This window comes from Polaromonas sp. CG_9.7 (genome assembly GCF_015752205.1).
In the GTDB taxonomy this organism is placed as follows: Bacteria; Pseudomonadota; Gammaproteobacteria; order Burkholderiales; family Burkholderiaceae_C; genus Polaromonas.
Genome location: NZ_JADOVG010000002.1, coordinates 166,766 through 222,568 on the forward strand (window position 1 = coordinate 166,766; position 55,803 = coordinate 222,568).

The 55,803-nt window shown below is 61.5% G+C and carries 55 protein-coding genes and 1 other RNA gene (2 of these 56 only partly in view); 36 read left to right on the plus strand and 20 right to left on the minus strand.

Translation table 11 applies throughout. The features are described from left to right. Both IWX87_RS02795 and IWX87_RS02800 read right to left on the minus strand, forming a co-directional pair. Positions 1 to 120: the 5' portion of a 3-keto-5-aminohexanoate cleavage protein gene (locus tag IWX87_RS02795; RefSeq protein ID WP_196861996.1), read on the minus strand. It extends 702 nt beyond the left edge of the window; 120 of the gene's 822 nt are visible here — the first part of the coding sequence; it begins with the start codon at positions 118 to 120; its stop codon lies off the left edge, out of view. Positions 121 to 131: 11 nt separating this feature from the next. Beyond that, positions 132 to 1,085, minus strand: a complete 954-nt coding sequence (locus IWX87_RS02800; RefSeq protein ID WP_196862198.1) for a 3-hydroxyacyl-CoA dehydrogenase family protein — start codon at positions 1,083 to 1,085, stop codon at positions 132 to 134. A 105-nt stretch (positions 1,086 to 1,190) separates the two neighbouring features. On the opposite strand from IWX87_RS02800, the gene IWX87_RS02805 reads away from it, so the two are divergent. Both IWX87_RS02805 and IWX87_RS02810 read left to right on the plus strand, forming a co-directional pair. Next, positions 1,191 to 2,117, plus strand: coding sequence for a LysR family transcriptional regulator (locus IWX87_RS02805; RefSeq protein WP_196861997.1), 927 nt, complete (start codon positions 1,191 to 1,193; stop codon positions 2,115 to 2,117). 210 nt (positions 2,118 to 2,327) lie between these two features. Then, positions 2,328 to 3,221, plus strand: coding sequence for a transporter substrate-binding domain-containing protein (locus IWX87_RS02810; protein WP_196861998.1), 894 nt, complete (start codon positions 2,328 to 2,330; stop codon positions 3,219 to 3,221). 88 nt (positions 3,222 to 3,309) lie between these two features. Here IWX87_RS02810 and IWX87_RS02815 read toward each other — a convergent pair whose 3' ends face one another. After that, on the minus strand, positions 3,310 to 4,209 hold the full coding sequence (locus IWX87_RS02815; RefSeq protein WP_196861999.1) for a LysR family transcriptional regulator: 900 nt from the start codon (positions 4,207 to 4,209) through the stop codon (positions 3,310 to 3,312). Positions 4,210 to 4,364: 155 nt separating this feature from the next. On the opposite strand from IWX87_RS02815, the gene IWX87_RS02820 reads away from it, so the two are divergent. From IWX87_RS02820 to IWX87_RS02870, 11 genes are all read left to right on the plus strand, one after another. Beyond that, complete coding sequence (locus tag IWX87_RS02820; protein WP_196862000.1) at positions 4,365 to 5,765, plus strand: VOC family protein; 1,401 nt, start codon at positions 4,365 to 4,367, stop codon at positions 5,763 to 5,765. Then, positions 5,762 to 5,974 (plus strand): hypothetical protein, encoded by a 213-nt coding sequence (locus IWX87_RS02825; protein ID WP_196862001.1) that lies wholly within the window; start codon positions 5,762 to 5,764, stop codon positions 5,972 to 5,974. The genes IWX87_RS02820 and IWX87_RS02825 overlap by 4 nt, the downstream gene beginning before the upstream one ends. An 11-nt stretch (positions 5,975 to 5,985) precedes the next feature. Further along, complete coding sequence (locus IWX87_RS02830) at positions 5,986 to 7,188, plus strand: PLP-dependent aminotransferase family protein (protein ID WP_196862002.1); 1,203 nt, start codon at positions 5,986 to 5,988, stop codon at positions 7,186 to 7,188. 223 nt (positions 7,189 to 7,411) lie between these two features. Further along, positions 7,412 to 8,116, plus strand: coding sequence for a TetR/AcrR family transcriptional regulator (locus tag IWX87_RS02835; RefSeq protein ID WP_196862003.1), 705 nt, complete (start codon positions 7,412 to 7,414; stop codon positions 8,114 to 8,116). 24 nt (positions 8,117 to 8,140) lie between these two features. Next, the gene (locus IWX87_RS02840) at positions 8,141 to 9,937 is read left to right on the plus strand and encodes an acyl-CoA dehydrogenase C-terminal domain-containing protein (protein WP_196862004.1); all 1,797 of its coding nucleotides are present in this window, start codon (positions 8,141 to 8,143) and stop codon (positions 9,935 to 9,937) included. Positions 9,938 to 9,966: 29 nt separating this feature from the next. Continuing rightward, positions 9,967 to 10,401 carry a DUF2147 domain-containing protein gene (locus IWX87_RS02845; RefSeq protein WP_196862005.1) on the plus strand — a complete coding sequence of 145 codons (435 nt, stop codon included), beginning with the start codon at positions 9,967 to 9,969 and terminating at the stop codon, positions 10,399 to 10,401. A gap of 134 nt (positions 10,402 to 10,535) precedes the next feature. Next, complete coding sequence (locus IWX87_RS02850) at positions 10,536 to 12,950, plus strand: 3-hydroxyacyl-CoA dehydrogenase/enoyl-CoA hydratase family protein (RefSeq protein ID WP_196862006.1); 2,415 nt, start codon at positions 10,536 to 10,538, stop codon at positions 12,948 to 12,950. Next, positions 12,950 to 13,471, plus strand: a complete 522-nt coding sequence (locus tag IWX87_RS02855) for a DUF4442 domain-containing protein (RefSeq protein ID WP_196862007.1) — start codon at positions 12,950 to 12,952, stop codon at positions 13,469 to 13,471. Before IWX87_RS02850 ends, IWX87_RS02855 begins: the two co-directional genes overlap by 1 nt. 21 nt (positions 13,472 to 13,492) lie before the next feature. Next, positions 13,493 to 14,692: an acetyl-CoA C-acyltransferase gene (locus IWX87_RS02860; RefSeq protein WP_196862008.1), complete on the plus strand. Its 1,200-nt coding sequence runs from the start codon at positions 13,493 to 13,495 to the stop codon at positions 14,690 to 14,692. 18 nt (positions 14,693 to 14,710) lie between these two features. Continuing rightward, positions 14,711 to 14,869, plus strand: a complete 159-nt coding sequence (locus IWX87_RS02865; protein WP_196862009.1) for a hypothetical protein — start codon at positions 14,711 to 14,713, stop codon at positions 14,867 to 14,869. A 52-nt stretch (positions 14,870 to 14,921) separates the two neighbouring features. Next, positions 14,922 to 15,698: an enoyl-CoA hydratase gene (locus IWX87_RS02870; protein WP_196862010.1), complete on the plus strand. Its 777-nt coding sequence runs from the start codon at positions 14,922 to 14,924 to the stop codon at positions 15,696 to 15,698. Positions 15,699 to 15,878: 180 nt separating this feature from the next. Here the strand turns inward: IWX87_RS02870 and IWX87_RS02875 are convergent, their stop codons facing one another. Next, positions 15,879 to 17,573, minus strand: a complete 1,695-nt coding sequence (locus IWX87_RS02875; RefSeq protein WP_196862011.1) for an L-lactate permease — start codon at positions 17,571 to 17,573, stop codon at positions 15,879 to 15,881. 540 nt (positions 17,574 to 18,113) lie between these two features. Here IWX87_RS02875 and kdsA point away from each other — a divergent pair. Beyond that, positions 18,114 to 18,962, plus strand: coding sequence for a 3-deoxy-8-phosphooctulonate synthase (kdsA, locus tag IWX87_RS02880; RefSeq protein WP_196862012.1), 849 nt, complete (start codon positions 18,114 to 18,116; stop codon positions 18,960 to 18,962). A 40-nt stretch (positions 18,963 to 19,002) separates the two neighbouring features. Here kdsA and IWX87_RS02885 read toward each other — a convergent pair whose 3' ends face one another. Then, the gene (locus IWX87_RS02885; RefSeq protein WP_231374554.1) at positions 19,003 to 20,433 is read right to left on the minus strand and encodes a phosphatidylserine/phosphatidylglycerophosphate/cardiolipin synthase family protein; all 1,431 of its coding nucleotides are present in this window, start codon (positions 20,431 to 20,433) and stop codon (positions 19,003 to 19,005) included. 239 nt (positions 20,434 to 20,672) lie between these two features. On the opposite strand from IWX87_RS02885, the gene IWX87_RS02890 reads away from it, so the two are divergent. Next, complete coding sequence (locus IWX87_RS02890) at positions 20,673 to 21,197, plus strand: phasin family protein (RefSeq protein WP_196862013.1); 525 nt, start codon at positions 20,673 to 20,675, stop codon at positions 21,195 to 21,197. A 150-nt stretch (positions 21,198 to 21,347) separates the two neighbouring features. Continuing rightward, on the plus strand, positions 21,348 to 21,839 hold the full coding sequence (locus IWX87_RS02895; protein ID WP_196862014.1) for a thioesterase family protein: 492 nt from the start codon (positions 21,348 to 21,350) through the stop codon (positions 21,837 to 21,839). A gap of 4 nt (positions 21,840 to 21,843) precedes the next feature. Here IWX87_RS02895 and IWX87_RS02900 read toward each other — a convergent pair whose 3' ends face one another. After that, positions 21,844 to 23,130 (minus strand): multifunctional CCA addition/repair protein, encoded by a 1,287-nt coding sequence (locus IWX87_RS02900; RefSeq protein ID WP_196862015.1) that lies wholly within the window; start codon positions 23,128 to 23,130, stop codon positions 21,844 to 21,846. A 285-nt stretch (positions 23,131 to 23,415) separates the two neighbouring features. Here IWX87_RS02900 and IWX87_RS02905 point away from each other — a divergent pair, with 285 nt between their 5' ends. Further along, on the plus strand, positions 23,416 to 23,646 hold the full coding sequence (locus tag IWX87_RS02905) for a hypothetical protein (RefSeq protein ID WP_196862016.1): 231 nt from the start codon (positions 23,416 to 23,418) through the stop codon (positions 23,644 to 23,646). Positions 23,647 to 23,664: 18 nt separating this feature from the next. Here the strand turns inward: IWX87_RS02905 and IWX87_RS02910 are convergent, their stop codons facing one another. The 4 genes from IWX87_RS02910 to IWX87_RS02925 all read right to left on the minus strand — a co-directional run bounded on the left by IWX87_RS02910 (position 23,665) and on the right by IWX87_RS02925 (position 26,556). Beyond that, on the minus strand, positions 23,665 to 24,348 hold the full coding sequence (locus tag IWX87_RS02910) for a glutathione S-transferase family protein (protein ID WP_196862017.1): 684 nt from the start codon (positions 24,346 to 24,348) through the stop codon (positions 23,665 to 23,667). A gap of 24 nt (positions 24,349 to 24,372) precedes the next feature. After that, a complete protein-coding gene (locus IWX87_RS02915; protein WP_196862018.1) occupies positions 24,373 to 25,329 on the minus strand; it encodes a complex I NDUFA9 subunit family protein in 957 nt (318 codons plus the stop codon). A gap of 153 nt (positions 25,330 to 25,482) precedes the next feature. Next, entirely contained in the window at positions 25,483 to 26,013 is a 531-nt protein-coding gene (locus tag IWX87_RS02920) for an MgtC/SapB family protein (RefSeq protein WP_196862019.1), read from the minus strand. Positions 26,014 to 26,100: 87 nt separating this feature from the next. Beyond that, positions 26,101 to 26,556 (minus strand): acyl-CoA thioesterase, encoded by a 456-nt coding sequence (locus IWX87_RS02925; protein WP_231374553.1) that lies wholly within the window; start codon positions 26,554 to 26,556, stop codon positions 26,101 to 26,103. A gap of 47 nt (positions 26,557 to 26,603) precedes the next feature. Here IWX87_RS02925 and IWX87_RS02930 point away from each other — a divergent pair, with 47 nt between their 5' ends. From IWX87_RS02930 to rnk, 7 genes are all read left to right on the plus strand, one after another. Further along, positions 26,604 to 28,469, plus strand: a complete 1,866-nt coding sequence (locus IWX87_RS02930) for an ABC transporter ATP-binding protein/permease (protein WP_304609478.1) — start codon at positions 26,604 to 26,606, stop codon at positions 28,467 to 28,469. Between the two features lie 118 nt (positions 28,470 to 28,587). Continuing rightward, a complete protein-coding gene (locus IWX87_RS02935; RefSeq protein ID WP_196862020.1) occupies positions 28,588 to 29,568 on the plus strand; it encodes a LysR substrate-binding domain-containing protein in 981 nt (326 codons plus the stop codon). Between the two features lie 401 nt (positions 29,569 to 29,969). Further along, positions 29,970 to 30,869, plus strand: coding sequence for a transporter substrate-binding domain-containing protein (locus tag IWX87_RS02940; protein WP_196862021.1), 900 nt, complete (start codon positions 29,970 to 29,972; stop codon positions 30,867 to 30,869). A gap of 107 nt (positions 30,870 to 30,976) precedes the next feature. Further along, positions 30,977 to 31,699, plus strand: a complete 723-nt coding sequence (locus IWX87_RS02945; protein WP_196862022.1) for an amino acid ABC transporter permease — start codon at positions 30,977 to 30,979, stop codon at positions 31,697 to 31,699. Position 31,700: 1 nt separating this feature from the next. Further along, positions 31,701 to 32,369, plus strand: a complete 669-nt coding sequence (locus IWX87_RS02950) for an amino acid ABC transporter permease (protein ID WP_196862023.1) — start codon at positions 31,701 to 31,703, stop codon at positions 32,367 to 32,369. A gap of 45 nt (positions 32,370 to 32,414) precedes the next feature. Next, positions 32,415 to 33,152 (plus strand): amino acid ABC transporter ATP-binding protein, encoded by a 738-nt coding sequence (locus IWX87_RS02955; protein ID WP_196862024.1) that lies wholly within the window; start codon positions 32,415 to 32,417, stop codon positions 33,150 to 33,152. A gap of 300 nt (positions 33,153 to 33,452) precedes the next feature. Beyond that, entirely contained in the window at positions 33,453 to 33,863 is a 411-nt protein-coding gene (rnk, locus tag IWX87_RS02960) for a nucleoside diphosphate kinase regulator (protein ID WP_196862025.1), read from the plus strand. 212 nt (positions 33,864 to 34,075) lie between these two features. Here the strand turns inward: rnk and IWX87_RS02965 are convergent, their stop codons facing one another. The 3 genes from IWX87_RS02965 to IWX87_RS02975 are packed head-to-tail and all read right to left on the minus strand — an operon-like array spanning position 34,076 to position 36,965. After that, positions 34,076 to 35,107 carry a DctP family TRAP transporter solute-binding subunit gene (locus tag IWX87_RS02965; RefSeq protein ID WP_196862026.1) on the minus strand — a complete coding sequence of 344 codons (1,032 nt, stop codon included), beginning with the start codon at positions 35,105 to 35,107 and terminating at the stop codon, positions 34,076 to 34,078. Positions 35,108 to 35,142: 35 nt separating this feature from the next. Further along, complete coding sequence (locus IWX87_RS02970; RefSeq protein ID WP_196862027.1) at positions 35,143 to 36,441, minus strand: TRAP transporter large permease; 1,299 nt, start codon at positions 36,439 to 36,441, stop codon at positions 35,143 to 35,145. Then, positions 36,438 to 36,965 (minus strand): TRAP transporter small permease, encoded by a 528-nt coding sequence (locus tag IWX87_RS02975; protein ID WP_196862028.1) that lies wholly within the window; start codon positions 36,963 to 36,965, stop codon positions 36,438 to 36,440. Before IWX87_RS02975 ends, IWX87_RS02970 begins: the two co-directional genes overlap by 4 nt. 126 nt (positions 36,966 to 37,091) lie before the next feature. Here IWX87_RS02975 and pyrC point away from each other — a divergent pair, with 126 nt between their 5' ends. The 3 genes from pyrC to htpX all read left to right on the plus strand — a co-directional run bounded on the left by pyrC (position 37,092) and on the right by htpX (position 39,988). After that, positions 37,092 to 38,150 (plus strand): dihydroorotase, encoded by a 1,059-nt coding sequence (pyrC, locus tag IWX87_RS02980; RefSeq protein ID WP_196862029.1) that lies wholly within the window; start codon positions 37,092 to 37,094, stop codon positions 38,148 to 38,150. After that, positions 38,147 to 38,950 carry a DUF3025 domain-containing protein gene (locus IWX87_RS02985; RefSeq protein WP_196862030.1) on the plus strand — a complete coding sequence of 268 codons (804 nt, stop codon included), beginning with the start codon at positions 38,147 to 38,149 and terminating at the stop codon, positions 38,948 to 38,950. Before pyrC ends, IWX87_RS02985 begins: the two co-directional genes overlap by 4 nt. Before the next feature lie 153 nt (positions 38,951 to 39,103). Further along, entirely contained in the window at positions 39,104 to 39,988 is an 885-nt protein-coding gene (gene htpX, locus IWX87_RS02990; RefSeq protein WP_196862031.1) for a protease HtpX, read from the plus strand. 48 nt (positions 39,989 to 40,036) lie between these two features. Here htpX and IWX87_RS02995 read toward each other — a convergent pair whose 3' ends face one another. Both IWX87_RS02995 and IWX87_RS03000 read right to left on the minus strand, forming a co-directional pair. Beyond that, entirely contained in the window at positions 40,037 to 40,948 is a 912-nt protein-coding gene (locus IWX87_RS02995) for a ProQ/FINO family protein (RefSeq protein WP_196862032.1), read from the minus strand. Between the two features lie 133 nt (positions 40,949 to 41,081). Beyond that, complete coding sequence (locus IWX87_RS03000) at positions 41,082 to 42,743, minus strand: NAD(P)/FAD-dependent oxidoreductase (protein WP_196862033.1); 1,662 nt, start codon at positions 42,741 to 42,743, stop codon at positions 41,082 to 41,084. 45 nt (positions 42,744 to 42,788) lie between these two features. Here IWX87_RS03000 and IWX87_RS03005 point away from each other — a divergent pair, with 45 nt between their 5' ends. Continuing rightward, positions 42,789 to 42,947, plus strand: coding sequence for a hypothetical protein (locus IWX87_RS03005; RefSeq protein ID WP_196862034.1), 159 nt, complete (start codon positions 42,789 to 42,791; stop codon positions 42,945 to 42,947). Positions 42,948 to 42,988: 41 nt separating this feature from the next. On the opposite strand, the gene cysK is transcribed toward IWX87_RS03005, so the two are convergent. Next, positions 42,989 to 43,906: a cysteine synthase A gene (gene cysK, locus IWX87_RS03010; RefSeq protein WP_196862035.1), complete on the minus strand. Its 918-nt coding sequence runs from the start codon at positions 43,904 to 43,906 to the stop codon at positions 42,989 to 42,991. Positions 43,907 to 43,970: 64 nt separating this feature from the next. Between cysK and rnpB the strand changes: the two genes are divergently transcribed. Further along, positions 43,971 to 44,298, plus strand: an RNA gene (gene rnpB / locus IWX87_RS03015) — RNase P RNA component class A. Positions 44,299 to 44,329: 31 nt separating this feature from the next. Here rnpB and IWX87_RS03020 read toward each other — a convergent pair. After that, entirely contained in the window at positions 44,330 to 44,869 is a 540-nt protein-coding gene (locus tag IWX87_RS03020) for an Rrf2 family transcriptional regulator (protein WP_196862036.1), read from the minus strand. 160 nt (positions 44,870 to 45,029) lie between these two features. Between IWX87_RS03020 and nhaR the strand changes: the two genes are divergently transcribed. Then, positions 45,030 to 45,947 (plus strand): transcriptional activator NhaR, encoded by a 918-nt coding sequence (nhaR, locus tag IWX87_RS03025; protein WP_196862037.1) that lies wholly within the window; start codon positions 45,030 to 45,032, stop codon positions 45,945 to 45,947. Between the two features lie 57 nt (positions 45,948 to 46,004). On the opposite strand, the gene IWX87_RS03030 is transcribed toward nhaR, so the two are convergent. The 3 genes from IWX87_RS03030 to IWX87_RS03040 form a co-directional block, all read right to left on the minus strand. Next, on the minus strand, positions 46,005 to 46,871 hold the full coding sequence (locus IWX87_RS03030) for a basic amino acid ABC transporter substrate-binding protein (protein WP_196862038.1): 867 nt from the start codon (positions 46,869 to 46,871) through the stop codon (positions 46,005 to 46,007). A gap of 123 nt (positions 46,872 to 46,994) precedes the next feature. Continuing rightward, positions 46,995 to 48,629, minus strand: coding sequence for an MBL fold metallo-hydrolase (locus IWX87_RS03035; RefSeq protein WP_196862039.1), 1,635 nt, complete (start codon positions 48,627 to 48,629; stop codon positions 46,995 to 46,997). A gap of 105 nt (positions 48,630 to 48,734) precedes the next feature. After that, complete coding sequence (locus IWX87_RS03040) at positions 48,735 to 49,901, minus strand: mandelate racemase/muconate lactonizing enzyme family protein (protein WP_196862040.1); 1,167 nt, start codon at positions 49,899 to 49,901, stop codon at positions 48,735 to 48,737. Between the two features lie 254 nt (positions 49,902 to 50,155). On the opposite strand from IWX87_RS03040, the gene IWX87_RS03045 reads away from it, so the two are divergent. The 6 genes from IWX87_RS03045 to IWX87_RS03070 form a co-directional block, all read left to right on the plus strand. Next, positions 50,156 to 51,106 carry a LysR substrate-binding domain-containing protein gene (locus tag IWX87_RS03045; protein WP_196862041.1) on the plus strand — a complete coding sequence of 317 codons (951 nt, stop codon included), beginning with the start codon at positions 50,156 to 50,158 and terminating at the stop codon, positions 51,104 to 51,106. Positions 51,107 to 51,206: 100 nt separating this feature from the next. Then, positions 51,207 to 52,085 carry a diaminopimelate epimerase gene (dapF, locus tag IWX87_RS03050; RefSeq protein ID WP_196862042.1) on the plus strand — a complete coding sequence of 293 codons (879 nt, stop codon included), beginning with the start codon at positions 51,207 to 51,209 and terminating at the stop codon, positions 52,083 to 52,085. Between the two features lie 60 nt (positions 52,086 to 52,145). Beyond that, positions 52,146 to 52,877, plus strand: coding sequence for a DUF484 family protein (locus tag IWX87_RS03055; protein ID WP_196862043.1), 732 nt, complete (start codon positions 52,146 to 52,148; stop codon positions 52,875 to 52,877). Beyond that, entirely contained in the window at positions 52,874 to 53,902 is a 1,029-nt protein-coding gene (locus tag IWX87_RS03060) for a tyrosine recombinase XerC (protein WP_196862044.1), read from the plus strand. The genes IWX87_RS03055 and IWX87_RS03060 overlap by 4 nt, the downstream gene beginning before the upstream one ends. Positions 53,903 to 53,942: 40 nt before the next feature. Further along, on the plus strand, positions 53,943 to 55,133 hold the full coding sequence (locus tag IWX87_RS03065) for a class I SAM-dependent rRNA methyltransferase (RefSeq protein WP_196862045.1): 1,191 nt from the start codon (positions 53,943 to 53,945) through the stop codon (positions 55,131 to 55,133). A 231-nt stretch (positions 55,134 to 55,364) separates the two neighbouring features. Beyond that, positions 55,365 to 55,803 carry the 5' portion of a GTP-binding protein gene (locus IWX87_RS03070; RefSeq protein WP_196862046.1) on the plus strand. The gene runs 626 nt beyond the window's last position, so the window shows 439 of its 1,065 coding nt (coding positions 1–439); its start codon is at positions 55,365 to 55,367; its stop codon lies off the right edge, out of view.

Consider the following 55,803-nt stretch of genomic DNA (forward strand, 5'->3'; position numbering starts at 1 on the left):
CAGGCAGGCCTTGGCGGTGCTGGCCAGGCTGGCGGCGGTCAGCGGAACGGCGGCATGGTCGTGGGCCTGCTTGTAGGCGCCGTTGGGCGCCACGGTGATGATGAGCGGTTCAAACGTCATAGGATGGAAGGTCAAAAGTTTTTGTCAATTTGCGGAAGTTCATTGGCCAGCAAGTCCAGCCCCTGCTGCAGCAGGCGGTCGTAACGCGCGCGTTCCGCGAGGCGGCGCGCTTCGGGCCATTCGTAAAAACCGGCACCGGTTTTCATGCCCAGCCTGCCGGCATCGACATGCGTCTGCAGCACGTTGGCAGGTACTGTGGTGCTGGAAAGACTGGGATACATGCTGGCGGCAGCGGCGCAGTGCACGTCGAGTCCGGCATGGTCACGCTGAAGCACCGGCCCTGCAGCCAGGTAGCGAAAGCCGAAGCCGAACCGTACGGCTGCGTCCACATCTTGCGGCGTGGCAATGCCTTCGTCGATCATGGCAAAGGCTTCGCGTGCCAGCGCATGCTGCAGGCGGTTGGCCAGAAAGCCGGGCTTGTCCTTGCGCACCAGCACCGGCACGCTGCCGCAGCCACGCATGAAGGCGGACAAGCTGTCGGCCAGTTCACGGTCAGAGTCCGGCCCGCACACCACTTCAACCAGCGGCACCAGGTGGGCCGGCATGAAAAAGTGCAGGCCCAGCATGCGCTGGCGCGACGCCAGCCCTTGGGCAATAGCGCTGATCGGAAAGCTCGAGCTGTTGCTGGCCAAAACCGCAGAGACCTTCGCATACGTCAACAGTTCGGCGAACAGTTGCTGCTTCATCGGCAAATTTTCCGGAATGCATTCCACCACCAGCGCCACGTCGTGCCAGGCGACAGAAGAGAGGTCGGCCACCGCCATCACCTGGTCTGCGCGGCGTTCCAGCCCAAGCGGTGCCAAGCCCTGCCGTACATGCGCCTGCAATGCCGCGCGCTTGGCTTCGCCTGGATCAATCACCGTCACGCGGCAGCCACCGCGCGCCAGCACGATGGCCACATCGGCCCCCATGGTGCCGCCGCCGACGACTACGGCATGTACGTTTTTCGGATGGGCGGGAAGCAGGTTCAAAAGAGGTCCTTTTTGCAAAACGGGCAGGTGGGTTTTCAGTCGAGTCTAGAAGTTGGGCATTGCGCTGTCCAAACGTTTTTATGGATAAACTGATTCGCTATGCAGATCAATTGGTCAATCCGCGAACTCGATGTTTTTCTGGCCCTGGCCGCCACCCTGAGCTTTCGCCGCACCGCCGCGCAAGTCAACCTGTCGCAGTCGGCCGTTTCCGGCGTCATCACGCGGCTGGAGGACACATTGGCGGTGCGGCTGTTCGACCGAACCACACGCCATGTGCAGCTCACGGCGACCGGACAGGTGTTTGCCGAGCAGGCGCTGCTGCTGCGCGCCCAGACAGACGAGGCGGTGCGCGCGGTGCGCAACGTGGTGGAACTGCAGTCAGGCAAAGTCACTCTGGCCGCGCTGCCTTCACTGGCGGCCACAGTGGTGCCGGCTGCCTGCGCCCGCTTCAGCGCACAGCACCCCGGCATTCAGTTCCGGATTGTGGACACGCTGTCGGGCCCGGCCTTTGACCTGGTGCGCGCTGGCCAGGTGGATTTCGCGCTCACAGCAGCCAATCCCGCCTATGCCGACCTTGACTACCAGCCGCTGGCCTCCGATGGCTTTGTCTTGCTGATCCCGCCCGGCCATGCGTTGGCGCAGGGCAACGGACCGCTGCGCTGGATCGACGTGGCCGCGCTGACGCACATTTCAATGCCGCTGCCCGCCAGCGTGCGCCAGTATGCCGACGCTGCGCTGCTGGAGCACCGCTTGCGTTTTGCGCCGACTTACGAGGTGGAACACCTGGCCACCATCACCGCCATGGTCGCCTGCGGGCTGGGGGTTGCCGCGCTGCCCGAGTTGGCGGCAGCCGTGGCGCCGCAGCCCGGCGTGGTGCGCCGCCGGCTGGTCGAGCCTGACATTTCCCGCCCGATCGGGCTGGTCACCCGGCGCTATCGCAGCCTGTCTCCTGCTGCAACAGCCTTGGTCGACATGCTGCGCGAAGAAATGGCGCGGGTGGCGCCCCGGCCCCGGACAACAAGCTGAAAACACAAACAGTCAACGCCGCTTTCGTAAAACCCGAAGTGCTTCGACATCATTCCAGATTGGCATCACCTTCTTCCATTTCATTGCTATTCAATCAAGGGGTTTTGAGGGATATTCAATCAGGTCATGGATGCGTCGCATCCATGATGACTTGCTGGGTGATGGCCAAACCTTGATCCCGATTTATTACAAAAAAATTCAGAGACGTCCATGAAGCTCAAAACCCTCGTTGCTGCAACCTTTGTTGCCTTGGCTTTGCCGGCCTTCGCGCAGAGCGTTGACACCCTGACCAAAATGAAAACCAGCGGCAAGGCCGTGCTTGGGGTGCGCGAATCTTCAGCGCCCATGGCCTTTGCACTGGGGGCCAACGAAAAGTTCGTTGGCTACCATGTCGAGCTTTGCGAACGCGTGCTGAAAGACATCATGCCGGCGGTGAAGTTTGAATACAGCGTGTTGACGGCCCAGAACACCATTCCACTGGTGCAAAACGGCACGGTTGATATTGGTTGCGGTCCCACAACCAACAACAAAACACGCCAGCAACAGGTGGCGTTTGCCTTGACCACCTATGTGAGCGAAGTTCGCATGGCGACCAAAGTGAATTCCGGCATCACGTCGTTTGACCAGCTCGGTGGCCGCACGGTTGCCGCATCGGCAGGCACCACCGCCGTGCAAATGCTGCGCAAACTGTCGCAATCCAAAAATATCGACTTCCCTGTGTTGCTGGGCAAAGACCACTTTGACAGTTTCTTGCTGATGGAGTCGGGGCGTGCCGATGCCTTTGTGCTGGACGACAACCTGCTGGCGGGCGTTATTGCCGGGAACCGCAATCCGGCGGGTTACCACATCGTGGGCGAATCATTGGGTGCCGAGCCCATAGCGCTGGTGCTGCGCAAAGACGATCCGGCCTTCAAGACGGCGGTTGATGACGCCTTGCGCAAGCTCATGAAGTCGGGCGATGTGGAAAAACTCTACAACAAGTGGTTCATGTCACCGATTCCGCCGAGCAACACCAGCCTTAATTTGCCCATGAGCAACACGCTCAAACAATTGTTGCGCGAACCCAATGACAAGCCCTTGGAGTCGTATGCCGACGGCAAGTAACTCCATTGCCTAACCAACTGCGTGCTTTGCCGGCTTGGCCTGCAGGTGCGGGTTTGATGCAGAAATGAAATGAGTTGCTGCTGTGCTGTTACGGCAACAACGCGGCGGCGCAAATCCACTGCCGGAAGGCCTGCAGCGGCGGGTAGCTGCTGCGGTTCATGGGCCAGGCCAGGTAATAACGCTCGGCGCTTTCTATGGGTTGCGCATCACAGACCGCTTCCACCAGATCTCCGCGCGCAAGTTCAGCCTCGATCAGGAAGCGTGGAAGCAGTGCAACACCCAGCCCGGAAATGGCGGCTTGTGTTGCCACTGCAAACTGATCAAACAGCATGCCACGTGCTTCACTGGCGAGGGCACCGTGGGCTTGCAACCAGCGCTGCCACGCCTCAGGACGCGACACCAGATGAAGCAATGGCGCTTGGAGCAGATCAGCTGGCGCGGCAAACCGGTACTGTTCCCGGAGTGCCCGGCTACAGGCCGGAATCACCGTTTCGCGCATCAAGAATTCAAGCTCTGCGCCAGGCCAGTGGGGCAGGCCGAAGTGAATGGCTGCGTCAACGGCTTCAAGTTCGAAATCAAAGCGCGCGAGACGCGTCGTCAGGTTCAGCGTGATGCCGGGGTGCTGTGCCAGAAAGTCGGGCAGCCGCGGCGCCAGCCAGCGCGTTCCAAAGGTTGGCAGTATGGCGAGGTTGAGCGTGCCGCCTTTGGGATTGGTGCGAAAACCCAGCGTTGCATTGGAGATGCGCAACAGCGACACACGGATTTCCTGCGCATAGGCTTGGCCGGCAAGCGTCAGCCGCACGGTCTGGCGTTCGCGCACAAACAGGCTGGAGTGCAGCAGTTCCTCCAGCGCCCGGATCTGGCGGCTGACGGCGCTTTGCGTGAGGTGGAGTTCAGCCGCAGCAGCGGTGAAACTCTGGTGGCGGGCGGCAGATTCGAAGGCCCTCAACAGCGACATCGAAGGAAGAAAACGACTTGAAAGCAGCATGCAGATCATTCTAAGCAGGAATGATTGACGACCGTAATATCGTTTGACCGTGCTTGCAGTCTTCAATAGGATTGACCATCAGCCCACGAAAGATGATTCCACTGCGGCATGCCCAAGGGTTCATGCCTTGATTTTTTAACCGAACCCACTACACCATGAGCGAATCTCAATTCGTCAGCAGCAACGATATTCGTACCCGTTTTTCGCAGGCCATGTCCCGTATGTATCGTCAGGAGGTGCCTCAATATGGCGCGCTGGTGCAACTGGTGGCTGAAGTCAATGCCCAAACCCTGGCAGCCGAGCCGGGTCTCGCCAGGCAATTAAGCGAGTCTGGGGAAATCGAACGGCTCGACGCTGAACGTCATGGCGCAATTCGACTGGGCACGCCAGCAGAACTGGCGACCATGCGTCGTCTGTTCGCTGTGATGGGGATGCAGCCCGTTGGCTACTATGACCTGTCTGTGGCCGGTGTCCCGGTTCACTCAACCGCATTCAGGCCTGTGGCAGACGCTGCGCTGATGTCCAACCCGTTTCGGGTGTTTACCTCGCTGCTGCGTCTGGAGTTGATCGCCGACGAAGCTCTGCGCATTAAAGCCGCCTCCATCCTTGAGCGCCGTCGTATCTTCACCAAAGGCGCACTGGCGCTGATCGAGCGTTTTGAACGGGCAGGCGGCCTGACGGCAAAAGAAGCTGATGAATTTGTGGCGGAGGCGCTGCAAACCTTTTGCTGGCATGCCGAAGCCACCGTCGATGGCCAGACCTACGACAAGCTGCAACAGGCGCACCGCCTGATTGCCGACGTGGTGTGCTTCAAAGGCCCCCACATCAACCACTTGACGCCGCGCACGCTTGACATCGATGCCGCTCAGGCCGCCATGCCCCGGTGCGGCATCATCGCGAAGGAATTCATTGAAGGCCCGCCGCGCCGCCGTTGCGCCATTTTGCTACGCCAGACCAGCTTCAAGGCGCTGGAAGAAAAGGTGTTGTTCCAGGGGGACGATGGCCGGCGCTCGGGCACGCACACGGCGCGGTTTGGTGAGATCGAGCATCGCGGCATCGCCCTCACGCGTGCCGGACGCCAGCGCTACGACCAGCTTCTGGCGGATGTGCGCGATGGCGCTGTTGCCAACGAAGATGCTGAAGCCTATGCCAGACGGCTGGCACTGGCCTTTGAGGCATTCCCTGACGACTACGACACGCTGCGCCGCGAAGGGCTGGGGTTTTTTCGCTATGTGCTGACAGCGCAAGGCAAAGCCGCTGTCGGGGCGGCCGATTTCGAGTCGTCGAGCCGGGAACTTGAAGATCTGATGGCCGAGGGTCTGGTGCGTGCGCAGCCCATGGTGTATGAAGATTTCTTGCCGGTCAGTGCCGCCGGAATATTCCAGTCAAACCTGGGCAGCGTCGAGCGCAAGCATTACGCCGCACAAGACGACCAAGCCGCTTTTGAAGCGGCGCTGGGTGCGGCTGTGCATGACGAAATCGAGCTTTATGCACAAGCGCAGACCCGTTCCATCGAACAGGTCCGTCGCGCATTTCAGGCGCCAGTCAGCGCATGAGCGCAACGCCGCTGGGGCAGGAGTCAATGGTGCAGCTTCAGCGCCAAGTTCATGGCATTGGCAGCCAAAACCTGCACGACACCACTCAGGCGGTGCGGGCGCTGGGTTCTGGAGTTCGACGGTTATTGAATCTTTTGGGCTTGTCCGTTGCAGCCGATTTTGGCTGCGCACCAGCGCTTGCCGACACGGGTGAACTTTCTTTTACTTGACTACCTGACGCATGCTGCCTATTCCTTTTGCTTCCAGTTTTGTCAATCCTGCCGGTTCTGCAATACGTGAACTGTTCCCGTATTTGAGCCAGCCCGGCATCATCTCGCTGGCCGGTGGCTACCCGTCGCCCAGCCTGTTTGACGCTGAAGGATTACAAGAAGCGGCGGCCAGAGCGCTGTCGGGCGGCGGCGCCCTGCAATACGGCGCCACCGAGGGAATGCCGGCGCTGCGCGAGGCGCTGGCCTTGCTCTGCCGCTCACGCGGCATGGTGTGCAGCCCATCTGATCTGATCGTCACCACCGGCTCTCAACAGGCGTTTGACCTGCTGCTGCGCATCTTCATTGAGCCCGGTGACACGGTCTGCGTCGAAACCCCGGCTTACCCCGCCGCCATCCAGGCCTTGCGTCTGGCGAATGCCAAAATCATGGCCGCCCCGGTTGACGGGCAGGGTCTTGATGTGGATGCACTTGCCGCTCGCCTGGCCCTGCTGCCCATGGCGCAACGGCCCAGGCTGGTCTATACGGTGCCCACGTTTTCCAACCCTTGCGGCACCTTGCTGCCCGCTGCGCGGCGTGAGGCCCTGGTGCGTCTGGCGCTTCAATACCATTTCCTGATCGTTGAAGACGACCCCTATGGCGAGCTGAGTTTCATCGATGACCGGCCGCCCTCACTCTACGCTGTGGGCCAGCGCATCGCCGGGGACGGCAATCCGGTGCTTTACCTGTCAAGCCTGTCAAAAACGGTGGCGCCTGCACTGCGTATTGGCTGGCTGACAGCGCCGCCCGATGTACTGCGCCGCTGTGTCGTTGCCAAACAGACGATGGACTTGTGCACGTCGCCGCTGGCACAGCAGATTGCTGCTGAATACCTGGGAGCAGGCCGGTATCCGGCTGGCGTGGAGCGCGCCCGGACAGAGTACAAGCAGCGCATGCAAGCCATGGCGGATGGGTTGCATGCCAGGCTCGGCAAAAAAATAGCATTTGTGCAGCCGCAGGGCGGCATGTTCGTTTGGCTGCGCAGCACAGTGCCCGTTAACGCAAAGCAACTGTTTGAGGCTGCCGTGCAATGCGGCGTTTTATATGTTCCGGGTGCAGCGTTCTATCCGGAAGCGCCCGACCTTGGCACGCTGCGATTGTCGTTTGCTGCTCCTGACGTGGGGCAGATCCAGGAAGGCATAGAACGGTTGGCGAGGGCTTTTGCGCAGGCAAGTTGAGGATTAAAGGCCAAAGACGACCGTGACCGCGATCACGGTTTTTCCAGACTCCCGCAATTGATATTGCCGGCGTGTTTCTTTCTGGTGCCGATATTTCCGGTAGTCAAGACAAGGGCGCACGCACCTTCCAAAGGACTGAACTCCAAAAATATGTAGGGTTAATGGTTGGCAGGAGATGAAATTGCTGCAAAATAGCACGATCGTTCTTTTATTTTCCCCCTCCATGTCTGTCACTTCAATTTCTGTCAAAAGCGTCCGCACTTCAGGGGCCACGGGCACGTCCAAAAGCGCGCAAAAAGGCCAGCAGACCAAGGCCGCCATTGTCGAGGCAGCCTTGGGGCTGGCGACGCAAATCGGCCTGGAAGGCCTGAGCATTGGCGCTCTGGCCGAGGTCATGCACATGAGCAAATCGGGCGTGTTCGCTCATTTCGGCTCGCGCGAAGAACTGCAGATTTCGGTCGTTCGTGAATACCATGTCCGGTTCGAGGAAGAGGTCTTCTTTCCGGCGCTGCACAAGCCGCGTGGCTTGCCGCGCCTGCATGCGATGTTTGACAGCTGGATGAACCGGACGTCGGTGGAGATTGATTCGGGCTGCATCTACATCAGCGGCGCCGTCGAATTCGACGACCGGCCCGGTCCGGTGCGCGACGCACTCGCCGACTCGGTGCGTATCTGGCTGGCGGCCATGCACCGCGCGGTGGTGCAGGCGACGCAAGCGGGTCATTTCCATCAGCAAACCGATGCGCATCAGGTGGTGTTCGAGGTTCATGGTCTCATCCTGGCACTGCACTATGAAGCCCGCTTCCTGAAGACACCCGGCTCCATCGCCCGGGCCAAGACCGCCTTTGCCAACATGATGGCGCGCCATGCCCGTACGGCCGTGCCCGACCCTGCTTTCCCTGGTTCTTCTTTTTCCAAACCCGCTTGACACCCCCAACGCCAAAGGATTTCCATGCCCCAGTACAACCCCCCCCTGCGCGACATGCAGTTCGTCATGCACGAAGTGCTCAAGGTCACCGACGAGCTGAAGGTATTGCCCCCGCATGCCGACATCGACGTCGACACCATCAACGCGGTGCTGGAAGAGGGCGGCAAGTTTGCCGTCGAAGTGGCGTTTCCGCTCAATATCAGTGGCGATGAGGAAGGCTGCACGCTCGACAAGACCACCCATGAAGTCACGCCGCCCAAGGGTTTCAAGCAAGCCTATGCGCAGTATGTGGAAGGCGGCTGGGCTGCGCTGAGCTGTGATCCGGAATACGGCGGCCAGGGCCTGCCGTTCGTGGTCAACCAGTGTTTTTATGAAATGCTGAACTCGGCCAACCAGGCCTGGACGATGTACCCCGGCCTGTCGCACGGCGCGTATGAAGCGTTGCATGCCCACGGCACCGACGCGCAGAAAAAGCTGTATTTGCCCAAGCTGGTCAGCGGCGAATGGACCGGCACCATGTGCCTGACCGAGCCGCATTGCGGCACCGACCTCGGCATGCTGCGCACCAAGGCCGAACCGCAGGCCGACGGCACTTTCAAGCTGACCGGCAACAAGATTTTCATCAGTGCCGGCGAGCACGACATGACGGCCAACATCCTGCACCTGGTGCTGGCCCGCCTGCCCGATGCGCCGCAGGGCAGCAAGGGCATCAGCCTGTTTATCGTGCCCAAGTTCAACGTCAATGAAGACGGCTCGCTCGGTTCGCGCAACGGCATCTGGTGCGGCGGTCTGGAGCACAAGATGGGCATTCACGGCAACGCCACCGCGCAAATCGTGATGGAAGACGCCGTGGGCACCATGGTCGGTGCACCCAACAAGGGCTTGGCCGCGATGTTCGTGATGATGAACGCCGCCCGCCTCGGCGTGGGCAACCAGTCGCTCGGCCTGACCGAAGTGGCGTACCAGAACGCGCTGGCGTATGCCAAGGACCGCATCCAGATGCGTTCGCTCTCGGGCACCAAGGCCAAAGACAAGCCGGCCGACCCGATCATCGTGCACCCCGACGTGCGCAAGATGCTGCTGACCGCCAAGGCCTATGCCGAAGGCGGCCGGGCGCTGGGCATCTACTGCACGCTGTTGCTTGACAAGGAGCTGTATCACCCGGACGAAAAAGTCCGCAAGGATTCGGGCGAAATAGTCGCGCTGCTGACCCCCATCGTGAAAGCCTTTTTGACCGACAACGGCCACATTGCCACCAATGCCTGCATGCAGGTGTTCGGCGGCCACGGCTATGTCAAGGAATGGGGCATGGAGCAACTGGTGCGCGACAACCGCATCAACATGATCTATGAAGGCACCAACACCATCCAGTCGCTTGACCTGCTGGGCCGCAAGGTGCTGGGCAACAACGGCGCGACGCTGAAGAAGTTCGGCAAGGTAATTGGCGCGCTGATTGCCGAGGAGGGCGTGAACGAGAAGATGGCCGAGTTCATCAACCCGCTGGCCTACCTGGCGGACCAGATGACCAAGTTCACCACCGAACTGGGTTTCAAGGGCTTCCAGAATCCGGATGAAGTGGGCGCGGCGGCGGTTGATTATCTGCGCGTAGCCGGGCATCTGGTGTTTGGCTACTTCTGGGCGCGTATGGCGCAAACTGCGCTGCGTGAGATTGCCGCCGGCAATGCCGATCCGTTCTACCTGGCCAAGGTGCAGACGGCGCGCTTTTATTTCGCCAAACTGTTTCCCGAGACCGCGACGCTGATGCGCACCGCGCGCAGCGGCAGCCGCTCGCTGATGGACACTGACGCGGCGCTGGCCTGATTTATCAACGTTTTAATGCTGGAGCGCATATGTACCGTGCATTGATAGCTATTGTTTTAGGAGCTGCTTTCGGGCCCGCGATGGCCCAGGGCACGCCCGTGGGCCTGTGGCGCAGTTTCGACGACAAGACAGGCGAGGCCAAGGCCGAGGTCCGCATTGCCGAGACGTCGGGGGTTTTGAGCGGGAAAATAGAAAAGCGCCTGCTCAAGACCGCCAAACCCGACGATGTCTGCACCGAATGCAGCGACGACCGCAAGGACCAGCCGCTGCTTGGCCTCGAAATCATCCGGGGCGCCAAAAAGGCCGAAGGCGCGGGCGTGTGGGAGGGGGGCAAGATTCTGGACCCTGAAAACGGAAAAAACTACACGCTCAAAATGACGCCGGTTGAGGACGGCAAAAAGCTGGATGTCCGGGGCTCGTTCGGGCCTTTCGGGCGCACCCAGACCTGGGTTCGCGTCAATTGACCCACCCCGCCTGAGGCTCATTGCGTGTAGCCTCATTCCCTTTCCAGGGGCGACATCTCTGGCCCGACAGCGCCGGCTCCACGCTGTCATTGGCTTGAAAGATGCGCTGAATCAGTAATCGACAAGGAAAAAAAATGTCCCGATTTCAAGTGAAGAAAGTCGCCGTGCTGGGCGCAGGCGTGATGGGCGCGCAAATCGCCGCCCATCTGGTCAATTGCCGGGTGCCGGTCGTGCTGTTCGACCTGCCGGCCAAGGAAGGCCCGAAAAACGGCATTGTCAGCCGCGCCATTGAGGGGCTGAAAAAGCTCAAGCCTGCGCCGCTGGGAGTCGTTGAAGACGCCAGCCTGATCCAGCAGGCGAACTACGAAGAGCACATGGATGTTCTGAAGGAATGCGACCTGATCATCGAAGCCATTGCCGAGCGCATGGACTGGAAGACCGACCTGTACGAAAGAATAGCGCCCTTCATTGCCGAAGGCGCCATCGTCGCCAGCAACACCTCGGGCCTGTCGATCACCACGCTCAGCGAAGCATTGCCTGAAGCCATCAAGCCGCGATTTTGCGGTATCCATTTTTTCAACCCGCCGCGCTATATGGCGCTGGTCGAGTTGATCAACACACCGACCACGCAACCCGCTGTGCTCGACGACCTGGAAGCCTTCGTGACGACCGCGCTGGGCAAGGGCGTGATCCGCGCGCACGACACGCCCAACTTCATCGCCAACCGCGTCGGCATCGCCGGCATACTGGCCACCATCAAGGAAGCCGAAGCCTTTGGCCTGAGCTATGACGTGGTCGATGACCTGACCGGCAAGAAGCTGGGCCGCGCCAGTTCGGGCACCTTCCGCACCGCCGACGTGGTCGGGCTGGACACGATGGCGCATGTCATCAAGACGCTGCAGGACAACCTGGGCGAAGGAAAAATTGCCGACCCGTTCGCCGCCATGTACGGCACGCCGCCGGTACTGGCCAAACTGCTTGATGCCAAAAGCCTGGGCCAGAAGACCGGCGCCGGCTTTTACAAAAAGGTCGGCCGCGACATCCTGCGGCTGGACCCGGAAAGCATGGAATACGTGCCGGGCGGCGCCAAAGCCGATGAAGTGGTCGGCCGCATGCTGAAAAAGCCGGCCGGCGAGCGCTTGGGGCTGCTGCGCCATGCCGAAGGCGCCGAGCCGCGCTTTCTCTGGGCCATTTTGCGCGACCAGTTTCATTACGCCGCCGTGCACCTCGCCAGCATTGCCGAAACCGCCCGTGACATCGACTTTGCGATGCGCTGGGGTTTCGGCGCGAAGCAGGGGCCGTTCGAGCTGTGGCAGGAAGCCGGCTGGCTGCAGGTGGCCCACTGGATCAAGGAAGACATCGACGCCGGCAAGGCGCTGGGTTCTGCGCCGCTGCCCGACTGGGTGTTCACCGGCCCGGTGGCTGACGCCGGCGGCGTGCACACGCCAGAGGGCTCCTGGAGCGCCTCCAGCCAGGCCTTCATTCCCCGGCGCAAGCTGCCAGTCTATGAGCGGCAGCTTTTCCCCGAAGCCGTGCTGGGTTCCAACGCACCCGCGTTTGAAACTGCCGGCACGACGCTGCACGAAGACGATGCGATTCGCCTGTGGACGCTCGACGCCGACCAGGGCGATGTGCTGATCGCCAGCATCAAGACCAAGATGCACGCCATCAGCCCCGACGTGGCCGAAGGCCTGGCGCTGGGCGTGGACCTGGCTGAAAAAAGCTACAAGGGCCTGGTGATCTGGTCCAACCATGCGATGTTCTCGGCTGGCGCCGACCTGCAGTCGATGCTGCCGGCCTTCATGATGGGCGGCGCGGCGATGATCGACGGCGTCGAGGCCGAACTGCAAAACGTGATGCTCAGGCTGCGCTATGCGGCCGTGCCAGTGGTGTCGGCAATTCGCGGCCTCGCTCTGGGTGGCGGCTGCGAAATGGCGGTGTATTCGGCCAAACGGGTCGCCGCGATGGAAAGCTATATCGGCCTGGTCGAAGTCGGTGTCGGCCTGGTGCCCGGCGCGGGTGGACTGGCTTATATTGCGCGCCGCGCCGCTGAAAACGCGGCCAGGTCGAGCAACAAGGACGTGCTGCCTTTCCTGACGGAAGGGTTCACCGCCGCGGCCATGGCCAGCGTCGGCACTGGCGCCATCGACAGCCGCAGGCTGGGCTATTTGCTCGACAGCGATGTCATCGTGCCGAACAAGGACGAGCTGCTGTTTGTCGCATTGAACGAAGCGCGCGCGCTCTACACCTCGGGCTACCGCCCGCCGCACAAACGCCTGTTCCCGGTGGCGGGCCGCAACGGCGTGGCGACCATCAAGGGCCAGCTCGTCAACATGCGTGACGGCAGCTTCATCAGCGCGCACGACTTTCACATTGCCAGCCTGATCGCCGGCGTGGTCTGCGGCGGCGATGTCGATGCCGGCACGCTGGTCAGCGAGGAATATTTGATGACGCTGGAGCGCCAGGCGTTTTGCGCGCTGCTGGAACATCCGAAAACGCAGGAACGCATCATGGGCATGATGAGCACCGGCAAGCCCGTGCGCAACTGATGGCTGAACTGCGCACTGTGAAGCATCCGCCAAACCGGCTGGAGCGCCAGCTGGAACGGCTTGTCGATGTGCCGTCTTTTGCCCGCATCTGGTATCAAGGCGTGGTGCTGCGCCGCGCCGTGCCTTTTGCCGGGACAGCCGGCATCGACTTTTTGCATATGAGCCGGGAACGCGTTGAAGTCGGACTGAAGAATGAGAAGAAGGTGCAGAACCATATTGGCGGCATCCATGCGTCGGCCATGAACCTGCTGGCCGAAACCGCCACCGGCATGGTGGTCGGCATGAATGTGCGCGACGACTGCATTCCGCTGGCCAAAGAGCTGAAGATGGCGTTCAAAAAGCGCGCCAGCGGAGCGATGCGTGCGATTGCCATCCTCACGGCCGAGCAGCAGGCGCTGATGCAGGCCAGCGACAAGGGCGAAGTCAATGTGCGGGTGACGGTGACCGATGAAGCGGGCGTCGAGCCTGTCGAATGTGAATTTGTGTGGGCCTGGATTCCGTCTGGTCCCCGAAAAAGCTAAAGAACCAAAGGAATTTCAATCATGGCCAAACAAGTCCAGGACGCCTACATCGTTGCCGCCACACGCACGCCCATTGGCCGTTCGCACCGGGGTTTTTTCCGCAATACCCGGCCTGACGACCTGCTCGTCAATGTCCTCAAGGCTGCGCTGGCCCAGGTGCCGACGCTGGACCCGAAAGCGATTGAAGACATCATCTGCGGCTGTGCGATACCCGAAGGCCCGCAGGGTCTGAACATCGCGCGTATCGGTGCGGTGCTGGCCGGCCTGCCGACCAGCGTGGGCGGCATCACCGTGAACCGCTTTTGCGCTTCGGGCCTGTCGGCTATCCAGATGGCGGCCGACCGCATCCGCGTGGGCGAGGCCGATGTGATGTTTGCCGCCGGCACCGAAAGCATGAGCATGGTGCCGATGTCGGGCAATTCTCCGTCGCTGTCGCCGGCCATGTTTGCCAACGACGAGAACGTCGGCATTGCCTATGGCATGGGGCTGACGGCCGAGAAAGTCGCGCAGCAGTGGAAAGTCTCGCGTGAGAAGCAGGACCAGTTTGCCTACGAGTCGCACATGAAGGCGCTCAAGGCGCAGCAGTCTGGCGAGTTCGCTGACGAAATCACCCCGGTTGAAGTGACGGACCGCACGGCTAACCTGGAAACCGGCGAAGTCATTGCCAAAAGCCGCATCGTCAGCCTGGACGAAGGCGCCCGGCCCGACACCACGCTCGAAGGCCTGGCCAAACTGAAGACGCCGTTTGCCGCACGCGGCTCGGTCACGGCGGGTAACAGCTCGCAAACGTCTGATGGCGCGGGTGCCTTGATCCTGGCCAGCGAAAAAGCCGTCAAGCAGTTCGGCCTCAAGCCGCTGGCCCGCTTTGTCAGCTACGCCGCCAAGGGCGTGCCGCCCGACATCATGGGCATCGGCCCGATTGAAGCCATTCCGGCCGCGCTGCGCTACGCCGGCTTGACGCAAAACGACATCGACTGGTTCGAACTGAACGAAGCGTTTGCCGCGCAGTCGCTGGCGGTCATCAACACGCTGGGGCTGGACCCGGCCAAGGTCAACCCGATGGGTGGCGCGATTGCGCTGGGCCATCCGCTGGGCGCCACCGGGGCGATTCGCGCTGCCACGGTGATTCATGCGCTGCACCGCCACCAGCTGAAATACGGCATGGTCACGATGTGCGTCGGCATGGGGCAGGGCGCTGCCGGTATTTTTGAGCGCGTCTGATCATTTTAAAATTGCACCGTGGCCCTTTTGGGAGGCGGAAAACACATGGCGGACCCGGCCACGGTGGCCGACGTGTTGCAAGCCCCCGGTCTGAAAGCCGGACAGCTGATGGTCCTGGCCGCCGATCAAGAGGCCAAGGACCAGCCGGGTTGTGTGCTTGAAGCCCTGAGCGCCTGAACTTTTCGCATGCTGCCAGAATCGTATTTTTTACAACCCTACAGAAAAACCCATGACCGAACTTTCCAACGACATCCTGGTTCACACCGACAGCGGCGTGATGACCATCACGCTCAACCGCCTGGCACGCAAGAACTCCATCACCGCTGCCATGTACGACATGCTGGCCGACGCGCTGGATTCGGCCAACCATGACGTGGCGGTTTGCGTCGTTGTCTTCCAGGGCCATGAAACGATTTTTTCAGCCGGTAACGACATTGGCGACTTCCTGAACACTCCGCCCGCCACATCGGACGCGCCGGTGTTTCGTTTCCTGCGCGGCCTGAGCAGCTTTCCCAAGCCCATTGTCGCCAGCGTGTGCGGTCCGGCGGTCGGCATCGGCACCACCATGCTGTTCCATTGCGACCTGGTGTATGCCGGCGACAACGCTGCGTTTTCGATGCCGTTCGTCAACCTGGGACTGTGCCCGGAAGCGGCGTCGAGCTTTCTGGCCGCGCAACTGATGGGTTATCCGCGCGCCGCCGAAGCGCTGCTGCTGGGCGAGCCCTTCATGGCCGAGACGGCACTGGACATGGGCCTGATCAACCGCATCGTGCCGCCTGCCGAGGCCAATGCGCTGGCGCAACGGCAAGCGATGAAACTGGCCACCAAGCCGATCACGTCGCTGATGGAAACCAAGCGACTGATGAAAAAGGGCAATGCCGGCATGGTCGCCGAGCGCATGGCCGAAGAGGGCGCGAGTTTTAGCCGCATGCTGCAGGAGCCTGCCGCCCGCGAGGCGTTCACCGCCTTCATGGAAAAGCGCAAGCCGGATTTTTCGGCAATCTGAGTGATTTCACGCCAAATTCTAAGTAAAAACAGCTTTTTGCGCTTATCTGGCGTGTTCTGGCAGCTATTTTATTGATAGCGTCAAAGAATCTGCAATGAATAAAAAAGCCGCTGTCAGAAACCGACAGCGGCTTTTTTTAATGTCCAACAGGTGCGCGATGCACCTGCGCAGGAATGGGAATTACATCAGCGCATCGGTAACGCCGACGACATGGATGGCAATCAGCGTCAGCAGGCCGGCCATGATCAGGTAGTAGATGGTGGGAATGATGGTCATGCGCAGCACGGCGCCTTCACGTCCCAGCAGCCCGACCGTGGCCGAAGCCGCCACCACATTGTGGATGGCGATCATGTTGCCTGCTGCGGCGCCCACGGCCTGCGCGGCCACCAGCATGGCTCCCGAGACGCCGATCAGGTGGGCGGTGTCAAACTGGAACTGCGCCAGCATCAGGTTCGACACCGTGTTCGAGCCGGCAATGAAGGCGCCCAGTGCGCCGATCGCTGGGGCGAAGAACGGATAGACATGGCCCACGCCGCTGGCCACCAGTTCGGCCATGGCCCGTGGCATGGATGGCAGGCCGCCCAGGTTGACGCCCGAGTTGATCAGGATCCGCACCATGGGAATGGTGAAGATCAGCACGAAACCGGCGCCCAGCAGCGTGCGCGACGACTCGCTGACCGCGGCCTGGAGTTCCCGGAACTTCATGCGCTGCAACACGAATGTTGCCAGCACCACCATCACCATGATTCCGCCTGGCAGGTATAAAAATTCAATGCTGCCCGACAAGCCGGTCTCGCCCAGAATATTTTTCCAGCCCAGCGCCAGGTTGTTGAGAAAGAATCCCTTCACATCCGCATTGACGCGCGACAGCACCAGCAGGCCGGCCAGCAGCAGGTAGGGCAGCCAGGCCAGGCCGACAGACATGGGCGCCTTGGCCGTCATGTCGTCCAGCTTGATCTGGATGCTGCCCATCCACTGCTCGGGCCAGTCCTTGGCATCGGCAAAATCCCAGGTCTTTTTGGGCAGCAGAAAACCTGCCTTGGCGGCGGGCACCACGATCAACAGGCCCACCAGTGCGCCAATGATGGAGGGGAACTCGGGGCCGAGAAAGACACCTGCCGCCGCATAGGGAATCACAAAGGAAAGGCCCGCAAACAGCGCAAAAGGCGCTATCGCCAAACCTTCAGTCCAGGATTTGTTGCGGCCAAAGAACCGCGTCAGCATCACGCACATCAGCAGCGGCATCGCAATGCCGATGAGGGCATGCGTGATGGCGACTTCCGACGTGATCAGCCGGTAAAACGTTTCCCAGTCCGAACCCTTGTCCAGCAGCTGCTGGGAAATGCCGGCCTTGTCCAGCCCGCCCGATACACCGACAACGATGGGCGTGCCCACCGCGCCGAATGACACGGGGGTTGACTGCACCATCATGCCCAGCATCACCGCGCCCATGGCGGGAAAGCCCAGTGCCACTAGCAACGGCGCAGCGACGGCAGCCGGCGTGCCAAACCCGGAGGCCCCTTCGATGAAGCAGCCAAACAGCCACGCCACGATGATGACCTGAACCCGGCGGTCCGGGCTGATGTTGGAAAAGCCGCCGCGTATGGCCCTGATGGCACCGGAGTGTTTCAGCGTGTTGAGCAGCAATATGGCGCCAAAGATGATCCAGAGGATGGCGCCCGTCAGTATCAAGCCCTGAAGGCTCGACGCCAGCACGCGGTTGACCGACATGTCCCATGCGGTCAGTGCAATCAGCACCGTGACCAGCAGCACCACCGGCATGGCCCGCTTGGCCGGCCAGTTCAGGCCGACCAGCAGCACGGCCGCCAGCACAAGTGGCGCAAACGCCAGAAGGGAGAGGAGGGTCTGGTTCATGCCGCAAGCCCGACAAAAAGGTAGGACTTGCCAAAAAAGGCGGGTAGCTGCTGTAGTGTCATGAAGTGTCTCCTGAGGGGTAAGGGTTAAGGGGGTCGATTTTCTCGATCTTGGAGGATTGGACAAGCGGCTTGGCTGCCAGGGCACTTCAATACGTGTCCAGACTATAGAAACAAAGCGTCACACTTAGTTTGAGTGTTGTTGGCAAGTCGATTCAAGAAACTTTGTAGGTCTTTGTGTCGGAATTTTTGGAAAGGTAAAACACAACCAAGGCAGTGCAAGGTATCGCATAGGCTGGTGGACTGCGCTGTACCGGGGGGGGCTTGATAGTCATCCAAAAAGAGTAACAAAAAATTTCTGCGCTGATGAGCGCTGCAAACTGGTTATCAACAAGTGGTGATCTGAACTGGACAGACAATAGCAATCAAGGTCTGCCGCCGAGCCTTGTCTTGGTGGAATGCTTTTGCTAGGTCCAACAGCCTCGGTTCATTGAATGATTTCAAGAAACCTTATGAAAAATTTGACTGTCTGGAGACTCACTTGATCACCATCACCATCAACAACCACATCAACGTCAGCAACGCTGGCAGCTTCGTGCTGTTCGGCGGCATCAACGTCCTTGAGTCGCGTGACCTGGCGCTGCGCTCGTGCGCGGAATATGTACGCGTCACCCAAAAGCTGGGCATTCCCTATGTTTTCAAGGCCAGTTTTGACAAGGCCAATCGTTCGTCCATCCATTCCTACCGTGGCCCGGGACTGGAAGAAGGCTTGCGGATTTTTGAAGCGGTGAAGGCGGAATTCGGCGTTCCGCTGATCACCGATGTACACGAGACCTGGCAGGCTGCGCCTGTCGCCGAGGTGGTCGATGTGCTGCAGCTGCCCGCCTTTCTGGCGCGGCAAACCGATCTGGTGGTGGCGCTGGCCAGGACCGGACGGGTCATCAACATCAAGAAGCCGCAGTTCCTCAGCCCCGCGCAGGTGGGCAATATCGTCGAAAAGTTCAGGGAAGCCGGCAACGAGCAGCTGATTTTGTGCGACCGCGGCACCTGTTTCGGTTACGACAACCTGGTGGTGGACATGCTGGGTTTCGGCGTGATGAAAAAGGCTTGCAACGACCTGCCGATCATTTTTGATGTCACACACGCGCTCCAGCAGCGCGACCCCGGAGGCGCGGCGTCTGGCGGTCGTCGCCAGCAGGTGGCCGAACTGGCGCGCGCTGGCCTGGCGGTGGGGCTGGCAGGCCTGTTTCTGGAGGCGCATCCTGATCCTGATAACGCCCGATGCGACGGGCCGAGCGCCTTGCCGCTGGACCAATTGGAGCCTTTCCTGGCGCAGATGAAGGCGCTCGATGACCTGGTGAAGTCATTCGCGCCCTTACCGATCAAATAAGCGCACTGACCGGGAACGGATGTTCTGCGCCGCGCGACGCTCAAAGCTGAAACGCCAGCCAGCGAATCAAGCCTTCTGAAAACTCGACCATCGCACTGGGGACTTTTGCCCGGTACAGCCGGGCCATGGCGCGCTGCTGCTCGATCCAGCAGGCAAAGCGATGCACATCGGCGGGTCTGAAAAAAGCAATCATCAACTCATAATTCAGAAACAGGCTGCGCTCATCGAGGTTGGCTGATCCGGCCAGCGCCAGTTCGGTGTCGATGACGATGGCCTTGGCATGGACCATTCCATCGACCAGCCAGACGCTGGCGCCTGCGGCCGCCATTTCGCGCAGGGCGGCCGGCCGCGCCATGTCGGCCAGCATGTGGTTGGAACGGCGCGGCATGATCAGGTCAACGGCCACACCGCGCCGGGCGGCCAGCGTCAGCGCCATCAGCAACGTGGAATCAGGCACAAAGTAAGGCGTGATCAGCAGGATGCGGCTGCGCGCCGTGAAGCAGCTGGCGATCAGCAACGAATACAGCGTGTCCTCTGCCTGGTCAGGACCGCTGGCAATCAGCTGTGCACCCGCCACGTCGAAGGTCGGCCCGGCCAGCGCGAGTGAGGGTGAGGGCCGAACCTTCTTCACTGCCTGCGTGGCAAAGTCCCAGTCCTGGTCAAAGCGCTGCTGCGCCTGGCGCGCCAGGTCGCCGCGAAAGTCAAAGCTGAGGTCGATCCAGGGCGCTCTTGGCGGCTGGCCGGCCGCGTCGCCAACAAAATATTCCGCTGCCAGGTTGCGCCCGCCGGACCACATGCGATGGCCATCTGCCACCACCATCTTGCGGTGATTGCGCAGGTTGGTGCGGCCGGGCAGCGGCGAGCGAAATGGCGAAACGAACAGCGCCACCTGCACGCCGGCTGCCGACAGCGGCTTCAAGTCGGGCCGTCCACCCAGGTACACGCCAATGCCGTCCACCAGCAGCCGCACCCGCACGCCGCGACGCGCCTGCTGCATCAGCAGGTCGCTGACTTCACGCCCCAGGGCGTCGCGACCGATCAAAAACGTGCAGATGTCCAGCGTTTGCCTGGCCTCCAGCAGCACGCTGCGAAGTGCAGCCAGCGCTTCCTTTCCATTTTGGTGAATGGCCAGCTGCTCGTAGGCCGCAGCGGGCGGCAGGCCCATGGCAGCGGCCAGCTGCTGGAAGCGATACGCCGGCGCATTCAGTGCCGGCATATTGACCGGCAGGGCGGGCGTGTCGCGCAACAGCGGCCCGCGCGTCACCTTGCGGCTGCCGAACAACAGGTACAGCGGCAGCGCCAAATAAGGCATCAAGGCGAGCGACACCACCCAGGCGATGGCAGCTGACGGATGCCTGCGCTGGCGCCGGGTATGCGAGGCGATGACATACACCACCAGGCCCGCCAGCGTCACCAGGCCATGCACCGTCAACCCCCAATGGCTCAGGAATTCATGCAGGCGAGGCATCATGAAGCCAGCGGCTGGCAGTGCATTCGGCTGGCAACGGTTGGCATGGGTCGAAACGGGCGGGTAGGCATCGAACCACTATATCGTCAACAAGGGGTGGCCATGGTCATCAAGCCATGCCGAAAAGTGCGAGGGTTTTTACTGTTTACAACTACGAATAAAAAGTGGGCTTGCATTAAATGACATGTAATGGTGTAATTGCTGCACTGCAACATTTTTTAATCTCAACCCAAGGAGCTACCATGAACTTCAACAACGACCAGCTGATCGCCACCCAAAAATCCAACGTCGAAGCCTTTGCCGGACTGTCTGAAAAAACATTCGCCAGCTTCGAAAAGCTGATCGAGTTGAACATGGCCGCTTCGAAAGCCATGATCGGCGAGTCCATCAGCCACCTGCAAGCCCTGACCGAAGTCAAGGACGTCCAGGGTCTGATGTCCCTGCAATCGGACATGGCCAAGCCAATGGCTGAAAAAGCAGCTTCCTACAGCCGCCACCTGTACGACATCGTGTCCGGCAGCAGCGCCGATTTCACCAAGGTGTTCGAAGCGGCCAGCGCTGAATCGCAAAAGACCGTCACCGAACTGCTGGAAACCTCGCTGAAGAATGCACCAGCCGGTTCCGAAGCCGCCGTTGAAGTCATCAAGTCCGCCATGACGGCCGGCAACAATGCTGTTGAAACCGCCCAGAAAAGCGCCAAGCAGGCTGCGCAAATGGTCGAGTCCAACATGGCCTCGCTGTCCACCGCTGGTCAAAAAGCCGAGTAAGCACTGACAAAAAAACCGGGGCTTTCAACGCCCCGGCATCAAACTGCGGCACCTTCGGGTGCCGTTTTTTTTGGCACGATGGCAGTTTTTAAGGTCCGGTGCGCTGCAAAGCCCTTACGGTCCGGCAAGTGCTCGCGGACAATGCACGCCATGACCCAACATTTGACCGCTGCCGCGCCCCTGCCCGAGTTTGAAGAGGAGTTCATCACCGGACTCAAAGCCATCTTCGAAGAAAAAATTGTTTTCAACCAGATGCTCGGACTGAAGATCACCTCGCTCAAGGCCGACCGCGTCACCGCCCGCATCGACATGCGGCACGAACTCATCGGCCATCCGGCCTACAACCGTATTCATGGCGGCGTCATCAGCGCCGGACTGGACGCCATGGGCGGGCTGGCGGTGATGGTGGCCATGGGCGCCCGGCACATGAACGACACGCCGGAGCAGCGGCTGCAGCGCTTTCACAAGCTCGGCACGATTGATTTGCGCGTCGATTACCTGCGCCCCGGCATTGGTGTGCATTTCGAGTTGCGCGCCGAAGTGATGCGCCTGGGCTCGCGCGTGGCCAGCACGCGCATGGAATTTTTAGGCGCAGACGGCACGCTGCTCTCGACCGGGGCAGCCGCCTACATCGTTTCCTGAGGGCTCAGGGCGACGCCGCAAGCGCGGATGCAAAAACCAGGTGCTGGGCGACGGCTTGCACCCGCGCCCGGTGAATCCACTCGCCAATCTTCGGGCCACTCTGGCCAGCCGCCATGGCCTGGTCGGCGACCTGGTCGGTTGCCACGCTCTGGGCTGCCGCCAGCGCTGCCAGCAGCCGGGGGCGCTGCGGATAGCTTGATTCCTGCAACCCCAGGCGGCCGCGCGCATCGCATTCGCAAGCCAGCAAGATGTCGGCAAAGCGCTGCGGCTTGCGAAATGCGTCGCAACGCTCCAGCAAACGCACCATGGCGGCGGGGCTGAAGTCTGCGCTGCGGTGGATGTTGCCATGCTCGCGCGCCACCACGTCGGCAATTTCGCGGCACTCCACGGGTACGCGCAGGCGCTGGCACACGCCCTTGAGCAATTTGGCGCTGCGCTCCTCGTGGCCGATGTGGCGCGGCAACACGTCGGCTGGCGTTAATCCCTTGCCCAGGTCGTGGCACAGGCAGGCAAAGCGCACCGGCAGCGGCGCGTCGAGCTGCGCGGCCATGTCCAGCACCATCATCAGGTGAACGCCGGTGTCGATTTCCGGGTGGTATTCGGCGCGCTGCGGCACGCCCCAGAGCCGGTCCACTTCGGGCAGCAGGTGGCGCAGCGCGCCGCACTCGCGCAGCACCTCGAGCATGCGCGAGGGCGTGCGCTCCATCAGCCCGCGCGCCAGTTCCTGCCAGACGCGCTCGGGTACCAGCGCATCGACTTCGCCATCGTCCACCATGTCACACATCATCGCCAGCGTTTCGGACGCGATGGAAAAGTCGGCAAAGCGTGCCGCAAACCGCGCCAGCCGCAAGATGCGCACCGGGTCTTCGCGAAACGCGTCGGTGACATGGCGCAATACTTTGGCCTGCAAGTCGCGCTGGCCGCCGTAGGGATCGACCAGCGCATCAAAATCAGGCTCAAAAGTGCCATTGGCGCTTTGTGAGTGGGCGGGAGCCGCTATGGAATTGATAGTCAGGTCGCGTCGTGCCAGATCCTGCTCCAGCGTCACATCGGGCGCGGCATGGACGGTAAAGCCCCGGTAGCCGCGCGCGCTGTTGCGCTCGGTGCGCGCCAATGCATATTCTTCACGCGTCTGTGGATGCAAAAACACCGGAAAGTCTTTGCCAACTGGCAGGAATCCCTGCGCCGTCAGGGCTTGCGGCGTGGCGCCCACCACCACCCAGTCGTGGTCTTGTACGGGCAGGCCCAGCAATTTGTCGCGCACCGCGCCGCCGACCATGTAGATTTTCATTCGGGCAGTTTAGCGTCGGCACAAGGGCGGCCCTGCTCCGGCACGCGGTTGCCCCGCTGTCCCAAGCGCCAATTTCCTACGGCATTTGTCGAAAATCACCAGCATTGGCTGCTCTTTGCTGCGGGGATGCTATCGGTTCCCCGGGCCTCGCCATACCGTGTGGCCGGACTGCTTTTAGGTGGACACCATCGCCATGCTTTTCCCCAACCCTGAAAATCCCCGTCCCATCTTCCTGACGCACTGCCTGCCGCCTTGCCTGCCGGGCGCCACCAGCCAGGAGTCCGCATGGACCTGCTGAACCTGGTGCAATGGCCGGCCATGCTGGTCACCGTGGTGGCGGCCTGGTATGTGGCGTCGAGCCACAAAGGCAAGCGCAACTGGGGCTTCTGGCTGTTTCTGGCCAGCAATGTGTTGTGGATCGTCTGGGGCGTTCACACCGGCGCGCCAGCACTCATCGTGTTGCAGGTCTGCCTGGCGGCAATGAACATTCGCGGGGCCATGAAAGCGCAGGCTTGATGCCCGGCGTGCGCCAGGTCAGCGTTGCAGCCGGTACGGTTCCTCGAATTCGCGAAAGTCGTTTTCTGCCAGCGCGCCGGCTGTCCAGGCCTTGACGCCGGGCATGGCGGACAAGCGTTCGATGTAGGCGGCAATGTCGTCGGGCACCGGCAGGGCGTAGGTTTTAAGCCGCATGCAGACCGGCGCGAAAAAAGCGTCGGCTATGCAGAAGTCGCCAAACAGCATGGGCCCCTCGTGTCCGGCCAGCAGTTCGCGCCACATGGCGACCAGGCGTGCCACGTCGGTGCGCACCGCAGGCTTGTCGCGCCAGATCAACGCGCCGGTGTCTGCCAGGTTGGCTTCGATGTTCATCGGGCAGGCGCTGCGCAGGGCGGCAAAGCCGCTGTGCATTTCGGCGCAGATGCTGCGCGCCCGCGCCCTGGCTTGAACGGCTTGCGGCCAGAGGTTCTTTTCAGGAAAACGCTCGGCCAGGTATTCGGCAATCGCCAGCGTGTCCCACACCTTGAACCCGTCGTCGTCCAGCACCGGCACCTTGCCCACCGGGCTGACGGTGCTGATCTGCTTTCTGAAGTCCGAACCTTCGTCAAACGAATCGAAGCGGACGAAGATTTCCTCAAACGCAATCTCGGCCTGCGTGAGCAGCACCCAGGGCCGCATCGACCAGGACGAGTAGTTTTTGTTGCCGATGTAGAGCTTGAGCATGGATTTCCCGGTGAAGGCAACGGTTCAGAACCGGCCGGAGGTTTTGCGTTTTGCCATCAGGCCGCTGCGCAAACCCCGCGCGCCCAGATAGGTCGGGCCAATTGCCGCCAGCGACGCCGGCGTGATGCCCAGCGCCTGCAGTCCGGGCAGTTTGCCGCTGGCGACGTTGTCGGTCTTCATGGCGTCAAGGTTGTCGCGGCTGAGCACCGGGTCGCCGGGCGCAAGCTCCATGAAAAACGCCTGCACTCGCGCCAGTGCGTTGGGCAGCCCGATCACCGGCCTGCCGTTGCCCTGGCCGATGCCGGCGTAGCGGCCGGCCAGCTGCACCAGCTGGCGCAGCGTGAACACATCGGGGCCGCAGGCTTCATACACCTGGCCGATGGTGTCAGTGTCCTGCAGGCACTGCACCACGGCACTGGCCACGTCGCCGACCCACACCGGCTGGAAGCGCGCGTTGCTGCCGGCCAACGGTATCACCGGAAACACCTGCTGCAGGCTCGCGAAGGTGTTGAGGAACTTGTCGCCCGCACCAAAGATGACGCTGGGGCGCAGCACTGTGACGTCCAGCCCCGAACCGAGCAGGGCGGCTTCGCCGCGCGCTTTGCTGCGCTGGTACATCGATGCCGATTCGGTGGAAGCGCCCAATGCGCTGATGTGTACCAGCCGCCGCACGCCGGCGGTCTTGCAGGCGCGCACCAGGTTCAGCGGCCACTGCACATGCACCTTTTGAAATGCGTCTTCCGAGCCGTGCAGGATGGCAATCAGGTTGACCACCGCATCGTGCCCGGCCACCAGTGCGGCCAGGGCCGCCGCGTCATTGATGTCAATTTCTGCCACGTCCACCAGCGGCAGCAATTGCAGGTGCCGGGCGCTGTCGCGGCGGCGCGTGGCCACGGTCACGCGGCATTGCATCTGGTTGAGTTTTTCGCAAACCTGGGTACCGACAAAGCCGGTTCCGCCGAAGATCAGAAATTTTTTCATAGGGCCTAATTTAGCGTGTTTGCCGTGGTTTTCCCTGAAAACCTTTTCTTTTAGCGCTTCAGGCCTGCAAGTGGCCGACAAACGCGGGCCGATTCGAGTGTTCCGCCTGAATAACTGCACACCACCACCGGCTGACGCTGCTTGCCGGCGGACTCAAGGCCTGTCCTGGCCGGCAGTTTCATCGACCACCAGCGCTTCGGGTTTTTCAAGCATCCTGACCAGGCGCGGCATCAGGGCCAACACGGCGAGCGCCAGCAGCGTGCTGAGCACGGCCGTGGACTCGCGCCCCATGCCGGCGGCCACGCCTATGGCAGCGGTCAGCCAGATGCCGGCGGCCGTCGTCAGGCCCCTGACCTTGTCTTCGTTGTCGCCCTTGAGGATGGTGCCCGCGCCCAAGAAGCCGATGCCGGCGATGATGCCTTGCATGACGCGGCTGACGGCATCGTCTTCCATGCCCGACTGCTGCGACAGCAGCACGAACAGCGCGGCACCCATGGCCACCAGCATGTGGGTGCGCACGCCAGCGGCCTTGCCTTTTTGCTCGCGCTCAATGCCCAGCAAGCCGCCCAGCAGGGCCGCCAGCGTCAGGCGAAGCAAGATGCGGGTGACCTGCGCGGCATCGGGCAGGTCGGAAAATTCAGAGGCGATGGTTTGAGCCACCTCCTGCCACGTGCCTGAACCCATGCCAACTCCTTGTCGTCAACTGTTTTATATAAAAAGTGCTTTTTGCGCTTATCTGGCGTGCATAAGGTGCTATTTATTCAATAGCAATCAAGGCTTGGCGATCTTTTGCGGTTTGCCGGCGTCGTCAATCGCCACGTAGGTCAGGCTGGCTTCGGTGACCTTGTAATAACGGCCCTGCGCCCGGAAACCTTCGGCAAACACCTCGACCTGCACCGTGATCGAGGTGTTGCCGATGCGCGTCACGGTGGCAAAGAACGACAAGATGTCGCCAACCCGCACCGGCTGCTTGAAGATGAACTGGTTGACGGCCACTGTTGCCATGCGGCCATCGACATAGCGTGCCGGCAGCACCGCGCCCGCCAGGTCCACTTGCGCCATCACCCAGCCGCCAAAAATGTCGCCGTTGGCATTGCAGTCGCGCGGCATGGGAATGACCTTGAGCACCAGTTCCTTGTCGGTCGGCAACTGGCCGTGCAGGGCGCGGGTTTCCCGGTCGAGGGTGGCCGCGGTATTGGCCGGCAGAGCGCTTGATTCGAGGGACATAGGCACAATCTCTGAGGTTTGAAAAATGACTCCAATGATTGTGACTTATGCGCTCCCGAGCTTCCACTGCTGATTCCTATCCGGCGCCAGCCGTGGCGACCCCGGGCGCCATGGCCGCGCCCACGCTTGTGCGTTCCGACTGGGCAACGCTGAAAAGGCTTTTTCCCTACCTGTGGGAATACAAGTGGCGCGCCATGGCCGCGCTGGCCTTCATGGTCGGCGCCAAGCTGGCCAATGTCGGCGTGCCGCTGCTGCTCAAAGACCTGGTCGATACCCTGAGTCTCAAGCCTGGCGACGTGCAGGCCGTGCTGGTTGTGCCGATTGCCTTGCTGCTGGCGTACGGACTGCTGCGGCTGTCGACCACGCTGTTCACCGAACTGCGCGAACTGGTGTTTGCCAAGGCCACCGAAGGCGCGGCGCGGCGCATTTCGCTCGAAGTGTTCCGGCACCTGCATGCGCTCAGCCTGCGCTTTCATCTGGAGCGGCAAACCGGCGGCATGACACGCGACATCGAGCGCGGCACACGCGGCGTGCATTCGCTGATCTCGTATTCGCTCTACAGCATCATCCCGACGCTGATCGAGGTGACGCTGGTGCTCAGCCTGCTGGCGGTCAAGTTCGATGTCTGGTTTGCCGGCATCACCCTGATTGCGCTGGTGTTCTACATCACCTTCACCGTGCTGGTGACCAACTGGCGCACGCAGTTTCGCAAGACCATGAACGAGCTGGATTCGATGGCCAGCAGCCGTGCCATGGACTCGCTCCTGAATTACGAAACCGTCAAGTATTTCAACAACGAAGAGTTCGAAGCCAGGCGCTACGACGAAAACCTGGTGCGCTACCGCGCCGCCGCCATCACCAGCCAGCGCACGCTGAGCATGCTCAACGCCGGCCAGCAGCTGATCATTGCGTTTGGCCTGGTGGCGATGCTCTGGCGCGCCACGCAGGGCGTGGTCGATGGCCGCATGACGCTGGGCGACCTGGTGATGGTCAACGCCTTCATGATCCAGCTCTACATTCCGCTGGGTTTCCTGGGCGTGATTTACCGCGAGATCAAGCAAAGCCTGACCGATCTGGAAAAGATGTTCACGCTGATGGAGCGCGAACGTGAAATTGCCGACGAGCCGGGCGCGCAGCCGCTGCACATAGAGGCCACACCGGCCGTGCGGTTTGAAAACGTCAGCTTCGCCTACAGCCCGGCGCGGCCGATTTTGCACAACGTGAGCTTTGAAATTCCGCCCGGCAAGACCGTGGCCGTGGTCGGGTCGTCAGGTGCCGGCAAGTCCACGCTGGCGCGGCTGCTGTACCGCTTTTACGACGTGCAGCAGGGCTGCATCACGATTGCCGGCCAGGACATCAAGCAGGTCACGCAGGCCAGCGTGCGCCAGGCGATCGGCATCGTGCCGCAGGACACGGTGCTGTTCAACGACACGGTCGAATACAACATCGCCTATGGCAAACCCGGCGCGACGCACGAAGAGGTCGAGCAAGCCGCCAGGGCTGCGCGCATCCACGATTTCATCGTCTCGACGCCGACGGGCTACCAGACGATGGTCGGCGAGCGCGGCCTGAAGCTGTCGGGCGGTGAAAAGCAGCGCGTGGCGATTGCCCGCACGCTGCTGAAAAACCCGCCGGTGGTGATTTTTGACGAGGCCACGTCAGCGCTGGACTCGGCCAACGAGCGCGCCATCCAGAGTGAATTGCGCACCGCCGCGCAGAACAAGACCACGCTGGTGATTGCACACCGGCTGTCCACTGTGGTCGATGCGCATGAAATCCTGGTGATGGATGCCGGCCGCATCGTCGAGCGAGGCAGCCACACCGCCTTGCTGACAGCGAATGGCCGATATGCCGACATGTGGGCCATGCAGCAGCAGGCCAGCGAACGAATTCTGGATGAAATCGGCGTCTAGCGATTTAACGACGGGCATATTCAGCTATCAAAATATGATTCAATGAGCGCCGGCCCATTGTTGCTTTTGACGGTGCAATGCACGCCGCCTGCACAGTTTCCCGCCGCATAATCCGGGCATGGAAACCAAATGGCTGGAAGATTTTGTCTCGCTCGCTGAAACCCGCAGCTTCAGCCGGTCCGCGCAACTGCGGCATGTCACGCAGCCGGCTTTTTCGCGGCGCATCCAGGCGCTCGAAGCCTGGGCCGGCACTGATTTGGTGGACCGAAGCTCTTACCCGACACGGCTGACGCCGGCCGGCAAGACGCTTTACAACCAGTCGCTGGAAATGCTGCAGGGCCTGCAGTCCACCCGGGCCATGCTGCGTGGCCACACGGCGGCAGGCCAGGACTTCATCGAGTTTGCCGTGCCGCACACGCTGGCTTTCACCTTCTTTCCCGCGTGGGTCAGCAGCCTGCGCGACAAGTTCGGCCCGATCAAAAGCCGGCTGATTGCGCTCAACGTGCATGACGCAGTGCTGCGGCTGACCGAAGGCAATTGCGACCTCCTGATTTCCTACCATCATGACTCACAGCCCATCCAGTTAAACGCCGATCGCTACGAGATGGTGCTGCTGGGTCAGGAAGTGCTGGCGCCGTTTTGTCGGGCCAACGCCGATGGCACGCCCGAATTCCGGCTTCCCGGAAACGCCGGCCAGCCCTTGCCTTACCTGGGTTATGCGCCTGGAGCGTATCTGGGACACATGGTGGAACTGGTCCTCAAGCAGTCAGGCGTCCCCATCCATCTCGACCGGGTGTACGAGACCGACATGGCCGAGGGGCTGAAAGCCATGGCGCTGGAAGGGCATGGCGTGGCATTTCTCCCCCTCAGCGCCGTGAGAAAAGAGCTTCGTTCCCGCAAACTGGTCCGTGCCGGCGCGGGCCTTGAAATGACCATGGAGGTCCGGGTCTACCGTGAACGCCCGAACGCGCGGAATGCTGCCAAACGCCACGCCCAGGATTTGTGGATTTATTTGCAGTCGCAGGCCGATAGCAAGGGCAATGCAGTTGGCCTGGGCGTCTTGACGGCGCCCGCCAAGCCCTTGCCCGCAATTAGGTAACAACCCGGGGGTGTTATAACTATTTTGCATAGTTTTTCGCACAAATAGCATTTGCGGTTTCGGAACAGTAAAATTACAGTCCGTTACGCTCGATTTTTGATGCGATTCATCACCCGAGAATGGTCATACTCTTTGTCTTTTTATCAACAAGAGATTTTTTGGAGATGAGATTTTTTTCAAAGCGCCACCCGATGCGCAGTTGGGGCATCAAAAAGTGAACGGCACAAAGATTGCTTTCGAGAAAGAGATGCTTGCAAGTCCGGTTTTAAAGCTGGAAAGCAGGTATTTGCAGGCGATGCCCGGGTGGTAGGGTCATGTTGCCAGAGCGGGTAAACCTTGGCACGGCCTTGCTGTCGGCTCTATAGAATAGTTTTTCCAATTGTTTCATCACAGGAGATTTCATGAAATTCAAGACAGCCACTCTGGCGCTCGCGTTGTTCGCGTCAGGCGCAGCTTTTGCCCAGGCGAACGATACCGTCGCCAAGGCCAAGGCTTCCGGTGTTGTCACCATGGGGGTTCGCGATTCGTCCGGCGCCCTGTCCTATACCCTGGGTGATGGTAGATACGTCGGTTACCACGTCGAAATCTGCAACCGCATCATTGCCAACCTCGAAAAAGAAGTTGGCCGAAAACTTGAAGTCAAATTCCTGCCGGTCACGTCGCAGAACCGGATTCCGCTGGTGCAAAACGGCACGGTCGACATCGAATGTGGCTCCACCACCAACAATGCAACCCGCGCCAAGGATGTTTCCTTCCTGCACACTACCTTTGTCGAGGAAGTTCGTATCGCGGTGAAGGCCAATTCAGGCATTACCTCGATTGCCCAGCTCAACGGCAAGAGCGTCGCCACCACCACCGGAACCACGTCGGTGCAGACGCTGCGCAAGAACCAGCGCGCCACGGGCGTTGATTTCAAGGAAATTTATGGCAAGGACCACTCCGACAGCTTCCTGCTGCTGGAATCGGGCCGCGCTGATGCGTTTGTCATGGATGGAGCGATCCTCGCAGGCAATATTGCGACTTCCAAGAATCCGGCTGATTTCAAGATCGTGGGCGAAGTGCTCAGCGTCGAGCCGATTGCCATCATGGTTCGCAAAGACGACGTCAACCTGAAAAAGATTGGCGACAACACCATTGACGCCCTGATCAAGAGCGGCGAAATCAACAAGCTCTGGGACAAGTGGTTCATGCAGCCGATTCCACCGAGAAACACCCGCGTTGGCCTGCCCGTGAGCGAAAGCACCAAAGAGGCCTGGGCCACGCCGAACGACAAGCCGATGGAAAATTACGCCACGAAGTAATACTGGACTTCAAGGTCAAAAGACCCCGCTCGTGTTCACGCTGGCGGGGTTTGTTGTTTGACCCTGGGAATTAATCAGCTGGCAAATCACAACAGGCAGGAGTCACCATGACGTGGGATTGGAAAGTTTTTTTAAATGATGACGGTGGCGGACGCACCTACCTGGAGTGGATGATGACCGCCTGGGGCTGGACCTTGTCGGTGGCCATCGCCTCCTGGGTTGTCGCCATGATCTTCGGTTCGCTGATGGGCACCTTGCGCACCCTGCCGAACAGCCCGTGGCTGGTTCGGCTGGGCAATGTCTGGGTCGAGCTGTTTCGAAACATTCCGCTGCTGGTGCAGATTTTTCTGTGGTACTTCGTCGTACCCAAGATGTTCCCCGCCATGAAGGACGTGCCCGGTTTTGTTCTGGTGGTACTGGCGCTGGGCTTCTTTACTTCGGCGCGTATTGCCGAGCAGGTGCGCGCTGGCGTTCAGGCGCTGCCGCGCGGCCAGCGATATGCCGGCATGGCGCTGGGCTTTTCGACTGTGCAGACTTATCGCTACGTGATCCTGCCGATGGCTTTTCGCATCATCATGCCGCCACTGACCAGCGAGTCGATGAACCTGCTGAAAAACTCGTCAGTGGCATTTGCCGTGTCAATTGCCGAACTCACCATGTTTGCCATGCAGGCGCAGGAAGAAACCTCGCGCGGCATTGAGATCTACATTGCCGTCACCGCGCTTTACGCGATTTCCGCTTTTGCGGTGAACCGGCTGATGGCGCTGGTCGAAAAGAAAATGCAGATACCGGGCCTGATCGTGGTCGGCGCTACTGGCGGAGGACACTGACATGTTCGGATTTGACCTGACTTTTTTCAACTGGGACATCTTGTCCAGGTTCGTCATCAACGGCTTTTTGTTCAGCGTGCAACTCACCGTGATCGCCACGCTGGGCGGCATCGTATTGGGCACGCTGCTGGCACTGATGCGCCTGTCGGGCAGCAAGTTGCTGGCGATTCCCGCCACCATCTATGTCAACGGCATGCGCTCGATTCCGCTGGTCATGGTGATTCTGTGGTTTTTCCTGCTGGTGCCGACCATCATTGGCCGCCCCATTGGCGCGGAGCTTTCGGCCACCATCACCTTCATCGCCTTCGAGGCCGCGTATTTCAGCGAAATCGTGCGTGCCGGCATCCAGTCAATCTCGCGCGGCCAGGTGAATGCCGGGCGGGCGCTGGGCATGACTTACGGGCAGAACATGCGGCTGATCATCCTGCCGCAGGCCTTTCGCAACATGGTGCCGGTGCTGCTGACGCAGACCATCATCCTGTTCCAGGACACCTCGCTGGTCTATGCCATTGGTGCCTACGACCTGCTCAAGGGCTTCACCACCGCTGGCAAGATTTACGGCCGGCCTGAAGAGTCGTACCTGCTGGCTGCCGTGGTTTATTTCGTGCTGTGCTACAGCCTGTCCTGGATGGTCAAGCGGCTGAACAACCGCATTGCCATCATCCGCTAAACCCAGCTTGATACAGTAACACCCAAGAGAACATCGGAGAAAAAGATGATTGAGTTGAAGGAAGTTTCCAAATGGTACGGTGATGTGCAAGTGCTGAACAAATGCAGCACCCGCATTGAAAAAGGCGAAGTCGTCGTGGTTTGCGGGCCTTCGGGCTCGGGAAAATCGACGCTGATCAAGGTCATCAACGCACTGGAGCCATTCCAGAAAGGCCAGATTTTTGTTGATGGCCAAGCGGTGCATGACCCGAAGACCGACCTTCCCAAGCTGCGCTCCAGGGTTGGCATGGTGTTCCAGAATTTCGAGCTTTTCCCGCACCTGAGCGTGACCGAGAACCTGACCTTGGCGCAGGTCAAGGTGCTGGGCCGCAAGCCTGACGAAGCGAAATCGCATGGCCTGAAATACCTGGACCGCGTCGGCCTGATGTTGCACAAGGACAAGTTTCCCGGTCAGTTGTCGGGCGGACAGCAGCAGCGCGTGGCCATTGCCCGGGCGTTGAGCATGGACCCGATTGCCATGCTGTTCGACGAGCCCACCTCGGCGCTTGACCCCGAAATGGTCGGCGAGGTGCTCGACTGCATGATGGGCCTGGCCACCGACGGCATGACCATGATGGTCGTCACCCACGAGATGGGTTTTGCCAAGAAGGTCGGCAGCCGCGTGATCTTCATGGACGTGGGCGGCAAGATTCTGGAAGACTGCTCAAAAGACGAGTTCTTTAGCCATCCGGAAAACCGCCAGGAACGCACCAAGGATTTTTTGAACAAGATCCTGTCGCATTGAGCCCAAAGGGGACTGGTCCTCTTTCGCTGCACATGAGTGGATGCTAGGATGAACCTTTATGCAGCCCACGTTCACGTTCACCCTCCATGCCATCGCTCATGCGCCTGCTGCCCCCGTGGCGGTTCGCGCAGGGGCAGGGGGTTGCCCGCCACAGTGGCAGCACCATCCTGTGACACATTCTGGTGCCCGGCGATCCATCCTCCCTTGACTTGTAGCGCTTTTTTCTGGATCACCGGGCCTCGTTTACAGCGCTGGCTTACCGGTAAGCCTGTTCCGGCTTTTTGATTCAGGAGTTCATTTATGGCTACTTCCCCACAGCCCCCACGCGTTCTGACCGAACTCGATCAGGTTCGTATCAGCAAGCTGCTCAACCATCCCGACATGGCGTTTGCGGCCGAGCTGGCGTCGGTGATCGACAGTGCCGAACTGGTTTCTTCCTATGACGTGCCGCCCCATCGGGTGACCATGAACTCCCGGGTTCTGATCGCCGACGAAATGCTGGGCGAGGAACGCACCCTGACACTGTGCTATCCGCCCGATACCGATCCGAACACCGGTTTTGTGTCGGTGTTGTCTCCGGTCGGTACGGCCTTGCTGGGCATGGCAAAGGGCCAGACCGCCCGCTGGAGCACACCCGGTGGCGAACCGGCCTCGGCAAAAATCCTCAAGATTGTTTTTCAACCGGAAGAAAACGGCGACTACCTGCGCTGACGCGGACAGGTTTGGACCCGCAAACGATGGTTTCATCATTAAAAAGGCATTTTGCGCTTGCTGTGTCTGCGCAAGCAGCTATAAATTCAGGAGTAAAAATCTGTCGAATGCTGTGATGGAAGGCGAGGATGACTTCGCATCAGCCAAAAATTCCCGCCGTTCGAGCAAAAAAAAGCCCCGAAAACCGGGGCTTTTGGCATTCGGCACAGCGCTTATGGCTTGCGCGCGGCAATCGATTTTTCAGCCGTATTGACCAGGTTGGCGCCAATCTGGTTTTTCCACTTGTCATACACCGGGCGCGTCGCCTTGACAAAGGCTTCACGTTCGGACGGGCTGAGTTGCGTCACGGTCACGCCGTTGGCGGCGATGTCCTTGAGCAGCGGCTTGTCGGCTTCGACCAGGCCCTTGCGGGCAATGGCGATTTCCTGCTTGCCGGCATCCACTGCGGCCTGCTTGACAATGGCCTGGTCGGCTGGCGTCCACGACGCCCAGATGTCCTTGTTGACGACAAAGATCAGCGGGTCGGCGACATAACCCCACATCGTGACGTATTTTTGCGCCATGGTGTGGAGCTTGGCGGCGGTATAAATGGCGATCGGGTTTTCCTGGCCATCGACTGCGCTCGTGGCGAGCGCCGGCTGGGCATCGGCCCAGCTCATCTGGGTCGGGTTTGCGCCCAGTGCCGTGAAGGTGTCCAGAAACAGCGGCGAGCCGACGACGCGGATTTTCAGGCCCTTCAGGTCTTCCGGCTTCTTGATGGCCAGCTTGGAGTTGCTGATCTCGCGGTAGCCGTTTTCGCCCCACGCCAGCGGCATCACGCCGGCCTTGTCGATGATCTTGAAAATCTCCTTGCCAACCTCGCCCTGCGTCAGCGCATCCATCGCCGCATAGTCGGGCATCAGGAAGGGCAGCGAGAACAAATTCAGTTCCTTGACCTGCGGCGACCAATTGATGGTCGAGCCAACGGCCAGGTCGATCACGCCCTGGCGAATGGCGCTGAATTCACGCGTCTGGTCGCCCTGCAGGAGTGACACCCCCGGGTACAGCTTGATGTTGATGCGGCCCTGCGTGCGTTCCTTGACCAGATTTGCCCAGATTTCACCGCCCTTGCCCCACGGATAAGCGGGCCCGAGCACCAGCGACATCTTGTATTCGGACTTGTACGCCGTTTGCGCGGGCGCGGCAACGCTGAAGGCCAGCGCGGTGGCGGCCAGTGCCAGGCCGAGAAAATTCTTGCGTTTCATGGGGAAGTCTCCTTGGGTAAAAAAAGGGGTTGAACTCAGTAGCCCAGCTTGCGCGGCAGCCACAGGGCCAGTTCGGGAAAGGCGATCACGGCAACCAGCACCAGGAACATGGACGCCAGCAGCCAGACCACCCAGCGCACGGTTTCTTCCATGCGCACATTGGCAATCCGGCACGACACCATCAGGTTGACCGCCAGCGGCGGGGTGAACTGGCCGAGTGCCACTTTCAGCGTCAGGATGACGCCGAACCACACCAGATCCCAGTGGTAAAACTGGGCAATCGGCAGCAGCAGCGGCACAAAGATCAGGAAGATCGAAATACCGTCGAGGAACATGCCGACGGTGATCAGCATCAGGATCAGCAGCGACAAAATGCCGTATTCGCCCAACCCGGAATTGACGATGGCATTGGTCAGCGGGTCAATCACACCCAGTGTGTTCAGCGAATAGGCAAAAATGCTGGCCAGCGACACCACCAGCAAAATCACCGCCGACAACTCGCCCGACTCGCGCAGGATGGGAAACAGGTCGCGCACCGAGATCGTGCGGTAAATCACCATGCCGATGAACAGGCCGTAGAACACCGCCACCACCGCCGCTTCAGTCGGTGTGAACCAGCCAGCGCGCATGCCGCCCAGGATCAGCACCGGCGCAGCCAGCCCCCAGACGGCTTCCTTGAAACTGGCCCATAAAGGCGGGCGCGGCATGCTGGCTTCCAGCGCGCCCATCTTGTGCCTGCGTGACAGCCACACGGCCGGCACGATCAACGCGACGCCGGCCAAAATGCCCGGAATCATGCCGGCTGCAAACAGCGCCGGCACCGACGCGCCGGGTACCAGCACGGAATAAATGATGAAGGCCACCGAAGGCGGAATCAGGATGTCGGTCGCCGCCGCCGCACCCACCACGCTGGCTGAAAAAGCCGCCGGGTAGCCGGCGCGGTTCATCGCCGCGATCATCACGCCGCCGACTGCGGCCGCACAGGCCGGGCCGGAGCCCGAAATGCCGCCCAGAAACATCGCCACGACAATCGCCACCAGCGGCAGCATGCCGGGGCCGCGCCCGACGATGGCAACGGCAAAGTTGACCAGCCGCAAGGCCACGCCCGAGCGGTCGAAAATCGAGCCCACCAGCACGAACATCGGAATCGCCAGCAGCGGGTACTTGCCCAGGCCAGCATAGAAGTTCTGTGGCACGGCCAGCAGGCCAAACCATTGCGAGTCGCCATTGGCCAGCGCAATCGCCGTGGCGCCGGCCAGGCCGAGCGCCGCGCCAATCGGCACGCCTACCAGCATCATGGCGATGAACGCCAGAAACAGCAGCGTGACGATCATGTGCGGCGTCCCCGGCGGATGAACAGGCCGACGGCGCGCAGTGCAATGCCGATGGACAAAATCGGCAGCCAGATGGTGTACCACCACTGCGGAATCCCGATGCCCGGCGAGGTTTCGCCAAATCGGTAGTCGTCCCACACCAGCCGCGCGCTCAGCACGCCGATGAGCGCAAACAGCAGCGCCACCAGCACTGCGCCCAGCCGCGACAGCTTCTTGCGCCGCGCCATTGAGCCGCTTTCCGAAAAGTATTCAATACGGATATGCCGGTCCCGCGCCACGGCCGCCGAACTGCCGACCAGTGCCAGCACAATCATCAAAAACACCGAGAATTCTTCGGTCCAGGCGAACGACTGGTTGGTGAAATAGCGGGTCAGGACATTGGCAAAGGTGATCAGCGCCAGCGCGCCCATGACCAGGACGGTCAGCCAGTCTTCGATCTTGAGCGGCACACGGACCGGCTCGTCGGGGTTGTCAAGGGGTGGGGTGGCTTCAGGCGCCTGGCCAGCGTGGGGAGGGGAAGACATGAAAGGAAAGCCCGGGTTGCAAGAGTTGAAACAGCCGGGATTATCCTGCAGCCAGCCTGCATCGTAACGGTGCGGTAGCGCTTCGCGCATCGGGGATTTCCTTGAGCCGGTGCGACAATTCAGCGCATGACTTCAGCCACCCTCACATCCGCCACCCAGATCACTATCACCCGGCCCGACGACTGGCACTTGCATGTGCGCGACGGCGACGCGCTGCAGACGGTCGTGCCGCACACGGCTGCGCAGTTTGGCCGCGCCATCATCATGCCCAACCTCCGCCCGCCCGTGACCACTGCCTTGCAGGCGTTGGCGTACAAGGCGCGCATCCAGGCCGCTGTGCCGGCCGGCGTGAATTTCGAGCCGCTGATGACGCTGTACCTGACCGACAACCTGCCGCCCGACGAGATCAAGCGCGCCAAAGACGCCGGCGTGGTGGCGGCCAAGCTCTACCCGGCCGGCGCCACCACCAACAGCGATGCGGGCGTCACCGACCTGCGCAAGACCTACAAAACGCTCGAAGCCATGCAGCGCGAAGGCCTGCTGCTGCTGGTGCATGGCGAAGTCACCTCGCCCGACATCGACCTGTTCGACCGCGAAGCGGTGTTCATCGACACACAGTTGATTCCGCTGCGACGTGATTTTCCGGAGCTGAAGATCGTCTTCGAGCACATCACGACCAAGGAAGCGGCGCACTACGTGGCACAAGCCGACCGTTTTCTCGGTGCGACCATCACGGCACACCACCTGCTGTACAACCGCAACGCCATCTTCACCAGCGGCATCCGCCCGCATTACTACTGCCTGCCGGTGCTCAAGCGCGAAACCCATCGCCTTGCGCTGGTCAATGCGGCCACGTCGGGCAACACGCAATTTTTCCTCGGCACCGACAGCGCGCCACATCCGGCACACCTCAAGGAGCACGCCACGGGCTGCGCCGGTTGCTACACCGCGCATGCCGCGATGGAGTTGTACGCCGAGGCATTTGAGGCGGCCGGTGCGCTGGACAAGCTCGAAGCATTTGCCAGCGTCAACGGCGCTGACTTTTATGGCCTGCCGCGCAATCAAGGAACGATCACGCTGGCAAAAGAAAGCTGGACGCCGCCAGTGAGTTTTTCCTTTGGCGAGGCAGAACTCAAGCCACTGCGATCAGGCGAGGCGCTGCCGTGGAAACTGCTGGCTCAATGAGCGCAGTGCCCGAAGAAAAGACTCTTTTTCCCCCTCTCACGCCTCTGTCCGAAAAAGCACTGCCTGCCATCAACTGGCATTCCGGCTGGTTCGACGGCTGGCGAGCCAGTGGTCAGGCGGTGCAGTCAAAAATCTTGTTGGGCACCACGATGGCGGAGGCCCTCAACGCACAAGGCGATGCGCCTGTTCGCTTTCTGCCGCAATCCGGATTGCCAACCGGCATGGCTTATGAGCAGTTCATTTTCGAACAAGGCAATGTGCCGACCCGCGACAACCTGCACGATTTTTTCAATGGCTTGTGCTGGATGCGCTTTCCAGCCACCAAGGCCCGGCTGAACCAACTCCAGGCCGCTGAAATCGCCGTTGCCGGGGTCAAGCCATTGCGCGGCCCGGTGCGCGATGCGTTGACGGTGTTTGATGAAAACGCCGCTTTCCTTCTGGCGCCGCCGCTGCTGTGGGAGGCGTTGAATGCGCGCGACTGGCGGCGGCTGTTCGTTGAGCTGCGGCCGCTGTGGAAAGAAGCGCAGCTGGTGCTTTTCGGCCATGCGCTGCTGGAAAAACTGGTTTTTCCAAGAAAACAGGTCACAGCGCACGTCTATCAAGCGCAACCAGCTATTGATTCAGTAGCGGAACTGGACGCCTGGATGGCCGCTGATTTGAGCGCCGCCAAGCTCGCCGGCAAGCCGTTCACGCCCTTGCCGGTGCTCGGCGTGCCCGGCTGGTGGCCCGGAAATGAGGACTTTTCCTTCTATGATGACGCTTCGGTTTTTCGTCCGCCCCGCCCGGAGAAAAAATTATAAAAAGATGAATTCCGGGGCCGCTATATTCCATACGGAAAAGCTTGATTTGAGCTGAAACTCCCCCATTTTCTGTCGAGATATGCACAATCCGGGCGTGTACCCGGTGTGCTTTTTTTACCCCCCTGTTTTTATCCAACGTCTCCCGGAGAATCCATGAAACGCATCTTTCTGTTTATGTTGACCAACATTGCCGTCGTGGTCGTGTTGGGCATTGTGGCAAGTCTGCTGGGCGTGAACCGCTTCCTCACGCCCAACGGCCTGAACCTGCCCATGTTGCTCGGCTTTGCGCTGGTCATCGGCTTTGGCGGTGCGATCATTTCACTGCTGATCAGCAAACCCATCGCCAAGTGGAGCGCCGGGGTGCGCGTGATCAACGGCCCCGATGGTCCGCAAAATGCCGACGAAGCCTGGATTGTCGAAACTGTGCGCAAGCTGGCTGAAAAAGCCCAGATCGGCATGCCTGAAGTCGGCATTTTTGAAGGCGCACCGAATGCCTTTGCCACCGGCGCGTTCAAAAATTCGTCGCTGGTGGCGGTCACCACCGGTTTGCTTCAAGGCATGACCAAGGAAGAAATTGAGGCCGTGATCGCTCACGAGGTCGCTCATATCGCCAACGGAGACATGGTCACCATGGCACTGATTCAGGGTGTGATGAACACCTTTGTGGTGTTCCTGTCGCGGGTCATCGGTTACGCCGTGGACAGTTTTTTGCGCAAGGGCGACAGCAACAACTCCGGCCCCGGCATTGGGTATTACATCAGCACCATCGTGCTCGACATCGTGCTGGGCTTTGCCGCTGCCATGGTGGTGGCCTGGTTTTCGCGGCACCGTGAGTTTCGTGCCGATGCGGGCGCCGCACAGCTCATGGGACGCCGGCAGCCGATGATGAATGCGCTGGCCCGTCTGGGTGGCATGCAGCCGGGCGAACTGCCCAAGGCAGTCGAAGCCATGGGCATCACCGGCGGCATGGGCAAACTGTTTGCCACGCACCCCCCGATTGAAGAGCGCATTGCGGCACTGCAGAACGCACCGGGCTGATCCGGGGTCCTGACTGTTTTTTGAAGGCCGGCTCAATGCCGGCCTTTTTCATGGCGCCGTGTCGGCCTTCGCTGTCGATTGCTCGGGCGATGCTTCCGGCACAATTTCAGCCTCGGTTTCTGCTTCTGCTTCTGCTTCTGCTTCTGCTTCTGCTTCTGCTTCTGCTTCTGCTTCTGCTTCTGCTTCTGCTTCTGCTTCTGCGGCCGCTGAAACTTCCTGCGCCTTGGCAAGAGCCGCTGCCTGGTCGGCACGAGCCCATTGCACTGTGCGGCCTACCTCGTCCGGATTCATGCCGTACATGTCCGAAAACTCGGCCACTGTCTTGCCGCTGGCTTCAAACATCCTGAGCAGCGCATCACGCTTGGCGGCGTGTTCGGCCAGTTCGGCAAAGACGTCGTCGAGCAATGACGTGGATACCTCGTCCTGCTGGCGGATGCACAGCAAATAGCTTTCCCGGCTCAGGCCGGATGCGTGGATCGCCTCGATCAGTTGCGCGCGTGCATAAGGCCGCAAGTCCTGGTTTGAGCGCGCCTGGCGCCTGCGGAACACTTCCATGATGGCGTGGTGGACATGTTCCGGGGCCACTGGCTCCACTGGTTCGCCGTTCAGGTCGTGGCGCTGCAGGCCGGACGCCACGCTTTCCAGGTAGCGGGTGGAGCGCGCATGCAAGCCGAGCGCAACTTTCAGCTCGTCCCGCTTGAACATTTCAGGGTGAAGCGCCAGCAAGTCCTGGAACACGCCAAGCTTGAGCGGAAGGAACTGTCCGCCGAACATTTTTGGGTACAGGTCGAACAGCTGCCGCAGTGCCGGATGCACCTCGCGCGGCGCGCGCGCTGGGGGCTTGGCTTGCGTCCGGCCGCGTCCGCCTTGCCGGCCCTGGCGTGGCGGGGACGCCGTTGTCGCGTCCTCGGGGGCAGGCGATGCATCGGTTTCGGCAGGTATTGGTAAGGTTTCGGTCATGGATTGCTTTTGTCAGGTTGAGGTTTGAACGGCGCCTTGGCATCGCTTTGAAAAATGGTGCGCAGAGTGTTTTCCTGCGTTGCGGAGTGAATCCGTGAGGGCGAAGTATCCCCTATCCGGTCCATCAGGGGATTCAGGCCAGCGCCAGCCGCGCACTTTCGGCGTCTTGCAGCAGGCTGCGCGCCACCGCTTCGGCCACCTTGATGCCGTCGACACCGGCCGACAAAATGCCGCCGGCGTAACTCGCGCCTTCGCCAGCTGGGTACAGGCCGCGCACATTGAGGCTTTGCAGGTCGTCGCCCCGGCTCATCTTGATGGGTGACGAGGTGCGTGTTTCCACGCCGGTCAACACCGCGTCATGCAAATCGAACCCCTTGATCTTGCGGCCAAAGGCGGGGAAGGCTTCGCGCATGGCGTCAATCGCATAGCCGGGCAGAGCGGACGACAGGTCGCCCATCGCCACACCCGGCGTGTACGACGGCATGACACTGCCCAGGCCGGTGGACGCCCGCCCGGCCACGAAGTCGCCGACCAGCTGGCCGGGCGCCTCGTAGTTGCTGCCGCCCAGCAGAAAAGCATGCGTTTCAAGCTGGCGCTGAAGTTCAATGCCGGCCAGCGGATTGCCGGGATAGTCGCGCGGGTCGATGCCGACGACGATGCCGGCGTTGGCATTGCGCTCGTTGCGCGAATACTGGCTCATGCCGTTGGTCACGACGCGGCCAGCCTCAGACGTGGCCGCCACCACCGTGCCGCCGGGGCACATGCAAAAACTGTACACCGAACGGCCATTGCTGGCATGGTGCACCAGCTTGTATTCGGCCGCGCCCAAGGACGGGTCGCCGGCATGGCGGCCCCAACGGGCGCGGTCGATCAGGCCCTGCGGGTGCTCGACGCGAAAACCGATGGAAAAAGGTTTCGCTTCGACATACACGCCGCGCGCATGCAGCATGGCAAAGGTGTCGCGCGAACTGTGGCCCAGTGCCAGCACGACCTGGTCGGCGCGCAAGCCGTAGCTCTGGCCAGTCGCCTGGTCGAGGACCGTGAGGCCGCGAATGTGTTTGTTGTTAGAGCCGCCCTCGATCAGCACGTCGGTCACGCGCTGCTGGAAGCGGATCTCGCCGCCCAGCGCGATGATCTGCTCGCGCAGGTTTTCCACCACCTTGACCAGCTTGAAGGTGCCAATGTGCGGATGCGCTTCAAACAAAATATTGGCGGGCGCGCCGGCCTTGACAAACTCGTTCATCACCTTGCGGCCCAGATGGCGCGGATCCTTGATCTGGCTGTAGAGCTTGCCATCCGAGAACGTGCCAGCGCCGCCTTCGCCGAACTGCACATTGGATTCGGGATTCAGCACATTTTTACGCCAGAGGCCCCAGGTGTCCTTGGTGCGTTCGCGTACGGTTTTGCCGCGCTCCAGCACGATGGGCCTGAAACCCATCTGCGCCAGCACCAGCGCGGCAAACATGCCACACGGGCCAAACCCGATGACGACCGGGCGTAGCGGCAGGCTCGCCGGAGCGCTGCCGACCGGGCGGTAGGCCATGTCGGGCGTGGGAAAAATGTGCGGGTTACCGGCGTGTGTGACCAGCAATTGAGCTTCGAGCGCCGCATCGGCCAGCGTCACATCGACGATGTAGACCTGCATGATCACGGCCTTGCGTGCGTCAAAGCTGCGCTTGAAAACCGTGAAGCTCGCCAGTTCGGCAAGCGTGATGTCAAGGGTGTGAAAAATGGCCTCTTGCAGCGCGTTTTCAGCGTGCCCGAGCGGGAGTTTGATTTCAGTCAGTCGCAGCATGGTTCGTCCGGTTCGTGGCTTGTGGTTATCAAGCAGAAGGGCATCATGATAAAACGCGCCGCGCTCAGCTTTGAAGTCGGACGCACCAGCCGCCGATTGCTGGGCTCGACGTTCGCATCATTCCTGATCGATGAATCTTGCCTATTTTTATATAAAAATGGCTGCTGGCGCTTGCTGGATAAGCGCAAGCAGCTATTTTATTAATAGCAAAAAAATGCCGCGCTCTGACTGCAACAGCGCCAGCGTCAGGCCGGGAAAAAGCCTTCAACCGACAAATAACGCTCGCCGGTGTCGTAATTAAAGCCGAGCACACGGCTGCCCGCCGGCATTTCGGCCAGTTTCTGCGCAATCGCCGCCAGCGTCGCGCCGGACGAAATGCCGACCAGCATGCCTTCTTCACTGGCCGAGCGGCGCGCCATTTCGCGTGCCGGTTCGGCATCGACCTGGATCACGCCATCGAGCACGCTGACATCCAGGTTCTTCGGGATGAAACCCGCGCCAATGCCCTGGATCGGGTGCGGGGCGGGTGCGCCGCCCGAGATAACCGGCGACGCCGTGGGCTCGACAGCAAACACCTTCAACTGCGGCCAGGCCGCTTTCAGCACCCGCGCGCAGCCCGTCAGGTGGCCGCCGGTGCCGACGCCGGTGATCATGGCATCCAGCCCGTCCGGAAAATCAGCCAGGATTTCCTGCGCCGTGGCGCGCACGTGCACATCGATGTTCGCCGGGTTCTCGAACTGCTGCGGCATCCAGCTGCCAGGCGTGGCGGCGATCAGTTCCTGGGCGCGGGCAATTGCCGCTTTCATGCCGCCGGCGCGTGGCGTCAGGTCAAAGCTGGCGCCGTAGGCCAGCATCAGGCGGCGGCGCTCGACGCTCATGCTGTCGGGCATGACCAGCACCAGCTTGTAGCCCTTGACCGCCGCGACCATCGCCAGGCCGATGCCGGTGTTGCCCGAGGTCGGCTCGATGATCGTTCCGCCGGGCTGCAGCGCGCCCGACTTTTCAGCCGCCTCGACCATGGCCAGCGCGATGCGGTCCTTGATCGAGCCGCCGGGGTTGCTGCGCTCGGACTTGATCCATACATGCGCATCGGGGCCAAACAGGCGGTTGATGCGGACATGGGGCGTGTTGCCAATGGTGGCGAGGATGCTGTCGGCTTTCATGGGGGCTCCTGGTCTGTTTGGGGTGTTTTTAGCGCGTTGCGGCGCACTGCCATAATAGAGGGGTGAAGCCTGCCAGACCGCCGCTGGTGCAATTTCCGAAAGGAAGCACTGGAGGAACGTCCGGACTGCTCAGGACAGCGTAGGAGGTAATACCTCTCCACCGTGAGGTGAGGATCAGAGCAACAGAGACGAGCCGATTCAGTTCGGGTGAAACGGGCAATCTCTACGCGCAGCAACACCAAATAGGCCAGCGTTGACGTGGTTCCGCGGAGCTGGCGGGTAGGTGGCACCGAGCCGGGCAGGCGACTCCCGGCCCAGATTAATGGCGGTCACACCGGATCATCGCAATGTGATCCGGCGCACAGAATCCGGCTTATCGGCAGACTTCACACTTTATTTTCCGCACCAGACGCCGCTTGGCGCTCAGCGGCTGCCCAGCAGCGAGCGGCCCAGCGCGAACACCGAGTTGGGTGCGGTGGTGTAGACCGGCTTCGGTTTGGGCGCGCTGAAGACACCGCGCTTGGCCGGACGCGCCTCGATTTTGACGCCCTTGGCGCGCTGTTCGCTGGCGAGGTGGCGCAGGCTGATCGACTGCATGTGCTCGACCATCTTGGCATTCAGTGCCGCCCACAATTCCTGCGTCATCCACTCGCCCGAGCCTTGCTGCATTGCGAGGGTTGCGTCTGCCCTGGTTGGCTTGTCAGCATTGGCTTCGACGGCACCGATGATGTCGGCCACCGAAATGCTCTCGCTGTTGCGGCTCAACGAATAGCCGCCGCCGGGTCCACGGGTACTTTCGACCAGTCCGCTCTGGCGCAGTTTGCTGAACAGCTGCTCCAGGTAGGACACTGAAATCCGGTGCCGCATGCCGATGTCGGCCAACGAAATCGGGCCGGCGTTGCCTTGAAGGGCGATATCGATCATGGCGGTCACCGCGAAACGGCTTTTGGTGCTCAGGCGCATGGAATTTCTCCTTTAAACATCAAAAAGATGATGTGATGGACTTCACTATAGAAAGCTTTTCACTTCGTGTAAATTCGTATTTATAACCATTTCATTTCGAAAAATACGAACTGTTAAACCATTTTTAGTCATTGGCTGAACATTTCAAGGAAATCCCGGCATGAACTTCAAGCATCTGCATTATTTTTGGGTCACCGCCAAGGCCGGCGGCATCGTGCGCGCGGGCGAGCAGCTGCACACCACGCCCCAGACGCTGTCCGGACAGATCAAGCTGCTGGAATCCTGGCTCGGGCGCCAACTGTTCCGCAAGAGCGGACGCCAACTTGAGCTGACCGACGAGGGACGACTGGCGCTGGGCTATGCCGACCAGATATTCGCCCTGGGGGCTGAGATGGAAACCGCCCTGCGCCAGGCCAGCGGTGGCCAAAAAACGCTGGACTTTCGGGTCGGTGTGGCCGATTCGGTGGCCAAGTCGGTGGTCTACCACTTGCTGGAGCCTGCCTTGGCACTGAAGCAGCCGGTGCGGCTGATCTGCAGTGAAGGCAAGTTTCCGGATTTGCTCGCCCAGCTGGCGCTGCACCGCCTGGATTTGGTCATGGCCGACGAGCCGATGTCGGGCCGCGTCAGCATCAAGGCCTTCAACCACCCGCTGGGCAGCACGCCCATGAGTTTTTTCTGCACGTCAGCACTTAAAAGCACGCTCAAGGGCGATTTTCCGCAGTGCCTGAACGATGCGCCGTTGCTGATCCTCGGCGTTTCTTCATCCGTGCGCAAACAGTTCGACAGCTGGTGCACCAAGCACCAGATTCACCCGCGCGTCATTGGCGAGTTTGACGATGGCGCGCTGATGAAGGCGTTTGGCCGCGAGGGCCGCGGCGTTTTCATGTCGGCCAGCGTGCTGGAAGCCGAAACGCAGATGCAATATGGCGTGGAAGTGATTGGCCGCACCGACGAGATGGTGGAAGACTTCTTTGCCGTCACGGTTGACCGGCGCATCACCCATCCGTGCGTCGCCGCCATCACGGCAGCGGCGCGCGGGCAGTTGCTGCATGGCCTGGGCCGGCGTGGCGCCTCATGACAGCAAGCCGGGCGCATCGCACAGAGTCGATGCGCTTTCGTGCGGCTTGGTCAAGACCTATTTCGATGCGGCCACAGCCGGTGCTGGTGTCGTACCTGTTGCCGCAGGCGTCGCGCCGAAATACTGGGTGTAGATCTTGGTGTAGGTTCCGTCTTCCCGTATACCGGCCAGGCCCTTGTTGATTTTTTCCAGCAATTCGGCGTTGCCTTTCTTGACCGCGATGCCGTATTGCTCGGAGGCAAAGCTGCTGTCGGCCAGGGTCTTGAATTTTGAATCAGGGTTGTTGTTCACATAGTGGACCACCACGCCGTTGTCGGCCACCACGGCATCGACGCCGCCGCTTTCCATTTCCTTCAGCGCCAGCGGCGTGGACTCAAAACGCTTGACGTTCACACTGTCCTTGCCTTGCAGCTTGGTGATGACTTCATCGCCGGTCGTGCCGTTCTGCACGCCGACCTTGAGTTTTTTCAGATCGTCGAATTTGGCGATTTTGGAGTCACTTTTGACGGCGATCAGTTGCTGCGCATCAAAGTAGGGCGTTGAAAAATCCAGCGTCTGCTGGCGCTCGGGCGTGATGGTGATGGCGGACACCAGCAAATCGCGGTCGCCCTGGGCCACCGAATTGAAGATGCCCTCCCACGGTGTATTCAGGAACTTGACCTCAATCCCGGCTTTTTGCGCGGCGGCCTTGACCACGTCGATGTCAAACCCGACGATCTCGCCTTTTTCGTTCTGTGACTCGAAAGGGGCATAGGCAGCATCGGTGCCGACGACATAGACCCGGGCCGCAGCAGCAACGGGTGGCGCTGCAGTCGCGCCAGCAGCAGGGGTTGCCGGTTCCTGCTTGCCGCAGGCTGACAGTACCAGTCCGGCCAGCAGGACGCTGGAGGTTTTTAGAAAATGTCGCGTCGTGATCGTTGGCATGGAGCGTCCCAGAAGAGTTAATTGGCAGTCGTCCGTCCACCCGAGCCCGCGGTGGCATGACTACCAGAGAAAAGTATAAGGCTCTGTCGGCAGGCAAGTGTTTCGCGGCGCTGGCTTGGTGCCTTAGTCAACGCGCCGGAGCGCATCGATGCGGTCCACATGCGCCTGCAGCGAGCGCAGCGCGATGGGCCACAGGCGCGGGTCGGTGTCGTCATAGGCCAGCGCCACCCAGTCATCCATCGAGCCTTCAGGCAGGGCTTGCATCGCCGATGCCACCTTGGCTTCGCGCTTCAGGCGGTGCGCCCTGAGCTGGGCAATCGCCTGCGGTGCCTCGCCCAGCACATGGCCGTGCGCCGGCAATATGAAGTCGATCTGGTGCGCGTCGCAGGCATCGGTGAGCTGATCCAGCGAGTCGAGGTAGGCGTTCATCTCGCCATCCGGCGGGTTGATGATGGTCGTGCTGCCGTTCAATATGTGGTCGCCCGAAAACAGCAGACCGTCTTCGACCAGCACCAGGCACACGTGGTTGGCTGCATGGCCGGGCGTAAATATGACCTTCAAAGTGTGACTTTGCGCTTGATGGGTAAGCTTTATCAGCTCCTGATTCAATAGCGACCGGTCAGGCGCGAAACAGGCGTCGGCGCGTGCGGTGTCGGCGGAAGGCAGTCCCAGAATCGGCGGGCGGTGGGCGCACAGCGCCTGAAGCGGCCGCGCGCCCGGTGAATGGTCGGGGTGTGAATGCGTGCAGACGATCGCCTCGATGCGCCCGCCGGTCGCTTCAAACAGGCGCTGGATGTGCAAGGCATCGTTCGGCCCCGGGTCGATCACGATGTAGCCCGTGTCCGCCGTGCCGACGATGTAGCTGTTGGTGCCGGGGCCCGTCATCATGCCGGGGTTGGGCGCGGTCAGGCGCATGACGTTTTTCAGCAGCGGCACCGGGCGCTCGCATTGCCAGTCGAGCGAATGCACGCGTTGGCCGTCAGGCGATGTCAGCGCCAGTTCGCCGTAGGGCGAGTCGTGCTCCATATAGCGCGCATCCTGGCCGCCGAGCAGGCCGGCGCGGGGGCAGGAAATCCACAGTGGCTTTTCGTGCGCGCAGGCGCTCAGCACCGCCTCGACACTGGCGTACTTCGCCAGGCGCTCCAGCGTGCGCAATGTTGGAAAAATCATGAAGAACGTGCCGGCTTCATGGCGTGCCAGTGCATCGGCCGGGCGGACCCAGCTGGGCTCGAACTGCTCGGTTTCATCGGCCACCGGCGTCTGGCCTTCGGGCATGCGGGCGACCAGGAAGGGCACGTCGAAACGGCGCGGCAAATCGCGGTCGGTGACCCAGTGGGCCAGGGTGAAGACGTCCTCGCCCGCCAGCATGAGGCCGCGTTCCTTGCACTGCACTGCAAACGGCGCCATGCGGTCCATGGCGGCAATGGCTTCGGTGGCGACATGGCTACCGTCGGCATGGCGCGCCAGCAGCACGCCAAGTTCCTCGAAGCTTTCGCGGATGGCGGCAACGGCCTGGGTCAGCTGCAGGTCGGACTGGCTGGACCGGCGCGTGGACTGCGCATGCGCTGCCGCGTCGGCCGTGTCGATGCAGCCGCCCGGGAAAACGTAGGCGCCGGGCGCAAAGCTGGCCGTCATGGCGCGCCGGGTCATCAGCACTTCAATGCCTTGCGGCGTGTCGCGCAGCAGCAGCACGGTAGCGGCGGGACGCAGGGGCGCGGGGTCGCGCTGCAGGTAAAGGAGTTGAGTGGGTCGGACCATGGCGTCATTTTGCAGTGAAACTGCCTTGAGATGCGCCGGGGACGCGTAGGGCCCTTGACGCCGACACCACCGCAAAGGGCATGCCGGCAGGTCAGGGCTTGACGTTCAGGCCGTCAGCGCCTTCATTTCGGCATACAGGTCGGCTTTGCCTTCAAAGCCAATGCCGGGCAGCGGCGGCAGGGTGACGTAGCCATTTTCCACTTTCACGCCGTCGGGGAAGCCGCCATAGGGCTGGAACAGGTCGGGATAGGACTCGTTGCCGCCCAGGCCCAGGCCGGCGGCAATCGCCAGCGACATCTGGTGGCCGCCATGCGGCACGCAGCGGCTGGGCGACCAGCCGTAGGCCTTCAGCATGTCCAGCGTGCGCAAATATTCAACCAGGCCGTAGCTCAGCGCGCAGTCGAACTGCAGCCAGTCGCGGTCCTTGTGCATGCCGCCGTAGCGGATCAGGTTGCGCGCATCCTGCATCGAGAACAGGTTCTCGCCCGTGGCCATGGGGCCGGTGTAATGCTCGCCCAGCCGTGCCTGCAGCTCGTAGTCCAGCGGGTCGCCGGCTTCCTCGTACCAGAACAGCGGGTATTGCGCCATCGCCTTGCCGTAGGCCACCGCTGTCGCCAGGTCGAAGCGGCCGTTGGCGTCAACCGCGAGTTGCTGGCCGGCCTGCAGTCTGCCCAGCACCGCTTCGATGCGCTGCATGTCCTCGGCCAGCGGGGCGCCGCCGATCTTCATCTTCACCACGCTGTAGCCCCGGTCCAGGTAGCTTTGCATCTCGCCCAGCAGGCCCGCAATGCCTTTGCCAGGATGGTAGTAGCCGCCGGCCGCATAGACAAACACCTTCGGGTTGGCCATGCCATTGCCATAGCGCTGTGCCAGCAGGTCATGCAGTGGCAGCCCGGCGATCTTGGCGGTGGCGTCCCAGATCGCCATGTCAAGCGTGCCGACCGCCACCGAGCGCTCGCCGTGGCCACCCGGTTTTTCGTTGGACATCATGCAATCCCAGATCTTGTGCGGGTCGAGGTTGTCGCCTGTCTCATTCAACAAGGCTCCGGCCTGCGCTTCCAGCACGCGCGGACGAAAGCGCTCACGGATCAGCTGGCCCTGACCGTAGCGGCCGTTGGAGTTGAAGCCGTAGCCGATCACCGGCTTGCCGTCCCGCACGACGTCAGTCACAACGGCGACGAGGCTGAGCGTCATTTTCGAAAAGTCGATATAGGCGTTGCGGATGTCCGATTTGATCGGCCGGGTCGATTCGATGATGTCGATAATTTTCATGGTGTGTGGAGTTGACGAAAAAAAAGGTGGTTGGTTTGGGCGCATGTTGGTGCAGCGCCAGCGCGGTGACGGCTTTTTACTGTAGCGTGAGTGCAAAATCCTCCGGCGGAAAACGATGCCGCGATAATTTGCAGCGAGGGCAGGCGGGAGAAAGTTTCCTCTGGTTGAATTCAGGGTCCGATCATCCGCACTGCCGGGCCTCGCGTCCAATACCCGAATCGCATACAACTATTCAACCCTAAGGACGCTGAACGATGGGCCCTGTCAACCGGCCGCTGGACCTGCAATGGCTGGAGGATTTCCTGGCGCTGGTCGAAAGCGGCAATTTCTCGCGCGCTGCGCAGGCCCGTGCCATTGCCCAGCCGGCGTTCAGCCGTCACATCCGGGCGCTGGAGGAATGGGCTGGTGTCGAGCTGATCGACCGCGCCCGGCACCCGGCCGCGCCCACGCTGGCTGGCGAGGTGTTTGTGGTGACGGCGCGCGACGTGCTGCTGCGTCTGGCGCAGGCCCGCACCCGCGCCCACGAGGCGCAAGAGCAGGCCAGCCGCAGCCTGCAATTCGCCGCCACGCATGGGCTGTCGCTGGCTTTTTTCCCACGCTGGCTGCAGCGCGTCGAGCAGCAGGTGCAACTCGGCCCCATTCACATGGTGTCGGACAGTTACCAGGCCTGCGAGGTGTTGATGCTGCAGCGCCGCGTGCAGTTTTTGCTGTGCTACGGCCACGCCGCCGCCAGGACCCGGCTGCTGCCGCCCGGGTTTGAATTTGCCTGCATTGGCCAAGACCGCCTGGTGCCGGTAAGCGCGCCCGATGCCGAAGGCCAGCCGCAGCACCGCATCGATGGCGACGCCTCTGAGCCCGTGCCGGTGCTGGCTTACAGCGAGGCGTCGGGGCTGGGCCAGATCATGCGCGAGCAGTTGCCGGGCGCGTTCGATGTGCAGCGCTTCAAGCCAGTGATGACCTCACACCACGCCGTGCTGCTCAAGACCCTGGCGCTGGAAGGGCGCGGTGTGGCCTGGCTGCCGCACAGCCTGGTGAGCGACGAAATGGCCGACGGCCGCCTGGTTGGCGCGGCGGATCCTGAATGGAGCTTGCCGCTGGAAATCCGGCTTTTCCGCGCCACGGCCGCGCTGGCACCGGCTGCCGAAGCGGTCTGGGCAGAGGTAAAAAAGGCAGCTACGCAACCGCCCTCGCCAACCCGGCCTTGAGCTTTCACGCTGATCTGGGCATTGCCGGTGTGTTGGTGCAATGCCACGAAGCGGGTTTTCATGACGCTGTGATCGACAGGCCGCAGGGATAATCGTGCCCATGCGAATCCGATTTACCAAAATGCAGGGCGCGGGCAATGACTTCGTGATGCTCGACGAAACCCGGGGCTCCCTGAACCTGACCGCCGCACATTACCGCTTCCTGGCCGACCGCCACTTTGGCGTCGGCGCTGACCAGATATTGACGGTGCGGCCCTCGCCGGGCGAAAACATCGACTTTGAATACGTCATTCACAACGCCGATGGCGGCGAGGTCGAGCAATGCGGCAACGGCGCGCGCTGCTTTGTGCGCTTTGTACGCGAGCAGGGCTTGACCGAGAAAAACGCGGTCAAGGTCAAGACCTTGGGCGGCATCATCGAGCCGCGCATGCAGCCCGATGGCCGCGTCACGGTCAACATGGGCGCGCCGGTGTTTGAGCTGGCGCGCATCCCTTTCAACCCCGCCGGCTTGGCGTCCGAAACCACTGGTTCATGGCAGAAATGGCCTCTGGCGCTTGATGGGTGGGTGCAGACAGCTCCTGTTTTGATAGCGGTTGTGTCGATGGGAAATCCCCATGCGGTGCAACTGGTGGACGACGTGGACAGCGCCCCGGTCGCGCAAACAGGCCCGCTGGTCGAGCACCACCCGGCTTTTCCCAAGCGCGTGAACGCCGGCTTCATGCAGGTCGTCACGCGCAGCCAGATTCGCCTGCGCGTTTACGAGCGCGGCGCTGGCGAGACACTGGCTTGCGGCACCGGCGCCTGCGCCGCGGTGGTGGCGGGCATCCGGCTGGGCCTGCTCGACGCGCGCGTCGATGTGCTGATGCGCGGTGGCGCGCTGACGATTGAATGGACGGGCGCGCTGGATGCGCCTGTGATGATGACCGGACCGGCAACGACCGTTTTCGAAGCCGAGATCGACGTTCCCGACAGGCTGTGACCCGCCGGCATCCGTGCGGCAGGGTGACGCCGCTTTAAAAAAAATGGAGACAACACCGCCATGAATCCTGCGATGAACCTTGCCGTGCAACCCGTCACCGAAGACGATATTGCCGATTTTCTGGCCAACCAGCCTGACTTTTTTGAGCGCCATGCCGAACTGCTGGCATCGGTGCAACTGTTCAGTGGCCATGGAGACCGCGCCATCAGCCTGCAAGAGCGTCAGGCCAGCTTGCTGAGGGAAAAAATCAAGGCGCTGGAAACCCGTGTGCTTGAAATGGTCGGCCACGGCCAGGACAACCTCGTGATCGCCGGCAGGATGCAGTCCTGGACGCGCCGGCTATTGCAAACAGCGCAGGCGCGCGACCTGCCAGGCGCCATCGTCGAGGGGCTGGCCAGCGAGTTCCAGATTCCGCAGGCGGCCATCAGGCTGTGGGGCGTGGACGCTGCCCATGGCGGCGAAGATTTTGCGCAGGCGGTCAGCGACGATGTGCAGCGCTTTGCGGCTTCATTGACCACGCCGTATTGCGGCGTCAACACCGGTTTTGAAGCTGCCCGCTGGCTGCCGCATGCCGGGCAGGCGCAGTCGCTGGCGCTGATTGCGCTGCGCGCCAGCCTTGACGCGCCAATGTCCGGCCTGCTGGTGCTGGCCTCGCCCGATGCCCAGCGCTTTCACAGCGGCATGGGCACTGAATTCCTCGAACGGCTCGGCGAACTGGCCGGTGCGGCACTGTCGCGCCTGCAACTGCCGGTCGCCTTGCCGGCTGCTGAGCCGGCTGAAACTCCCGCATGACGCGATCGCCGCCTGCGCCGGTCGCGGAGCCTGAAGCGCCGGACCCGCTGGTCAGCCGCTACCTTGCGTATGTCCGGGTGGAAAAGCGGCTCGCCAGCCGCACCGTCGAGTTGTACACCGCCGACCTGCAAAAGCTGCAAGCCCAGGCGCGCAAGGCCGGCGTGGCGCTAACTGATGTGAAGCACACGCATTTGCGGCGCTGGGTCGCGCAAATGCATTCCGGTGGTCGCAGCGGGCGCGGCATTGCGCTGATCCTATCGGGCTGGCGCGGTTTTTACACCTGGCTGGGCCGTGAAGGCCTGGTGCCGGGCAACCCGGTGCAGGACGTGCGCTCGCCCAAGGTGGCCAAGCCGCTGCCCAAGGCGCTGAGCGTCGATGAAGCGGTGCAGCTGGCCTGCTTTGAAGCCGACGCCACCGGCGTTGACGCCTTCATGGAAGCGCGCGACCGGTGCATCACTGAACTGCTCTACGGCTGCGGCCTGCGCATTGGCGAGCTGGTGGGGCTCGACGCGCAGGCCAGCGGCCAGGCGCGTGGCTGGATCGACCGCGATGCCGGCGAGGCGCATGTGCTGGGCAAGGGCGAAAAGCGGCGCAGCGTGCCGGTGGGCCGCGCGGCCCTCGCGGCGCTTCAGGACTGGCTGGCCGTGCGCAACGCCTCGGCGATTCCCGCTGTTGAAGGCCGCGCGGCGCTGTTCATCAGCCAGCGCGGCACCCGCCTCACGCCGCAGCACATCCGCGTGCGCCTGAAGCAGCGCTCGCAGCAGGCCGGGCTGGCCACACCAGTGCATCCGCACATGCTGCGCCATTCCTTTGCCAGCCATGTGTTGCAGTCCAGCGGCGACCTGCGCGCGGTGCAGGAGCTGCTGGGCCACGCCAACATCACCACCACCCAGGTCTACACGCGGCTCGACTTCCAGCACCTGGCGAAAATCTACGACGCCGCGCACCCCCGGGCGATGTCCAACGGCGCAGGCGCCAAGGCAGACGCGCCGCCCGTGGCGACCGTGCCCGAACGCCCAAAGTAGCCGCGCTGGCCGGGGCGCTGGCAGACACGACAATAGCCCGATGAACATTATTCGATTGAAAGACGGCAAGGAACGCTCCCTGCTGCGCCGCCATCCCTGGATTTTTTCAGGGGCGATCGCCAGCGGCGACGGCGGGTCCGGCGAAACCGTGCGCATTGAAAGCCATGCCGGCCAGTTCCTCGGCTGGGCTGCGTTCAGCCCGACGTCGAAGATTCGCGCCCGGGTCTGGAGCTTCAACGAGGCGCAGCCCATCGACGCTTCGTTTTTCATAGCGCGCATCGACCAATCAATAAGCGCAAGAAGCCTTTTTGACATCAAAAGCGACGGCCTGCGGCTGATTCACGGCGAATCCGATGGCCTGCCAGGGCTGGTTGTGGACCGCTACGGCGACACGCTGGTCGCGCAATTTTCCAGCTGCGGCACGGAGAAATGGAAGCAAGTCATCGTTGACGCCTTGCTGGCGCAAACTGGCTTGACGCGGCTCTACGAACGCTCTGACGCCAGCGTGCGTTCGCTAGAAGGCCTGCCCGAAGCCACCGGCTGGCTCGCCGGATCGGGCGCCACTGGCATCGTCATCACCGAACACGACTGGAAACTGAGCCTGGACGTGGCCGAAGGCCACAAGACCGGCTTTTACCTCGACCAGCGCGACAGCCGCCAGAAGTTTGCCGTCTATGCGCGCCGGCTCGGGTTCAAGGACGTGCTGAACTGCTACTGCTACACCGGCGGCTTCACCGTGGCGGCGCTGGCAGGCGGCGCGCAACACGTCACGTCGATCGACTCGTCCGGCCCGGCCATAGAGCGCGCAAAAGCCAACGTCGCGTTGAACGGGTTTGACGCCAGCCGCACCACCCTGCTGGACGCCGACGTGAACGCCATGCTGCGCCAGTATGTCAAAGACGGCCGGACTTTCGACGCCATCGTGCTCGACCCGCCCAAGTTCGCGCCGACGGTCACGCACGCCGAGCGCGCCGCGCGCGCCTACAAGGACATCAACCGGCTGGCGTTGTCGATTTTGGCGCCCGGCGGCGTGCTGTTCACCTATTCCTGCTCGGGCGGCATCAGCGCCGACCTGTTCCACAAGATCGTCGCCTCGGCCGGCACCGACGCCGGCGTGGACGCCTTCATCTGCGAACGCATGGGAGGCGCGCCTGACCACCCGATGACGGTGGCGTTTCCGGAAGGCGAATACCTCAAGGGGTTGGTGCTGGTCAAACGGCCGTCAAACTAGTTTTTAATGGTCAAATCGGCCTCTGGCGCAGACTGGATAAGCGCAGGTTGCTATATAAATCAAAGTAATCGCCGATGTCTTTCCCTGCTGGCAACGCCCTGCCGGCATGCACCCGAGCCCCTCGGGGTCTTGAAGGCGGGGCTAAAGTCCTCACCTTGTCTGTTTCGCCTGGTTTCGCCTTACATAGGCCCTTGCGTATTTCTCACCTTCCCCGTTTTTTAGGTCACCACCATGAGCTTGATTCCCGTCACCATCCTCACCGGCTTTCTCGGCTCGGGCAAAACCACGCTGCTCAAGCGCATCCTGACCGAGGCCCACGGCCAGAAAATCGCCATCATCGAAAACGAGTTTGGCGAGGAAAACATCGACAACGAGATCCTGGTCAATGACACGCAGGAAAACATCATCCAGATGAATAACGGCTGCATCTGCTGCTCGATCCGCGAAGATTTGCGCGAAACACTGCAACTCCTGGCCGCCAAGAAGCGCAAGGGTCTGCTGGACTTTGACCGCGTTGTGATCGAGACCACCGGCCTAGCCGACCCTGGCCCGGTGGCGCAGACTTTTTTCATGGACGAGGAGATCGCCGAGCAGTATCTGCTCGACTCCATCCTGACGCTGGTCGATGCGAAACATGCGCAGACCCAGCTGGACGACCGTCAGGAAGCGC

Bases quoted from the DNA above. Each gene is read 5' to 3' on its own strand.
- IWX87_RS02805 (WP_196861997.1), top strand. From the start codon at position 1,191: ATGCAGATCAATTGGTCAATCCGCGAACTCGATGTTTTTCTGGCCCTG.
- IWX87_RS02810 (WP_196861998.1), top strand. From the start codon at position 2,328: ATGAAGCTCAAAACCCTCGTTGCTGCAACCTTTGTTGCCTTGGCTTTG.
- IWX87_RS02815 (WP_196861999.1), bottom strand. From the start codon at position 4,209: ATGCTGCTTTCAAGTCGTTTTCTTCCTTCGATGTCGCTGTTGAGGGCC.
- IWX87_RS02820 (WP_196862000.1), top strand. From the start codon at position 4,365: ATGAGCGAATCTCAATTCGTCAGCAGCAACGATATTCGTACCCGTTTT.
- IWX87_RS02825 (WP_196862001.1), top strand. From the start codon at position 5,762: ATGAGCGCAACGCCGCTGGGGCAGGAGTCAATGGTGCAGCTTCAGCGC.
- IWX87_RS02830 (WP_196862002.1), top strand. From the start codon at position 5,986: ATGCTGCCTATTCCTTTTGCTTCCAGTTTTGTCAATCCTGCCGGTTCT.
- IWX87_RS02835 (WP_196862003.1), top strand. From the start codon at position 7,412: ATGTCTGTCACTTCAATTTCTGTCAAAAGCGTCCGCACTTCAGGGGCC.
- IWX87_RS02840 (WP_196862004.1), top strand. From the start codon at position 8,141: ATGCCCCAGTACAACCCCCCCCTGCGCGACATGCAGTTCGTCATGCAC.
- IWX87_RS02845 (WP_196862005.1), top strand. From the start codon at position 9,967: ATGTACCGTGCATTGATAGCTATTGTTTTAGGAGCTGCTTTCGGGCCC.
- IWX87_RS02850 (WP_196862006.1), top strand. From the start codon at position 10,536: ATGTCCCGATTTCAAGTGAAGAAAGTCGCCGTGCTGGGCGCAGGCGTG.
- IWX87_RS02855 (WP_196862007.1), top strand. From the start codon at position 12,950: ATGGCTGAACTGCGCACTGTGAAGCATCCGCCAAACCGGCTGGAGCGC.
- IWX87_RS02860 (WP_196862008.1), top strand. From the start codon at position 13,493: ATGGCCAAACAAGTCCAGGACGCCTACATCGTTGCCGCCACACGCACG.
- IWX87_RS02870 (WP_196862010.1), top strand. From the start codon at position 14,922: ATGACCGAACTTTCCAACGACATCCTGGTTCACACCGACAGCGGCGTG.
- IWX87_RS02875 (WP_196862011.1), bottom strand. From the start codon at position 17,573: ATGAACCAGACCCTCCTCTCCCTTCTGGCGTTTGCGCCACTTGTGCTG.
- IWX87_RS02885 (WP_231374554.1), bottom strand. From the start codon at position 20,433: ATGATGCCTCGCCTGCATGAATTCCTGAGCCATTGGGGGTTGACGGTG.
- IWX87_RS02890 (WP_196862013.1), top strand. From the start codon at position 20,673: ATGAACTTCAACAACGACCAGCTGATCGCCACCCAAAAATCCAACGTC.
- IWX87_RS02895 (WP_196862014.1), top strand. From the start codon at position 21,348: ATGACCCAACATTTGACCGCTGCCGCGCCCCTGCCCGAGTTTGAAGAG.
- IWX87_RS02900 (WP_196862015.1), bottom strand. From the start codon at position 23,130: ATGAAAATCTACATGGTCGGCGGCGCGGTGCGCGACAAATTGCTGGGC.
- IWX87_RS02905 (WP_196862016.1), top strand. From the start codon at position 23,416: ATGGACCTGCTGAACCTGGTGCAATGGCCGGCCATGCTGGTCACCGTG.
- IWX87_RS02910 (WP_196862017.1), bottom strand. From the start codon at position 24,348: ATGCTCAAGCTCTACATCGGCAACAAAAACTACTCGTCCTGGTCGATG.
- IWX87_RS02915 (WP_196862018.1), bottom strand. From the start codon at position 25,329: ATGAAAAAATTTCTGATCTTCGGCGGAACCGGCTTTGTCGGTACCCAG.
- IWX87_RS02920 (WP_196862019.1), bottom strand. From the start codon at position 26,013: ATGGGTTCAGGCACGTGGCAGGAGGTGGCTCAAACCATCGCCTCTGAA.
- IWX87_RS02925 (WP_231374553.1), bottom strand. From the start codon at position 26,556: ATGTCCCTCGAATCAAGCGCTCTGCCGGCCAATACCGCGGCCACCCTC.
- IWX87_RS02930 (WP_304609478.1), top strand. From the start codon at position 26,604: ATGCGCTCCCGAGCTTCCACTGCTGATTCCTATCCGGCGCCAGCCGTG.
- IWX87_RS02935 (WP_196862020.1), top strand. From the start codon at position 28,588: ATGGAAACCAAATGGCTGGAAGATTTTGTCTCGCTCGCTGAAACCCGC.
- IWX87_RS02940 (WP_196862021.1), top strand. From the start codon at position 29,970: ATGAAATTCAAGACAGCCACTCTGGCGCTCGCGTTGTTCGCGTCAGGC.
- IWX87_RS02945 (WP_196862022.1), top strand. From the start codon at position 30,977: ATGACGTGGGATTGGAAAGTTTTTTTAAATGATGACGGTGGCGGACGC.
- IWX87_RS02950 (WP_196862023.1), top strand. From the start codon at position 31,701: ATGTTCGGATTTGACCTGACTTTTTTCAACTGGGACATCTTGTCCAGG.
- IWX87_RS02955 (WP_196862024.1), top strand. From the start codon at position 32,415: ATGATTGAGTTGAAGGAAGTTTCCAAATGGTACGGTGATGTGCAAGTG.
- rnk (WP_196862025.1), top strand. From the start codon at position 33,453: ATGGCTACTTCCCCACAGCCCCCACGCGTTCTGACCGAACTCGATCAG.
- IWX87_RS02965 (WP_196862026.1), bottom strand. From the start codon at position 35,107: ATGAAACGCAAGAATTTTCTCGGCCTGGCACTGGCCGCCACCGCGCTG.
- IWX87_RS02970 (WP_196862027.1), bottom strand. From the start codon at position 36,441: ATGATCGTCACGCTGCTGTTTCTGGCGTTCATCGCCATGATGCTGGTA.
- IWX87_RS02975 (WP_196862028.1), bottom strand. From the start codon at position 36,965: ATGTCTTCCCCTCCCCACGCTGGCCAGGCGCCTGAAGCCACCCCACCC.
- pyrC (WP_196862029.1), top strand. From the start codon at position 37,092: ATGACTTCAGCCACCCTCACATCCGCCACCCAGATCACTATCACCCGG.
- IWX87_RS02985 (WP_196862030.1), top strand. From the start codon at position 38,147: ATGAGCGCAGTGCCCGAAGAAAAGACTCTTTTTCCCCCTCTCACGCCT.
- htpX (WP_196862031.1), top strand. From the start codon at position 39,104: ATGAAACGCATCTTTCTGTTTATGTTGACCAACATTGCCGTCGTGGTC.
- IWX87_RS02995 (WP_196862032.1), bottom strand. From the start codon at position 40,948: ATGACCGAAACCTTACCAATACCTGCCGAAACCGATGCATCGCCTGCC.
- IWX87_RS03000 (WP_196862033.1), bottom strand. From the start codon at position 42,743: ATGCTGCGACTGACTGAAATCAAACTCCCGCTCGGGCACGCTGAAAAC.
- IWX87_RS03005 (WP_196862034.1), top strand. From the start codon at position 42,789: ATGATAAAACGCGCCGCGCTCAGCTTTGAAGTCGGACGCACCAGCCGC.
- cysK (WP_196862035.1), bottom strand. From the start codon at position 43,906: ATGAAAGCCGACAGCATCCTCGCCACCATTGGCAACACGCCCCATGTC.
- IWX87_RS03020 (WP_196862036.1), bottom strand. From the start codon at position 44,869: ATGCGCCTGAGCACCAAAAGCCGTTTCGCGGTGACCGCCATGATCGAT.
- nhaR (WP_196862037.1), top strand. From the start codon at position 45,030: ATGAACTTCAAGCATCTGCATTATTTTTGGGTCACCGCCAAGGCCGGC.
- IWX87_RS03030 (WP_196862038.1), bottom strand. From the start codon at position 46,871: ATGCCAACGATCACGACGCGACATTTTCTAAAAACCTCCAGCGTCCTG.
- IWX87_RS03035 (WP_196862039.1), bottom strand. From the start codon at position 48,629: ATGGTCCGACCCACTCAACTCCTTTACCTGCAGCGCGACCCCGCGCCC.
- IWX87_RS03040 (WP_196862040.1), bottom strand. From the start codon at position 49,901: ATGAAAATTATCGACATCATCGAATCGACCCGGCCGATCAAATCGGAC.
- IWX87_RS03045 (WP_196862041.1), top strand. From the start codon at position 50,156: ATGGGCCCTGTCAACCGGCCGCTGGACCTGCAATGGCTGGAGGATTTC.
- dapF (WP_196862042.1), top strand. From the start codon at position 51,207: ATGCGAATCCGATTTACCAAAATGCAGGGCGCGGGCAATGACTTCGTG.
- IWX87_RS03055 (WP_196862043.1), top strand. From the start codon at position 52,146: ATGAATCCTGCGATGAACCTTGCCGTGCAACCCGTCACCGAAGACGAT.
- IWX87_RS03060 (WP_196862044.1), top strand. From the start codon at position 52,874: ATGACGCGATCGCCGCCTGCGCCGGTCGCGGAGCCTGAAGCGCCGGAC.
- IWX87_RS03065 (WP_196862045.1), top strand. From the start codon at position 53,943: ATGAACATTATTCGATTGAAAGACGGCAAGGAACGCTCCCTGCTGCGC.